General features: G+C 42.9%; 67 protein-coding genes and 1 pseudogene (2 of these 68 running past the window's edge). 67 read left to right on the forward strand and 1 reads right to left on the reverse strand.

Features of this window, described 5'->3' with window-relative positions; translation table 11 throughout:
* Together IEW26_RS16940 and IEW26_RS16945 are read left to right on the forward strand one after the other, a co-directional pair.
* Positions 1-74: the 3' portion of an MFS transporter gene (locus IEW26_RS16940; protein WP_188593171.1), read on the forward strand. 1,183 nt of this gene lie to the left of the window's left edge; the window shows 74 of its 1,257 coding nt (coding positions 1,184-1,257); its start codon lies beyond the left edge, outside the window; its stop codon occupies positions 72-74.
* A gap of 89 nt (positions 75-163) precedes the next feature.
* Entirely contained in the window at positions 164-910 is a 747-nt protein-coding gene (locus IEW26_RS16945) for an ArsR/SmtB family transcription factor (RefSeq protein ID WP_188593172.1), read from the forward strand.
* 333 nt (positions 911-1,243) lie between these two features.
* On the opposite strand, the gene IEW26_RS16950 is transcribed toward IEW26_RS16945, so the two are convergent.
* Positions 1,244-1,810 carry a TraR/DksA C4-type zinc finger protein gene (locus tag IEW26_RS16950; protein WP_188593173.1) on the reverse strand — a complete coding sequence of 189 codons (567 nt, stop codon included), beginning with the start codon at positions 1,808-1,810 and terminating at the stop codon, positions 1,244-1,246.
* Between the two features lie 199 nt (positions 1,811-2,009).
* Between IEW26_RS16950 and IEW26_RS16955 the strand changes: the two genes are divergently transcribed.
* The 65 genes and pseudogenes from IEW26_RS16955 to IEW26_RS17280 all read left to right on the forward strand — a co-directional run.
* A complete protein-coding gene (locus IEW26_RS16955; protein ID WP_110892945.1) occupies positions 2,010-2,387 on the forward strand; it encodes a DivIVA domain-containing protein in 378 nt (125 codons plus the stop codon).
* Positions 2,388-2,429: 42 nt separating this feature from the next.
* Entirely contained in the window at positions 2,430-2,876 is a 447-nt protein-coding gene (locus tag IEW26_RS16960; protein WP_111271118.1) for an Rrf2 family transcriptional regulator, read from the forward strand.
* A 21-nt stretch (positions 2,877-2,897) separates the two neighbouring features.
* Positions 2,898-3,395, forward strand: coding sequence for a metallophosphoesterase family protein (locus IEW26_RS16965; RefSeq protein ID WP_188593174.1), 498 nt, complete (start codon positions 2,898-2,900; stop codon positions 3,393-3,395).
* A 369-nt stretch (positions 3,396-3,764) separates the two neighbouring features.
* Entirely contained in the window at positions 3,765-4,685 is a 921-nt protein-coding gene (locus tag IEW26_RS16970; protein WP_188593175.1) for a sugar phosphate isomerase/epimerase family protein, read from the forward strand.
* Positions 4,682-5,854: a Gfo/Idh/MocA family protein gene (locus tag IEW26_RS16975; protein WP_188593176.1), complete on the forward strand. Its 1,173-nt coding sequence runs from the start codon at positions 4,682-4,684 to the stop codon at positions 5,852-5,854. The genes IEW26_RS16970 and IEW26_RS16975 overlap by 4 nt, the downstream gene beginning before the upstream one ends.
* Before the next feature lie 97 nt (positions 5,855-5,951).
* The gene (locus IEW26_RS16980; protein WP_188593177.1) at positions 5,952-7,049 is read left to right on the forward strand and encodes a Gfo/Idh/MocA family protein; all 1,098 of its coding nucleotides are present in this window, start codon (positions 5,952-5,954) and stop codon (positions 7,047-7,049) included.
* A 218-nt stretch (positions 7,050-7,267) separates the two neighbouring features.
* Positions 7,268-8,023: a hypothetical protein gene (locus IEW26_RS16985; protein ID WP_188593178.1), complete on the forward strand. Its 756-nt coding sequence runs from the start codon at positions 7,268-7,270 to the stop codon at positions 8,021-8,023.
* Positions 8,024-8,204: 181 nt separating this feature from the next.
* Positions 8,205-9,233, forward strand: a complete 1,029-nt coding sequence (locus IEW26_RS16990; RefSeq protein ID WP_188593179.1) for a phosphotransferase — start codon at positions 8,205-8,207, stop codon at positions 9,231-9,233.
* 282 nt (positions 9,234-9,515) lie between these two features.
* Positions 9,516-10,025 (forward strand): DUF4269 domain-containing protein, encoded by a 510-nt coding sequence (locus IEW26_RS16995; protein WP_373288499.1) that lies wholly within the window; start codon positions 9,516-9,518, stop codon positions 10,023-10,025.
* Positions 10,026-10,147: 122 nt separating this feature from the next.
* Positions 10,148-10,609 (forward strand): SLATT domain-containing protein, encoded by a 462-nt coding sequence (locus tag IEW26_RS17000; protein WP_188593180.1) that lies wholly within the window; start codon positions 10,148-10,150, stop codon positions 10,607-10,609.
* 195 nt (positions 10,610-10,804) lie between these two features.
* Entirely contained in the window at positions 10,805-11,272 is a 468-nt protein-coding gene (locus tag IEW26_RS17005; protein WP_188593181.1) for a hypothetical protein, read from the forward strand.
* Positions 11,273-11,566: 294 nt separating this feature from the next.
* Positions 11,567-11,659, forward strand: a complete 93-nt coding sequence (gene comI, locus IEW26_RS17010; protein ID WP_007431380.1) for a competence inhibitor ComI — start codon at positions 11,567-11,569, stop codon at positions 11,657-11,659.
* A gap of 367 nt (positions 11,660-12,026) precedes the next feature.
* Entirely contained in the window at positions 12,027-12,695 is a 669-nt protein-coding gene (locus IEW26_RS17015) for a hypothetical protein (protein ID WP_188593182.1), read from the forward strand.
* Positions 12,696-13,008: 313 nt separating this feature from the next.
* Positions 13,009-13,321, forward strand: a pseudogene (locus tag IEW26_RS30770) (DUF1643 domain-containing protein).
* Between the two features lie 649 nt (positions 13,322-13,970).
* Entirely contained in the window at positions 13,971-14,300 is a 330-nt protein-coding gene (locus IEW26_RS17030; protein WP_268237062.1) for a macro domain-containing protein, read from the forward strand.
* 207 nt (positions 14,301-14,507) lie between these two features.
* On the forward strand, positions 14,508-14,972 hold the full coding sequence (locus IEW26_RS17035; RefSeq protein WP_188593184.1) for a VOC family protein: 465 nt from the start codon (positions 14,508-14,510) through the stop codon (positions 14,970-14,972).
* A gap of 157 nt (positions 14,973-15,129) precedes the next feature.
* The gene (locus tag IEW26_RS17040; RefSeq protein WP_229729893.1) at positions 15,130-15,657 is read left to right on the forward strand and encodes a hypothetical protein; all 528 of its coding nucleotides are present in this window, start codon (positions 15,130-15,132) and stop codon (positions 15,655-15,657) included.
* Positions 15,658-15,816: 159 nt separating this feature from the next.
* Entirely contained in the window at positions 15,817-16,254 is a 438-nt protein-coding gene (locus tag IEW26_RS17045) for a DUF6557 family protein (protein ID WP_188593185.1), read from the forward strand.
* Positions 16,255-16,536: 282 nt separating this feature from the next.
* Positions 16,537-16,992, forward strand: a complete 456-nt coding sequence (locus IEW26_RS17050; RefSeq protein ID WP_188593186.1) for a GNAT family N-acetyltransferase — start codon at positions 16,537-16,539, stop codon at positions 16,990-16,992.
* A gap of 279 nt (positions 16,993-17,271) precedes the next feature.
* Positions 17,272-17,898, forward strand: a complete 627-nt coding sequence (locus IEW26_RS17055; RefSeq protein WP_188593187.1) for a Type 1 glutamine amidotransferase-like domain-containing protein — start codon at positions 17,272-17,274, stop codon at positions 17,896-17,898.
* Between the two features lie 64 nt (positions 17,899-17,962).
* Positions 17,963-18,490: a P-loop NTPase family protein gene (locus IEW26_RS17060; RefSeq protein ID WP_188593188.1), complete on the forward strand. Its 528-nt coding sequence runs from the start codon at positions 17,963-17,965 to the stop codon at positions 18,488-18,490.
* 24 nt (positions 18,491-18,514) lie between these two features.
* On the forward strand, positions 18,515-18,919 hold the full coding sequence (locus IEW26_RS17065) for a group-specific protein (RefSeq protein WP_188593189.1): 405 nt from the start codon (positions 18,515-18,517) through the stop codon (positions 18,917-18,919).
* Between the two features lie 98 nt (positions 18,920-19,017).
* On the forward strand, positions 19,018-19,953 hold the full coding sequence (locus IEW26_RS17070) for a serine hydrolase domain-containing protein (RefSeq protein WP_229729894.1): 936 nt from the start codon (positions 19,018-19,020) through the stop codon (positions 19,951-19,953).
* 99 nt (positions 19,954-20,052) lie between these two features.
* A complete protein-coding gene (locus IEW26_RS17075) occupies positions 20,053-20,793 on the forward strand; it encodes a class I SAM-dependent methyltransferase (RefSeq protein ID WP_188593191.1) in 741 nt (246 codons plus the stop codon).
* 93 nt (positions 20,794-20,886) lie between these two features.
* Entirely contained in the window at positions 20,887-21,327 is a 441-nt protein-coding gene (locus tag IEW26_RS17080; RefSeq protein WP_188593192.1) for a GNAT family N-acetyltransferase, read from the forward strand.
* A gap of 93 nt (positions 21,328-21,420) precedes the next feature.
* A complete protein-coding gene (locus tag IEW26_RS17085; RefSeq protein ID WP_188593193.1) occupies positions 21,421-22,071 on the forward strand; it encodes a restriction endonuclease in 651 nt (216 codons plus the stop codon).
* Between the two features lie 132 nt (positions 22,072-22,203).
* Positions 22,204-22,689, forward strand: coding sequence for a DinB family protein (locus IEW26_RS17090; RefSeq protein WP_188593194.1), 486 nt, complete (start codon positions 22,204-22,206; stop codon positions 22,687-22,689).
* Positions 22,690-22,778: 89 nt separating this feature from the next.
* Positions 22,779-23,204: a GNAT family N-acetyltransferase gene (locus IEW26_RS17095; RefSeq protein ID WP_188593195.1), complete on the forward strand. Its 426-nt coding sequence runs from the start codon at positions 22,779-22,781 to the stop codon at positions 23,202-23,204.
* A 301-nt stretch (positions 23,205-23,505) separates the two neighbouring features.
* A complete protein-coding gene (locus IEW26_RS17100; RefSeq protein ID WP_308423491.1) occupies positions 23,506-23,829 on the forward strand; it encodes an HD domain-containing protein in 324 nt (107 codons plus the stop codon).
* Between the two features lie 345 nt (positions 23,830-24,174).
* A complete protein-coding gene (locus IEW26_RS17105; RefSeq protein WP_229729895.1) occupies positions 24,175-24,897 on the forward strand; it encodes an oxidoreductase in 723 nt (240 codons plus the stop codon).
* Between the two features lie 24 nt (positions 24,898-24,921).
* Entirely contained in the window at positions 24,922-25,449 is a 528-nt protein-coding gene (locus IEW26_RS17110) for a YfiT family bacillithiol transferase (RefSeq protein WP_188593321.1), read from the forward strand.
* Positions 25,450-25,479: 30 nt separating this feature from the next.
* Complete coding sequence (locus tag IEW26_RS17115) at positions 25,480-25,875, forward strand: VOC family protein (protein ID WP_188593196.1); 396 nt, start codon at positions 25,480-25,482, stop codon at positions 25,873-25,875.
* 56 nt (positions 25,876-25,931) lie between these two features.
* Positions 25,932-26,378: a GNAT family N-acetyltransferase gene (locus tag IEW26_RS17120; RefSeq protein WP_188593197.1), complete on the forward strand. Its 447-nt coding sequence runs from the start codon at positions 25,932-25,934 to the stop codon at positions 26,376-26,378.
* 13 nt (positions 26,379-26,391) lie between these two features.
* On the forward strand, positions 26,392-26,937 hold the full coding sequence (locus IEW26_RS17125; RefSeq protein WP_145402693.1) for a P-loop nucleotide/nucleoside kinase family protein: 546 nt from the start codon (positions 26,392-26,394) through the stop codon (positions 26,935-26,937).
* A complete protein-coding gene (locus IEW26_RS17130) occupies positions 26,934-27,530 on the forward strand; it encodes a class I SAM-dependent methyltransferase (protein ID WP_188593198.1) in 597 nt (198 codons plus the stop codon). The genes IEW26_RS17125 and IEW26_RS17130 overlap by 4 nt, the downstream gene beginning before the upstream one ends.
* 55 nt (positions 27,531-27,585) lie before the next feature.
* Positions 27,586-28,296, forward strand: coding sequence for a metallophosphoesterase (locus IEW26_RS17135; RefSeq protein WP_188593199.1), 711 nt, complete (start codon positions 27,586-27,588; stop codon positions 28,294-28,296).
* A gap of 96 nt (positions 28,297-28,392) precedes the next feature.
* A complete protein-coding gene (locus IEW26_RS17140) occupies positions 28,393-28,911 on the forward strand; it encodes a phosphotransferase-like protein (protein ID WP_188593200.1) in 519 nt (172 codons plus the stop codon).
* A gap of 117 nt (positions 28,912-29,028) precedes the next feature.
* The gene (locus IEW26_RS30375) at positions 29,029-29,616 is read left to right on the forward strand and encodes a hypothetical protein (RefSeq protein ID WP_229729896.1); all 588 of its coding nucleotides are present in this window, start codon (positions 29,029-29,031) and stop codon (positions 29,614-29,616) included.
* A gap of 39 nt (positions 29,617-29,655) precedes the next feature.
* Positions 29,656-30,189, forward strand: a complete 534-nt coding sequence (locus IEW26_RS17150) for a hypothetical protein (protein ID WP_145402688.1) — start codon at positions 29,656-29,658, stop codon at positions 30,187-30,189.
* Positions 30,190-30,214: 25 nt separating this feature from the next.
* Positions 30,215-30,727 (forward strand): DUF6886 family protein, encoded by a 513-nt coding sequence (locus IEW26_RS17155; protein WP_188593201.1) that lies wholly within the window; start codon positions 30,215-30,217, stop codon positions 30,725-30,727.
* A gap of 95 nt (positions 30,728-30,822) precedes the next feature.
* Complete coding sequence (locus IEW26_RS17160; RefSeq protein ID WP_188593202.1) at positions 30,823-31,305, forward strand: DinB family protein; 483 nt, start codon at positions 30,823-30,825, stop codon at positions 31,303-31,305.
* 101 nt (positions 31,306-31,406) lie between these two features.
* Positions 31,407-32,342, forward strand: coding sequence for an acetamidase/formamidase family protein (locus IEW26_RS17165; RefSeq protein ID WP_188593203.1), 936 nt, complete (start codon positions 31,407-31,409; stop codon positions 32,340-32,342).
* 955 nt (positions 32,343-33,297) lie between these two features.
* Positions 33,298-34,692: an ABC transporter substrate-binding protein gene (locus IEW26_RS17170; protein WP_145402684.1), complete on the forward strand. Its 1,395-nt coding sequence runs from the start codon at positions 33,298-33,300 to the stop codon at positions 34,690-34,692.
* A 116-nt stretch (positions 34,693-34,808) separates the two neighbouring features.
* Positions 34,809-36,215, forward strand: coding sequence for an ABC transporter substrate-binding protein (locus IEW26_RS17175; protein ID WP_188593204.1), 1,407 nt, complete (start codon positions 34,809-34,811; stop codon positions 36,213-36,215).
* 123 nt (positions 36,216-36,338) lie between these two features.
* Positions 36,339-39,251: an extracellular solute-binding protein gene (locus tag IEW26_RS17180; RefSeq protein ID WP_188593205.1), complete on the forward strand. Its 2,913-nt coding sequence runs from the start codon at positions 36,339-36,341 to the stop codon at positions 39,249-39,251.
* A 72-nt stretch (positions 39,252-39,323) separates the two neighbouring features.
* Positions 39,324-40,229 (forward strand): carbohydrate ABC transporter permease, encoded by a 906-nt coding sequence (locus IEW26_RS17185; protein WP_111271181.1) that lies wholly within the window; start codon positions 39,324-39,326, stop codon positions 40,227-40,229.
* Between the two features lie 3 nt (positions 40,230-40,232).
* Complete coding sequence (locus IEW26_RS17190; protein ID WP_145402681.1) at positions 40,233-41,096, forward strand: carbohydrate ABC transporter permease; 864 nt, start codon at positions 40,233-40,235, stop codon at positions 41,094-41,096.
* A gap of 17 nt (positions 41,097-41,113) precedes the next feature.
* On the forward strand, positions 41,114-42,553 hold the full coding sequence (locus IEW26_RS17195) for a gluconolactonase (RefSeq protein WP_188593206.1): 1,440 nt from the start codon (positions 41,114-41,116) through the stop codon (positions 42,551-42,553).
* Positions 42,540-43,163 carry a Yip1 family protein gene (locus tag IEW26_RS17200; RefSeq protein ID WP_188593207.1) on the forward strand — a complete coding sequence of 208 codons (624 nt, stop codon included), beginning with the start codon at positions 42,540-42,542 and terminating at the stop codon, positions 43,161-43,163. Before IEW26_RS17195 ends, IEW26_RS17200 begins: the two co-directional genes overlap by 14 nt.
* Before the next feature lie 21 nt (positions 43,164-43,184).
* Entirely contained in the window at positions 43,185-45,839 is a 2,655-nt protein-coding gene (locus IEW26_RS17205; protein ID WP_188593208.1) for a DUF5696 domain-containing protein, read from the forward strand.
* Positions 45,836-46,735, forward strand: coding sequence for a carbohydrate ABC transporter permease (locus tag IEW26_RS17210; RefSeq protein ID WP_188593209.1), 900 nt, complete (start codon positions 45,836-45,838; stop codon positions 46,733-46,735). Before IEW26_RS17205 ends, IEW26_RS17210 begins: the two co-directional genes overlap by 4 nt.
* A 51-nt stretch (positions 46,736-46,786) precedes the next feature.
* On the forward strand, positions 46,787-47,800 hold the full coding sequence (locus IEW26_RS17215) for a carbohydrate ABC transporter permease (protein WP_188593210.1): 1,014 nt from the start codon (positions 46,787-46,789) through the stop codon (positions 47,798-47,800).
* Between the two features lie 181 nt (positions 47,801-47,981).
* Complete coding sequence (locus IEW26_RS17220) at positions 47,982-49,535, forward strand: glycoside hydrolase (protein ID WP_229729897.1); 1,554 nt, start codon at positions 47,982-47,984, stop codon at positions 49,533-49,535.
* A gap of 147 nt (positions 49,536-49,682) precedes the next feature.
* The gene (locus IEW26_RS17225) at positions 49,683-50,156 is read left to right on the forward strand and encodes an NUDIX hydrolase (RefSeq protein ID WP_188593212.1); all 474 of its coding nucleotides are present in this window, start codon (positions 49,683-49,685) and stop codon (positions 50,154-50,156) included.
* Positions 50,157-50,229: 73 nt separating this feature from the next.
* The gene (locus tag IEW26_RS17230) at positions 50,230-50,673 is read left to right on the forward strand and encodes a hypothetical protein (RefSeq protein ID WP_188593213.1); all 444 of its coding nucleotides are present in this window, start codon (positions 50,230-50,232) and stop codon (positions 50,671-50,673) included.
* 246 nt (positions 50,674-50,919) lie between these two features.
* Positions 50,920-51,696 carry a class I SAM-dependent methyltransferase gene (locus tag IEW26_RS17235; protein ID WP_188593214.1) on the forward strand — a complete coding sequence of 259 codons (777 nt, stop codon included), beginning with the start codon at positions 50,920-50,922 and terminating at the stop codon, positions 51,694-51,696.
* On the forward strand, positions 51,693-51,923 hold the full coding sequence (locus IEW26_RS17240) for a hypothetical protein (RefSeq protein WP_188593215.1): 231 nt from the start codon (positions 51,693-51,695) through the stop codon (positions 51,921-51,923). Before IEW26_RS17235 ends, IEW26_RS17240 begins: the two co-directional genes overlap by 4 nt.
* Positions 51,889-52,338 (forward strand): GNAT family N-acetyltransferase, encoded by a 450-nt coding sequence (locus tag IEW26_RS17245; protein ID WP_188593216.1) that lies wholly within the window; start codon positions 51,889-51,891, stop codon positions 52,336-52,338. Before IEW26_RS17240 ends, IEW26_RS17245 begins: the two co-directional genes overlap by 35 nt.
* A gap of 51 nt (positions 52,339-52,389) precedes the next feature.
* Positions 52,390-52,839, forward strand: a complete 450-nt coding sequence (locus IEW26_RS17250) for a hypothetical protein (RefSeq protein WP_188593217.1) — start codon at positions 52,390-52,392, stop codon at positions 52,837-52,839.
* 40 nt (positions 52,840-52,879) lie between these two features.
* Complete coding sequence (locus tag IEW26_RS17255; protein ID WP_145402668.1) at positions 52,880-53,164, forward strand: hypothetical protein; 285 nt, start codon at positions 52,880-52,882, stop codon at positions 53,162-53,164.
* A 5-nt stretch (positions 53,165-53,169) separates the two neighbouring features.
* The gene (locus IEW26_RS30640; RefSeq protein ID WP_308423492.1) at positions 53,170-53,376 is read left to right on the forward strand and encodes a GNAT family N-acetyltransferase; all 207 of its coding nucleotides are present in this window, start codon (positions 53,170-53,172) and stop codon (positions 53,374-53,376) included.
* A 400-nt stretch (positions 53,377-53,776) separates the two neighbouring features.
* On the forward strand, positions 53,777-54,658 hold the full coding sequence (locus IEW26_RS17265) for a helix-turn-helix domain-containing protein (protein ID WP_188593218.1): 882 nt from the start codon (positions 53,777-53,779) through the stop codon (positions 54,656-54,658).
* A 22-nt stretch (positions 54,659-54,680) separates the two neighbouring features.
* Entirely contained in the window at positions 54,681-55,952 is a 1,272-nt protein-coding gene (locus IEW26_RS17270; protein ID WP_188593219.1) for an ABC transporter substrate-binding protein, read from the forward strand.
* Between the two features lie 100 nt (positions 55,953-56,052).
* A complete protein-coding gene (locus IEW26_RS17275) occupies positions 56,053-56,958 on the forward strand; it encodes a carbohydrate ABC transporter permease (protein ID WP_188593220.1) in 906 nt (301 codons plus the stop codon).
* Positions 56,958-57,671, forward strand: partial view of a carbohydrate ABC transporter permease gene (locus IEW26_RS17280; RefSeq protein WP_188593221.1) — the 5' portion only. Its footprint extends 111 nt past the window's final position; the window shows 714 of its 825 coding nt (coding positions 1-714); the start codon lies at positions 56,958-56,960; its stop codon lies off the right edge, out of view. The genes IEW26_RS17275 and IEW26_RS17280 overlap by 1 nt, the downstream gene beginning before the upstream one ends.

Raw genomic sequence — 57,671 nt, forward strand, 5'->3', positions numbered from 1 at the left:
TTGTGTTCGGTGTCCTGCTTGGGTTGTCTGCACTTGTACTGCTGGCGAGCAAAAGCTTTCGCCAAGAGATGTAAGTGTATCCGGTTTTGACCGGGGTCCTGACTGAAAGGTATAATAGAGAGAACGAAGGGCAGGCACGTACCCCGGAAATGAGGAACCAGGTATGCAGCAGCACAAAGTGCTTTCAACGATTGAAGAGATCAAAATATACTCTGATCCGTACCGGATACAGATTATGAATATGTTTAACAGGCAGGGGAGACCCTCCACGGTGAAGGAAATCGCCGATCTGATGGGAGAGGTGCCCGCCAAGGTTCACTATCATGTGAAGAAGCTGGAGAAGATCGGTCTTCTAAGCATGGTATCCACCCGTGAGATTAACGGTATTATCGCCAAATATTACGAGCCCTTTTCAGGTGAAATTCATCTGCGTCACAAGGACGAGGAGCATGAGAATTCACCGCTGAAGCAGGTATTTCGCTCAGAGACGTTAAAGCTGCTGAACCAGATGTTTGAGCAGAGCCGTCTGCGTTTCATGAAGCAGGCAGAGCAAGGGGAGCAGGAGAAGCGGTTTATTTCGGATATGACTCTGTACGCAACGGTAGACGAAATAGAGACGTTATATCAGAATATTGTGGAGCTGTGCAAGCCTTATCAGAACAAAAATGAAAAGAATGCTGACCAGCATGTTTTTCAGCTGTTTACGGCACTGTCCAAGGAAATTCCGTTGGAAACTCAGGTCAGTGAGACTGAGGCCAGGAAGAAAAAGACGGGAGAACCGAAAAATTCGTCTGCCTCTGCGGCATCCGTTACATCAGAAGCCCTGCATACTTCGCCCACCGTTAAAACTTCCAAACGTCCTGCTAAGCGTAAGGCTCAGCAGTCACCTGAAGGTCAGTCTGAGGATTAAGCCTGTTGTATGAGATGAACAAAAGGTTCCAGCCATGGAATGCTCCGGTGACTGCACGGCTCAGGACAAACTGAACGGCAGTAGAGAAAGTAAGGAGAGCGACAGGAACAGGTGGAGCGGAGAAGAGCATACGAAGCCAAAATGAAGTCAAGAAGTTAAGTCAAGAGTGTAGTGTAAGTAAAGCTGCTGGGAAAGGGTACTCAGAACACCACACGCAGCGCAGGCTAAGTTTAAGCAGGCACAGACAGGGACATGACAGCAGAAAAGCCGCCATTGGCGGCTTTTTAGTATTAGTACGTAACGGCAAGGATTGAATTAGCATTTGATATCCCTTTACATGTTCTCGTCGTAATCCTGCACATCCCGTTTGGCAGCCATGGCAGGTGAATTGGATGTACCATATTCCTCGACCGCTTCCCAGGCCTCTGCGTTGTCGAACTTACCTGCATTGCGCTGTCTCACTTCTCCAGCTCCGCTCGGCGGCATTGTAATAACCTCCTCCTCAACAGGGCGGTCATTGCTTACGTCGCGGTTTGGGGTATGATCAATACAATAAGCAGTATACGGGATGGCTTCCAGCCGTTCAAAAGGAATGTTTTTCCCACATGTGACACATGTGCCATAGGTTCCCTCTTCCATGCGCTCAAGGGCATCATTCACCTGATTGAACTCATCTGTCAAGGTATCATCAATGGCGAGATCACGGCTGCGTTCAAAGGTTTCTGTACCTGCATCCGCAGGGTGGTTATCATAAGAGGACAGTTCACCGGTAGAATCCTTGAGCGATTCGGCAGGAGCACCATCCTCCATGCTGGATTCGAAATGTCGCTGCAAATCTTCACGCTGCTCGAGCAGCGCCTGTTCCAATTCCTGACGTTGATCCTTGGTTAATGTACTCATAAGCACATGCTCCTTTCCCGCTTGGGGTTGTAGAGACTTCTTACCCGAAAAGGGGGAGAAGCAATCATTTTGCAATGGAAACATGGTTTCGTTTTATATCTGATGAATTATGTGTTATAAAAAATAGAGAGAGATATTGCCGTGAGTTCTGTGCCCAGTGCAGAGAACCGCTGCTCGGCTACAATGGAGGGTTGTCAAGATGGATGAACATATGAAACGAAGATTGGACAAACAAAGACAATTGTTCAAACAACTAGGTGTGCAGCTGGATGCTTTATCTATTCATGAGAAGCAGTTTAATTATAAACTTCGTGGGTATGACCCGGATGAGGTGGATGCATATCTCGATCTGGTCATTAAAGATTATGAGCGCTTTTATGCCAACATCGCCGATTTGATGGATAAATGGCAGGAACAGCAGCTCACGATTCGCGATCTGAAGAACTCGGTCAAACCTGTGAATGATCCGAACAAGATTGATCGCAAGCAACTGGATGATATCGTCAAGCAACTGGAATATACGGTGCGGCAGCTCAAGGCCAGAGCACGTCCTGAGCAGGATCTGTTTACGGAATAAAGCTGAATTATCCAGGATTATATTAAATAAAGGTGGTTAATCATGAGTACTCATTTTTCGGTCAGTGTGCATTGTTTGTTGTTACTGTCTCTCAGCGCGCCTGAACGAATAACGTCCGCAGATATTGCGGGCAGCGTGAATACGAATCCTGTCGTAGTCAGACGGATTCTGGGGGGACTCAAGAAGGCAGGATTGGTCAATTCCTCACCAGGCACCAGAGGCTTTTATCTGGCGAAGCCTTCCAGTGAGATCACATTGGATATGATCTATCAGGCCGCCAAAGACGAGGGTCCCTTGTTCCCGATCCATGGAAATTGCAACCCGAACTGTGAGGTAGGCATCCAGATGGATAGTCTGCTGACGAATCTCTATCGGATTGCCGAGTCGAAGGTAGAGCAGTTTTTTGCATCGATTACACTTGAGGATATGGAACGTTCCTGCTCACAGCAGATGGAGACAACACAATTAGAGACAGAGCAGAAAGCCTAACGAAGGGAAGGCGGTTGATACATGAAAATCATAGTCATCTCTGATACACATCTGCCCAAAAAGGCACGAACTTTACCGGCACCACTTGCAGACGCTTTGACCGGTGCAGATCTGATTCTGCATGCGGGTGACTGGTCAGACTGGAGTGTATATGAACTGCTTAGCGGTTATGCTCCCGTTGAAGGTGTGGCTGGCAATACCGACCCGTCCGAGATCGGAGAGAAGCTTGGCTTCTCCCGAATTGTCGAAGTGGAGGGGCTGCGGCTTGGGCTAGTGCATGGTCACCGCGGATCAAAGGGCACAGAACAGAATGCGATCCAAACCTTTGCAGGTGAACAGCTGGATGCGGTGATCTATGGACATTCTCATATTCCGGTGATGCATACGGTGGATGACGTGCTTGTATTTAATCCGGGCTCACCGACAGACCGCCGGTTCCAGAAGCGTTTTTCTTTTGGCATCATGACGGTAGAAGAAGGAAAGCTGCAGGCAGAGCATGTGTTTTTTGACCGGAATTAGAACGATTGTATTGAAATAGAAATAGTAAGGGTACAGGCATTGGCAACGGCACTGGTATTTTAATGGACAAGCTGTTCCAGCATTGTTAGTATTAAGGCATTTCTGAACAGAAGTAATTTCTGAATCAGAAGTGCTTTTTTGCTTTGACTTGGAGATGTTTATTTTATTTATTTGACGACTCGGAAGAGCTTGCTTTTTATTATTTTGTAATCGGATGTAATGTGAAACGTTATCTCTGGATGGGGAATATGTGCGGATTGTTATCTGACATTCATCTGTTTGCTTTATGCTCTATGGTGGTGTGCGAGAGAGTGATACAATGCGTTTATGACATAAAATGAATGCGTTTACATTGGAGGGTTCATGGATATGAAACTGTCCGTATTCACCGTTGCAGTTCCTGATCTGAATGCAGCGGAACTGGCTTCCGCCGCCGCAGCGGCGGGCATCGAGGGTATTGAGTGGAGGTTTCGCGGCATACCGGAGGATGCTCTTTCCGAACAGCCTTCCTTCTGGAGAAACAACCGCTGTTCCATCGACCCGGACAGGTGGCAGGAACAGGTGCCCGCTTTTCGAGAAGCGGCTGCGATGCATGGAAGAAAATCCATTGCACTTGTGCCTTATCTGAGCTGTGGAGACTTACCGGCAGCAGAGCAAGCATTCCAGGCTGCATCCAAACTTGGTGCTTCAATGATGCGTGTAGGTGTTCCCGGTTATGATCGGACAACGGCTTATCCCGAGCTGTATACGAAGGCCGTTCGTTATTTGAACGAAGTACAGGATATGGCGAAACAGTACAGCATTAAAGCAGTTGTAGAAACACACCATCAGACGATTGCACCCACAGCTTCTCTGGCTCACCGACTTGTGCAATCTCTTGACCCGGAGCACGTCGGGGTGCTCTACGATCCAGGCAATATGGTGCATGAAGGGTATGAGAACCACCGTATGGGACTTGAACTGCTTGGACCTTATCTCGCTCATGTGCATGTGAAAAATGCCGGATGGTATGTGAAAGAAGCCGGAAATACTCCGGATCGCGCGGCATCAAGCCCAAGCTCTGGTTCTGAACTGCCTTTGAGCACATCCTGGCAATGTCATTGGGCTCCGCTAACGGAAGGCATGGTGGATTGGGTGCAGATGGTGCGTGATCTGAGAGCAGTGGGATATGACGGTTATTACGGGATTGAAGATTTTAGCGGAGTTTTGCAGTCCAAAGTGATGTTACAGCATTTTGCAGATGTATTTGCTGCAATCGAGCGTCGTATAAACGAGGAGGAGCAAGCATGAGTATGGTTCGAGTAGCGATCATTGGTATTGGAAATATGGGCGCGTCACATGCCAGAACCCTGGCGGCTGGAGAAGTTCCGGGTGCTGAACTGGCGGCAGTATGTGATGTGAGAAAAGAGATGGAAAGCTGGGTAACAAGTAATCTTCCGTCTACAGTCACGTACTGGCAGGATGCAGAGCAGATGATGGCTTCGGGCACAATTGATGCCGTTATTATTGCTACACCGCATTATGATCATCCTGAACAAGCGATCCAGGCATTCCGGCATGGCCTGCATGTCATGATTGAGAAGCCAGCGGGCGTATATACCAAACAGGTGCGAGAGATGAACGAGGCGGCTGCGGCAAGCGGCAAAGTGTTCTCCATCATGTACAATCAGCGGACGAACCCGCTGTACATCAAGCTGCGTGACCTGATTGCATCTGGCGAGCTTGGCGAGGTACGACGTACCAACTGGATCATTACGAACTGGTATCGCTCTCAGAGCTACTATGATTCCGGCGGCTGGCGTGCAACATGGGCAGGCGAGGGAGGCGGCGTGCTGATTAATCAGGACCCGCATCAGCTGGACCTGTGGCAGTGGACCATAGGCATGATGCCTGTGCGTATGCGTGCTTTCTGCTCCTTCGGCAAATATCGGAACATTGAAGTGGAAGATGATGTGACAGCTTATGTGGAGTATGAAAATGGAGCAACCGGCGTGTTTGTAACCACCACGGGTGAAGCGCCAGGAACGAACCGCTTTGAGGTGGGTGGCGACCGCGGCAAAATCGTCATTGAAGACGGCCAGCTCACCTTCTGGCGGCTGCGCGAATCAGAGCCGGAGTTCAACCAGCGCTTTACGGGAGGCTTCGGGCAGCCGGAATGCTGGAAATGTGACGTGCCGATTACGGGCATCGAAACGGGACATCCGGGTCTGATCCGTAACTGGATTGATGCGATTCGTACAGGCGCACAGCTGATTGCTCCCGGGCAGGACGGGATTCACGGTTTGACTTTATCCAACGCTATGCTGCTATCCACCTGGACGGACAATTGGGTGAATCTGCCGATCGATGAAGACTTGTTCTACGAGCATCTGCAGGAGCGTATTGCCAATTCAACAACGAAGAAAGACAAAGCATATGCGGGCGGTCAGCCTGCCGATCTGAGTCAGACGTTTAAATGACATGTATAAGTTGAACTAGAGATTTACACGGAACACTCTGGTGACATGGTAACGAGGAGAACATTTAAAATATAATTCGAAAAGAGGATGGGTTGATATGGCGAAAGACGGAATGTTCTACGCACCAAAAAGTGTGACCAAAGAGGTTGTATGCGGACCGGGCGAGTTCACCATCGCGGCAGTTGCTTTGGATCACGGGCATATCTATGGCATGGTTGGCGGTTTGCTGGACGCAGGGGCTACGCTCAAATGGGTATATGACCCGGACCCGGCCAAGGTTGAGGCATTCCGCAAGCAGTTCCCGCAAGCACAGATTGCTGCATCAGAAGCGGAAGTGCTCGCAGATGATGAGGTGCTGCTGGTAGCAAGCGCCGCCATTACGTCAGATCGTGCGCCGCTTGGCATGAGAGTGATGGCAGCGGGTAAGGATTATTTTACGGATAAAGCCCCGTTCACAACGATGGAGCAATTAAATCTGGCACGTGAAGAGGTGAAACGCACAGGCAAGAAATACATGGTGTATTACAGTGAACGGTTGCATGTGGAAAGTGCTATTTACGCGGGGCAGCTGATTGAACAGGGTGCGATCGGCAAAGTAGTTCAGGTCATGGGCACAGGGCCGCACCGCTTGAATGCCGGAGGACGACCAGACTGGTTCTTCAACCATGAGCAGTATGGTGGCATTCTCTGTGACATTGGCAGTCACCAGATTGAGCAGTTCCTGACCTTTGCTTCATGCAGTGATGCACAAGTAGCCTTCAGTCGGGTTAACAATTTCAATCATCCACAGTTCCCGGAGCTGGAGGATTTCGGTGAAGCTTCCCTGATCGGTGATAACGGGGCATCCGGCTATTTCCGCGTAGACTGGTTCACCCCAGATGGTCTCGGCACATGGGGCGATGGACGCACCGTAATTCTGGGCACAGACGGTTACATCGAGCTGCGGAAGTACATCGACATTGCCCGCGAGTCGGAAGGAGATCAGGTGTACCTGGTCAACCATGAGGGTGAATTCAGATACAATGTCAAAGGCAAAGTCGGCTACCCGTTCTTCGGTCAGCTCATCCGCGACTGTCTCGATCGAACCGAGACGGCAATGACGCAGGAGCACGCATTCAAAGCGGCAGAGCTCTGCCTGATCGCCCAGCATAAAGCGATGAGCGAGCGCGTGGTATGGAGCGTGGGCGGGAAGTAAGGTTTTAAGTGTTTTGATTCAGGTGTAAGGCAGATCGTTTAGATGAGGAAAGCAGTCCTAATGTAACTGTGGCTACGCTTGTTAGCTCGTTCTAACAAACGCCGCAGTTTGGGGACTGCTTTTCATGCATTTGTGACTTCGCAGATGGAACAAGTTGGGTTATATTAGATGTAGTTGGGATATGAGGTTGAAATGAGAGGCATGTGAAGTTCGTAGATATGATGTTATCAGAAAGAGATGCAAACATAAGAAAAGAGGGAAACAGAATGACTTTATTAAGCCAAATGATTAAAGTAGAGAATTGCAAATTATATAACTTTAATAATATTTGGGATTTTTTATTGGAGTACAAACATATTCCAAGCGAGATGATTAAGCATGAATTTAATAAGTATAAAGAAGAACTAGAGTGGTTTGAATCAAAGATAAATTCTCTACCAAAAACATTTAATAGAATTATTGATGGTAGACAGTATTATCATAGAGATTTCTACTTTGATAATAATGCAAAGTATGGTTTCGAAATTGAGTGGGATATTAATATCGCAAAAGAATTAATTCAAACAAATAAACTTCAAACAGTGAACTTTAATGTAGGTAAGTTTATAGATTATATAAACCCAAGAGATCTAAATCAGGCAATATTAAGAGATCCAAATATTAATCCTGAACCAATTATAGTAATGCACTATGATCCCATCAATTTGTTTGTCCCAATTGATGGGAACCATAGAGTGTATAAAACACATAGAATTAATCCCAATAAACCAATTGAAGGATACTTACTTTCTCCAGAAATCCATATTCAAGCAATGGCATGTGATTTGCATAGAATTCTTTATAAATTGCATCATAATATAGCTGTAATTAACAATTTAGTTACTGGAAATAAAAATAGGATTAAGAGATATTCAAAATGGAACTTTTTAAAAAAGAGACAAGCTATTACAAATCGATTGTATAGACTTGAATAGTTTTGAGAGCAATTTCTAGGAGGCATCTCCTTCTGATAACATAATATTCACGCTGCGGGCATACGCCCTTGGTCCGGCTAAAGCCGGACACACTTGGCATTCGCCAAGCGTCATGAATACAGGAACGTTATAGGAAAAATCAGCTCAAAACATAAAAACATCAATGAAAGGAATAAACCAAATGAATCATCAATACAATTTACAGTTTGACAAATTATGCAATTCATTAAAACTTGGTGAATTAAGTAAAACTCCTGAGGCAATATCGGGCGGACTGCTACATAGGATGTTTGCAATTGAAACTACAAAAGGAAAATATGCTATTAAAGCATTGAACCCTCAAATTATGGCAAGACCAATGGCCGTAGATAATTTTATTAGATCAGAAAAAATAGCAAATTTCGCAGCCAAAAGTTTGCCCGCTAAACCGGCAAACACAATTGGTGGTACGTTTATTCATAACATAGACAATCAATTTTACCTTGTATTTGATTGGATCAATGGTAGTAGTCTGAAGGCTCATGAAGTCAACATAATCCACTGCGAAAAAATTGGAGCTATTCTTGCGGCAATTCACGATATTAATTTTTCTCAGATAGAAAAGAATGATCATTTCACTTATGTAGAAGAGACGAATTGGAATTTCTACTTACATAAAGGGGAAGAGATTAATTCTGTTTGGGTGAATCTGTTACATGAAAACATTGAAAAGCTGTTCGTCTGGAGTGATAAAGCAAAGAGGTCATCCATAATGTTAGCTGCTGAACAGGTCATTAGCCATGGTGATCTTGAACCTAAGAACGTTATGTGGATTCAAGACAACCCAGTAATAATAGATTGGGAGTCAGCTGGGTATATAAACCCGATGCATGATTTGATTGAAACAGCTATTTATTGGTCTGTGGATAAATCAGGACGTATTGAAAAAGAAAGATTTTTAGCTTGTATAAATGGATATCAAAAACGTTTTGGGTTTCTACAAGCTGACTGGAAAAAGATTTTAGAACACGGTTATTTAAGCAAGTTAGGCTGGCTGGAGTATAGTCTGAAACGATCATTATGGATTGAATGCACAGATGAAAAAGAACAACATATGGGAACATTACAAGTAGAAGGAACAATTAATGCTTTAAAACAATATGAAGATATGGTTTTAGAACTAGAGGTCTGGCTAAATAATGATATAAACAAAGATTTTAGATTTATTTAATTCGAAGAAGGTACTTACATCCTATAACAATGTATTAACGCATTGTTGCATACGCTCCTCGGTCACTGGCGATGCTTTCGGCAGAGAAGATAATTCATGTGACAACCCTGCAAGGCTAAGTCTACGACCCGTTCCGCGTACGCTTCATTTAAGCCTTTCGGATTCGCTAATGCAAGAACGTTAGGCGACATCGGAAGCAAAGGAGGGAACACCATAAAAAATCAATGGAAAGATATAGAGTATCTTCAATTTGGTAATCAAACACAATCAGAAGCTTATCATATTTTATCTAAGCATAAGATTCTAAAAATCCTTCAAAACTATAACCCTATATTGGTTGGAACTATTCCAATAGGTATTAACATTGAAACTAGTGATCTGGATATTATTTGTGAAGTAAAGAATTTTGAAGAATTCGAACGACTTTGCAAAGAGCATTTTAGGGATAAACAAGGCTTTTCAATTACAAGAAGAGTAGTAGAAGAGATAGAAAGAATTAAAATTAACTTTATGATCGAAAACTGGCCTATAGAACTCTTTGGGCAAAACAAATCAACGTCAGAACAAAATGGATATTTACACATGATAATAGAGGATCGAATGCTAAAACTGTATGGAAAGAAATTCAAAGAACATATTATACACTTGAAATCGACAGGAATGAAAACAGAACCAGCTTTTGCAAAAATATTAAGACTTGAAGGAGATCCTTATTTAAAGCTTTTAGAAATTAACAATTGGACAGATGAAGAATTAAGAGATTTGTGGGTAGATTCAAACGACGTCGCCTAACATAATATTCACGCTGCGGACATACGTCCTTGGTCCGGCATTCGCCGGACACCCGACATACGTCGGGTCGTGAATACAGGAACGTTATGTGAAATTCAAAGTACTAAGTTGGAGGCAGTCACATGGAAGCAGTTAAAAAAATAGAAAAGATAGAAATGGATTTAAAGGAAAAGATAAAAAGTATTAGACCTAAATTTGTGAGAACACGTAGAAAAGCTAGAATATGGAAGATTTTCATTATTTCATTAGGTATTATAACAACTATTACATTAGGAATAAAAGATATATCTTGGGGAAGCACTGTAGGATTTATTTTGTCTGCTCTTCTTACAGGGGTTACTGCTATTGAAAGCTTATATAATCATGCTTCTAAATCTGTTCAAGAACACGAATACTACGTTAAATTAACAGATTTGAAACAAGATATAGAATTTTATAAACAAGGCAAAGAATTAGAAGACTATCAGTTGTCAGATGTTAAGGCTTTTTTTGAAGAATTCAAGAAAATAAGAACTGAATTTCATAATTTTCGAGTTGAAACTGTAAAAGTATCTTATGAGAATACCAATTCTAAATTAAAATGAGAGAATATCAATGAACTTCACCTAACATTCAAGCAGCGGCTCCGTTGGAGCCTTGGTCTGCGGGAAGGAATTCGGGGAGGTATTTCAGCAGACAACCCCTTCGGGGTTCATGAATACAGAAACGTTATAGGAAATCAGCAAACACACAAAGAGAACTTGTTATATTTAACATATTTTTTGAGGAGAAGTGATTGAGTGAATAAAGACATTCTACTTGAATGGGACATTAAGCATAGTGCGATGAAACGCACGAAAGAAAATTACTGGAAAACCTATAGGAAGTGGCGTGACGAGAATAAAAGCGATTATCATGATACCTTTATGGGAAAGTTATATGATGAATTTATAAGTCTTGAAGAGCGTGCTATATACCTAAAATATAGTTTTAATACAACAGAAGCCGTGCTATTTTGCTCAATTAATATCTTTTACATAGAAGAGCAAATAGGAACTTATGATATAGAGTTCTTTTTGAACGGTGAGATCGCTGATGATTACCTGGATTTTGGAGACGTATTACTTAAAGATCGTATGATTAAAGTAAAGTATAATATGAAGACTGCAAGAAGCGCCTTAAAACTGGGATTGGAAGTATCAGATATTTTGAAAATCACAGAAATTCCATTCAAATATATAGAAATATTAAAAGAAAAATATAGTTGATATAAAGGGAATGGTATAAGAAGTATAACTGATTCGAAGAAGCTGCTGACATCCTATAACATAATATTCACGCTGTGGACATTCGTCCTTGATCCGGCATTCGCTGGACACCTAGCATGCGCTAGGTCATGAATACAGGAACGTTATATGATAGAAATGGTGGGGCAACAAAGAGAAAAGGGAAAATGAAAGAAAGCAGATAAGAACGCTTGTGCGGAGATGTAAGAACAGGTAAAATATAGATACAATTGAATCTTGGGTGGGTATGGTTTCCCTTCGAAAGGAGGTGAAACCATGGAAGTGAAAGATGCGATGACTCTAATGCTGTTATTCGGAACATTCATTCTTGCACTTTTAACGTACATCAATAACAACAAGAGAAAATAAAAACCCACCCCAAGGTTGACAGCCGAAGGTGGGTTTTTGTCCTAACTTGACTTAAGAAGGGATTAACCATCCAAGCCAATTGTACTGACCAAGTGTTCGCCGTACTTGGTCTTTATTTAAGAATATGATAACACATCTGAAAAGATGAATCAAATTAAAAAGAGCAATGAAAAAGAGCAGATAATAAGCAATATCTAAGAAGAATTTCCATCATATAATATAATATAATATGCACGATGTGGCTCCTTTGGAGTCTTGGCCTGCTGGATGGATTTCGGAGGAGCATTTCAGCAGACAACCCCGTTTGGGTTCGTGAATACAACAACGTTATAGGAAATTATGGCAAGTTCAAAAAAGGAGTTGTTCAATGAAAATTATAAGTCCAATAATTATATGTGTAATTTTACTTCTCATTTTTGGTTGTTCTGATTTCAAAAGAGAAAATTCCTCAATCACTGATAAAAATCCTTCGATAGAACCCCCAACGACAATTGCAAATTCAGAATCAGATTCTACAGAAGAAGTGGTATCAACTGATCCGCCAGTTTCAACTCCTGAATTAGGAAATATTAAAGAAGATAAATATTATTCAATAAAATATAAACAATCCCTTGTTCAACTGAGAGATGATGAAAAGACTGTAGTGCATATATTAGGGGAGCCTGACGAAGCTTCTCAAGTTAAGCAGCTCGGTGATGGTGCAGATACCTTTAGTGATATGTATTCTAAGCATCTTTATTATAGTGGATTAACATTAAAGTTTCTGGGAATGGAAAAAAGCAGTCTATGGCTTTCAGAAATTATTTTAGATAAGAATGAATATGAAACATCTGAAGGGATAAAAGTTGGGGATCATTTAGAAAAATTGAAGAATGCATATTCAAATATTAAATATGAAAAACTGAAGACGATTGACAACAAACCAAATTTAAAGATATATGAATACTTTCAAGGTGATCTTGGATTTTTCGCAGAATTTATTGTTAATGAGAGTGATGTCATAGAAGAGATTCATATGTATTTTCTTTTCGATTAATTGAGTATCCAGTAACCCAGGAAGGCCGGAACATCCTACAACACGAGATTCACGATGCGGGCATGTGTCCTTGGTCTGGCGAAAGTTGAATTCGATTCGGGGAGGCAATTGCAGTTGCAGGGAAGCGGATTCAGCCGGACACATCCAACTCCCTAACCGCATCGCGGTCGTCCTTCTGGCTTAAGGGATTTGGACGTCGTGAATACAAGATCGTTATAAAACAGAACGTAAATCATATTTTCAAAAACTCAAAAGAAGGTGAGTTAAATGAAGCAAGGCGCTATGTTTGATTCAGAAAGAAAATAGATACCTATTGACTAGAGAATGGGATAGTACGCTACCTAAGCTATTATACATAATGTTAAATCCCAGTATAGCAAATGAAAGCTCAGAGGATCAGACCTCAAGACAATGTCTATTCTTTGCAAACAAATTTCAATATGGATCACTTGAAGTAGTCAATCTCTATAGTTTGATATCAACTGATCCAAAAAGGCTTAATAGACCCTGTAGGGCTTGAAACAGACAAGTACATTATAGAAGCAGCATTAAGAGCCGATAGAGTGGTCGTAGCATGGGGCGAAAAACATTTCTTTAACAAAAGAGACAAAAAAGTAATGGAATGATTGAGGAATAAAGGAATCAAACTATTTTGCTTAAAGAAGGCTAAGTCTGGTCATCCTAGACATCCTTCAAGACTTGGACACGACATAGATGAACTGATTTATTTTGGATGATTATTCAAGCGGCGGCTCCTTCGGAGCCACGGTCTGCTGGATGCATTTTGTGCAGGGAATACGGCAGACAACCCCGTTGGGGTTCATGAGTACAGGAACGTTACACGAGAATTCTTGAAAAGAAAAAAGCAGTTAGGATTTCCTAACTACCATATCTTTAAAATCGATATTCAATTGCAAAGTCAATAAAAAAAACCACACCTAAGATTCCATCAAAACCATAAGGTTCTTTTGTTTGTCCAAGCTGAATGATGAATTCATTTAATATATGGTGGTTTAAGGTCTACTGAGTGAACGGGCTGTTGAAATGAAAGTTCGCTTTGACCTCCAATTTCATACATTCAAACTGCACGACCTTGTATAGGATCAATAGTTAGACTTTTAGGTTCGATTAAATCAATATCAAAGATGGTAGTTGCACATCCTGTATCCAATAAGACGTTGGGAAGCAAGACAGATTGATTTTGATAAGTGAATAAAACTTCAATAATAGGAAGGCCATTGACTAATCTTATGTTCATCGAAGACCTCTGCTGTTATTACAACAGGGGGTAAATTGAAAGCAAAATATGTGATTCATACGGTAGGGCCTGTATGGAATGGCGGTAACAACAATGAAGCAGAGAAACTAAAAAATTGTTATATAAATACTTTGAAACTGGCGGTACATAACCATCTTCAAAGTATCTCAATTCCGAATATAAGCACTGGAATATACAAATATCCAAAGAGAGAAGCATCCGAAATAGCAATCAACACAGTGGCAGAATTTATTAATAGTAATGAATCGATATTGCATATTCAGTTCGTTTGCTTTGATGACGAGAACTATGAGATCTATAAAGAGAGTTTGAAGAAATATGTGTAAGTTACTCGAGAAGTGTTACCATGGAGATAATATCATATCCACACTTCGGCCCGGTGGTCTCTCGGTACGCAATAAGCAACTGGCAGGGAAGCAGATTCAGCGGACACATCCGCACCGACTTAAGGCTCCTGGCGGAGCCTTAAGTCGGTGCGACGTCGTAGATACAGGAACGTTATCTGAAACTGGCAAGATTGAAAGGAGAAAAAAATGATACTTGGATTATATGAAGCACATTTACCGGTGAGCAATTTACAACAATCTATTGAATTTTACTCTAAGCTAGGATTAGAACTGGCTTGGAGAGATGAAGATACAGCTTTCTTCTGGATTGAAAAAGAAAAGAGTTGGGTGGGGCTATGGCAGGGCGAAGAGCATAAAACAGCATATCATCCATCATTAAGGCATATCGCCTTTCGAGTAAGTTATGAAGATCTTCGAGAGAGTGTGAAATGGCTTCAAACGATTGAAATAGAACCAGTTCCATTTGGGAAGAGAGATTCCATAGATCCATTTGTTAGACCTAACCAAGGAAATGCTTCAGTCTACTTCAATGATCCAGATGGTAATAGTTTAGAACTAATGTGTTTTGTGAATGTACCTAAGAACCTGAAGAATATATCCAATAAATTATCAATAGAAGAATGGGAAGACCTTGTGAAAGAAAAAAATTAGAGCGACTGCCGGGCCAAAAATATATGTCCGTAGCGTGGATATTATGTCATCTTATGCTGGCACTTCTTGACACTCAGCACACGCTGAGTCGTGAATACAGGAACGTTAGGCGAAATATTGCCATGACTTATATGATCGTAAAAGACAGAGGTGACGTATGGGGTTTCACTCAAAGAAAGATAGGGAATTTAAACCAGATACATTGTCTATAGAGATGAGAATAGAGACGAGAAAAACATACAAGAACATAACAAGAGTAAAGGGGCGAATGGTTCCTATCGTTGATTGGAGACTCCTCATATATATCAATGAGAATAAACTAGATGAAGATGAAGTATTTGTAGTGGAAGAATTTTTTGAATCCTTACTTAGTCCTGGGATATATCCTTTATTTACATGTACCTGCGGAATATTTGGTTGTGGCGGTTACTATGTAGAAGTAGTCCATGACGCCGACAGAATAATTTGGTTAACTGAGCAATCTCCTTTCAATAATCAGACTATCAAAAGTTCAAACAAGTTTATCTTCTCACGGGATCAGATTTTTGAATTTTCTAGAGAATTAATACAAAAGTTTGAGCACCTTAAAAGCATAATGGATGCCAATGAATTAGAATTAAATTTTGATATTGAAAGATACAGTCGGATAGCTACTGAACATTGGAGAAAGAAAGACAAATTGTAATGATTGTTAAGCAGTATAGAAGATGTTGAAAATCTACGCTGCGGACATTCGTCCTTGGTCTGGCATTGGCCAGACACCCAGCATACGTTGGGTCGTGAATACAGGAACGTCATCCGAAACCATAGAAATGCTTCTTAAAAGAACAGGGGTCTAACTATTATGATTGTTTTTAAAGAGATTTTAAATAAGGTTAGTTTTGAAGCAGTTTGGAATGTAATGATGGAATATTATTCTGATATGTATAAGTCCAAGAATAAATATCAAACAGTTTATGAGTCATTGTTTTCACAAAGCCCTGCAAGGAATGTAGAGGAAATGATTATCTATATAGACGTGGTTGATTCTAATGATTCTTTCAATGAAAAAAATATCGAATATCGAGTGCACGGAAAAAATAGCTCTCTCGAATGGAAGGGATACTGGGATCTTTCCGCAAGTAACTGGGAGGATTGGCTAGGGTTTTATGTGGATCAACAAGTGCTTGAAAGTTTTTCGGACGAACACATTGTAGCACTTTGTTTGTATGAAATGACTTGGTTTGGTTTTTCAGAAGAACAGATAAAGAATAGTACTGATAATCTTGAAAATGAAGAATGACTTATGAGGACATGCAAGGAAGACAATGGCATCAAATAACAAAATATTCGAGCCGGCTACTGACGGAGTCTTGGTCTACAGGAAGGATATCGGAGAGGAATTTCAGCAGACTTCAGGGTTCCTAAATACGGGAACGTTGTAGGAAATCGGCGCAAGATTTTAATAAATAAAATCTATTTAAATTCATTGTTGAATTAAAGGGAAATCTTGCCAAAGCGAACAAGGATATTTCAATGGAAATGCAAAATATTTTAATTCAAAGTATTTTAAGAGAGGAAAAAAATGATTACATTAGATTTAATGAATTCTACCGAATTCCAGGAGTATCTAAATTCAGCAATTAAAAGCTATGCAGAAAGCAACGTTCAATCTGGTAATTGGAGTGAGCAGGAATCAATCAGTAAGGCAACAGAACAATACGCACAACTTTTGCCGGATGACGAGAAAACTCCTAACAATAAATTATTTACAATCCGTTTTGATGGCAAAGAGGTTGGCATGATTTGGTTGGCATTGAAACCAAACAACAAGGGGTTTATCTACGATATAAGGATTAAGGAAGATTACCGAGGACGTGGATTTGGTAAGAAAGCGATGGAGGATATAGAAAAAGCGGGCAGAGAATTAGGCATAAAGAGTATAGGACTTCACGTCTTTGCTCATAATCCAATAGCCCGTAGCTTATATGAAAAGCTAGGCTACAAAGAAACGAGCGTTGTAATGGAAAAAAAATTATAATCTCAAAAGCTTGTTCAAAAAAAGATGTGAATTCAACAGACACCCCTCACTGGCTAAGATAGGAGTTACCAAGCCAGTGAGGGTTCGTAAATACAAGAACATTATATCAAATAGCCTAAGATCGTTAATAAAACGTATAAAAATATAATAGTAATAGAGGTGAAGACATGATAAATGAGAATACCTATACACCAAGGATGTCATCTACTCTCTGACATGTGAAACTGTTTGCTGCATAGTCCGAAGCATCAAGAATTATTTTAAGGAAGGGGATTTTCAATGAGTAGAGTGTTACTAACTTCTTGCGGTTTTATTACTGAAGATATCAAAAATCAATTTCTCGATTTTATTGATAGAGATCTTTCTCGATTAAAGGTCTCTATTATTACAACAGGCTCCCCTATGAAAGAAAATAATAGGTATGCGCAAAGGGCGATGCAAGATTTCAAGGACATGGGATTTCAGCATATCGATTTTGTAGATATTGAATTCGATGACCCGCAAATTCTCGTACATCGAGATGTTATATATATCAACGGTGGAAATCCCTTTACATTATTGTATTACGCGAAGAAAAGCGGGGCCGACGAAATTATTAAGACGCTCGCCGCACAGAATGTAATTATAGTCGGAGTAAGTGCTGGAGCGTTATTACTGGGGCCAAATATTAACATTGTCGATTTCTTTACTCCACAGATGAACACAATGGATTTAACGGATTTTAAGGCATTAGGTGTAACCGACAAGCTTATTTTCCCTCACTATGATCGAGAGGACAAATTTAAAGATCGTACTAATAAAACAATTGAAGAGAGAATAGTAGAATTTGAATCCAACGAGAACTGTAAGGTGACAAGGCTTAAAGAAGAAGAATATATCTCAATCGTAACGAACCAAGCACAATGAATTTCATAAATTCATTGAAATTAGCTCGAAGTAACAGATCACTTGTTTAAAGAAAGGAGAGAATATGACCAAATTGCCAAGAAGAATCCACATCATCGGCTCCACTGGAAGTGGTAAAACATATCTAGCCAAAAATTTATCTAAGCAATGGGACATTCCTTACTATGAACTAGACAAGGTAATGTGGAGTAGTTCAGTAGAAATGGCAGGGAAAAATTCTCCTGAGGTTCGTGACAAACTATTACATGAAATAATTGTAAAAGACTCTTGGATTGTTGAAGGAGTTTATTACAAGTGGCTGGCTGAGAGTTTCAATTTAGCGGACAAAATTATATTTTTAACACCAAATACATTGGTAAGAGACTTAAGAATAATGAATAGATTTATCAAACAAAAAATAGGCATTGAAAAATCTAATTATAGACAAACTCTAAAAGGTTTATTGGAAATGATTAAATGGAATCATGGATTTGAAGCGAAGCAAAAGAAGGAAATCTTAGAAATATTAAAACCATATAATCATAAATTAGTGATAGTAAAGAATAATAATGACATAATCAATAAGAGTGGTTCACTCTTATCAGAACTATAAAAAACGGAAGGTGTTCGGGAGCGCATGAAAAAATTTTATATTGCATCAAGTCTCAAGAATATAGAAAATGTAAGATATGTAAGCGATCAATTGAAGGGAATGGGTTTTATTCATTCATATGATTGGACTCAGAATGATAAAGTAACTTCAATAGATCAAATGAGAGATATAGGACGAAAAGAGATGGCTGCAGTAAAGAAGTCAAATTTTATTGTGATTTTATTACCTGCAGGTAAAGGAAGTCATATTGAGCTAGGAATTGCACTGGGTAATAGTATTAGAACCTATTTATATTCACCCAATGATGAATTAGATGATATTGAAAAGACAAGTACGTTTTATCATCAAGATGCAGTACATAAATGTAAAGGAACACTAGAGGAATTAATACAATACATAAGGAAAGATCAAGAAAGTGTAGATTGTTAAACATATATGATTGTATTCAAAGATGAAGCTGACATCTATAACAAACCCGTTGGTGTTCGTGAATTAAACCAAATAACATGCAGATAAGGATGATAGAAATGGATCTGAAAATACTTGATGAATTTGCAAGATCGATAAAAAAGGCAAAAATTAAAAGCTGTCTAATTATGAGGGAAGACCGTTTAGTGTTTGAATATTACAAAAATCGTAAAATAGAAAACAATCCTCAAAAAATCAATTCATGCACCAAAAGTATTTTATCCATACTTATTGGTATTGCAGTTGATAAGGGCTATATAAAGAGTATTTCGGAACCAGTTATAAATTTTTTCCCGGAATTAATGAATATTCTTGACGATCCTAGAAAACGACACATCACTATTGAGGATTTACTTACGATGTCGGCGGGCTTTGAATGGCCCGAATTCGGTGAATGGAATTATTCTACTCCTATGGTATTTAGTTCAGACGTTATAAAATATGTGTTTGAAAGAAATCTTGAAAATGACAGAGGAGAAAAGATGAACTACAATTCTGGTTGTTCGCATGTGTTAACAGCGATCTTGCAGAAAACTACAGGGATGAAAGCTATAGAATTTGCAAACCTTCATCTGTTCAAACCTCTTGGAATCACAAATGTTCGGTGGTATGAAGATAGTAAAGGTATTAACCGAGGCGGAGACGGCTTGACTATGACTACGGTTGATATGTTGAAAATGGGTACTTTGTATTTGCAGGAGGGGAACTGGAAAAACAAAAGAATAGTTTCTTCAGACTGGTTGAGAAAGTCAACACAACCTTATTATCTGACTTATGAAGCTATTGGTTATTACGCTTACCATTGGTGGGTAAGAAACCTCAATATCAACAATGCTGAAGTAAGCAGCACAGAAATGATATTTGCTTTAGGGTTTGGTGGTCAATATATATGTATAATCCCTGTCTTGAGTATGGTTATTGCAATAACGAGTGATATGTATGAGGATTCATTGAAACCATTAAGATTACTTGAGGAATGCCTTGTTCATTTATAGCTCTTCATACGGATTTAACAGATGGGTACGGCTAAAGAACTGAGTATTACTAAATGATTGTTATGAAATGAGAATAACATATAAGGAGAAGGTGTTCTCATGGATAGGAATGTTGTTCATAAAACAAACAGCTTTTATTGGGATACAAAAGGAAATGACTTTTTGAAAGCAATTGTGCTTCCTTATTATGGAGCGTTTATCTCAGAAGAAAAACACCAGCTTTTTGGCGATATCTCGGGGAAAAAGCTGTTGGAGATCGGATGCGGCAGTGGTCAATCCTTGCTATATCAAGCTGAGCGAAATCCATCTGAGTTATGGGCTGTAGATATATCGAAAAGACAAATCGAAAAGGCAGCGGAACTTTTAAAGGCAAAGGATCTTTCGGCAAGATTGATCTGTTCACCTATGGAAAAAGAATGCGGAATCCCGCTAGATTATTTTGACTTTGTTTATTCAATTTATGCTATAGGCTGGACCACGGATCTGGAGGGTACTTTTAGTCGGATCGGTTCTTACCTGAAAAAAGGTGCAGTATTTATATTCAGTTGGTCTCACCCAATACATAGATGCATTGCTTCAGACAATGGTACGTTTACTTTTAAAAAGAGATATTTCGATGAAAATTGGTATCCGGTTGCTGTTGATGAAGGTGAACTGTTATTAGCGGACCGTAAGTTATCCACCTATGTGAATGCGTTAGCAAAAGCGGGATTTGTAATTGAACAAATGATTGAAAAAACGGATGATGAGATTATGCAAACTCTGGATGATCATAGTGATATGGCAAAGAGAGCAAAGGTGTTTCCTGTAACGTTTGTGATTAAGGCAAGAAAATTATAATATTTGAAAACTATGAATATAGAACGAACTTTAGATGATTCGAGAACGCCATTGACATCCAGTAACTTCATTAATGACGAGGAGGTCGAAACCTTGACACTTAGGTTGCAAAGTGCAGTGGAAGGTAATCTTCCTATTTTGGCTGAAATGAATAAGCAGTTAATTGAAGATGAGAAGAGCTCCAACCCAATGGGAATGAAAGAACTGGAGGAACGTATGCGTCAGTTTTTCGAAGATTGGGAGATTGACTTAATTATGAAGGAAGATAATGTAGTCGGATATGTACTCTATCAATATCAAGGGGAAACATATAATAGTGAAGAACGACAAGTGTATATAAGACAATATTTTATTAGACGAGAATGCCGAAAGATGGGATACGGAATTGCTGGAATTGAACTCTTTAAGAAGACGCGTTTGAAGGATGTAAAGAGAATTGAGATTGATGTATTAGAGACTAACCCTGACGGGAAGAGATTCTGGAACAAGGCAGGATTTAAACCATATTACACAAATATGAGAATGGAGACTTAAAGGTAATATGTGTAATACCAGCGGTGAGATAACTAAATATTTCCTTGCAGTTTTATGGGAATGTCCTACTGGAATTCAGACGGGGGAGATTTAATGGATTATTTTATTTTCCTGATGATTATTGCCGCGATTGTTGTGTTGTCTATATTAATCCTTATCATTTGGAGAAGACAAAAGGTTACAGTTGTTTTCGATAAAGAGGACTACGATCTGAAAGATATTACTTTAGCTGATATAGACAGGATGGAGGACGGCTCAGGTTTTGAAATGTACATATATAGATTATTAATTGAGCTAGGTTATTCTGGTGTGTATAAGACTGTCGGTAGTCGTGACTTTGGAGCTGACGTCGTTTTTACTGATGCAGATGGAATCAGGAATGTCATTCAAGCCAAAAGATATGCTATACATAACCCGGTAGGCATCAGCGCTGTTCAAGAGGTCTTTTCTTGTATGAGATATTATAAGGCTAAAAAAGCAATTGTCATTGCAACATCGAGATTTACAGATTCTTGTGAAACGTTAGCTGGTATCAATTATGTGAAATTGATTGACCGAACTGACTTATCTAACATAATCGATGCCTTTAGATCTGGCGATACCTTTGAAGCCCGCAGGATAATTGAAGCGGAACCCAGAAAGTTACTTGAATCCTGGTCGGAGTCTAATTCCACTACGTTGCATGAAATCCGTAAGGATTACAAGGCTGAGAAGTATGTAAAAAAAGTGATGAATAAGCGATAGATACGATAATAAGAGTAATATTGGAAAATATAACAAAATATGATCCATACATATTGATGAACTATAATTACAGGATCGTTAGGTGAAGGGTCAAAAATACAAGAAAATCAATGAAGAAAAGAGGAACATTTAATGTCCTATAAATCCATTTTAATAGATCAATTAACAGCATGTTATAACGACCAAAGTTGGTTTCTTCCTCTTGAGGATATACTGAAAGATGTAACAGCAGAAGAAGCAGCTACGGAGAATAACAATAAACAAACCATATGGTCCATTGTAAATCATCTTATTTTCTGGAATGAGAAATGGCTTGGGCGTTTTAAGGCTGGAGAATTTGTTTTAAACCATGAGATTAACAATGATGAGACGTTTTCTTTGGATCCGAATCAATTGACTGATTCCGGCTGGAAGGAAACATTAAGTCGACTTGAGCATGTATTTAGAGATTGGAGAATTGTTTTAGAAGAAACAGATGAAATGAAGCTCACCAAACAACTGCCAGAATATTTCAATGCTCCTTGGTGGGGAGTTGTTTCTAATCTAAGTATTCATAATGCCTATCATATTGGACAAATCATGCTGTTAAAGAAACAAATTCGAGCTTTCAATCCTTAGCATTGATGTGGCCATTAGTATAGGTGAAGTTGAAAAGTTGTCTTGAATCGCTGAAGGATAAAAATTCACATCAGAGGGATGGATCATGTATGGATATTTATTTTGGACAGTTTCTTATTAGTGACAATAAGGAATTGCTAAACATCGAGACCGTCAAATCCTTTCTAGCAAGAAGTTATTGGGCCAACAAAAGACCTGAGGAGATCATAGAGAAATCAATTAGCAATTCTTATTGCATTGGGATCTATAGGGAACAATCTCAAGTTGGTTTTGCGAGAATTATTACAGATGATGCTACGACGTATTGGCTTTGTGATGTTTTTATAGATGAGGATTACAGAGGTCATGGACTGGGCAAAAAATTGCTTGAAACGATAACGAACTCAGATCGGTTCAAGAATATGATGGGAATCTTAGGAACTAAAGATGCACATGGTTTATATGAACAATATTATTTTGAAAAAGACAATGAACGATTTATGAGAAGAATGCCGGATTTTATAAGGAACATGTAAGAGAGGGGAATTGCTCAAAGCGTTTTTTCAATAGTTGAAAATATATATAACCATGTAGCCGTTTGGGAGTTAGCGACAATCTTGCAAGAACGGGGTAATTGTTATCTTTATGAGAAGTTAGGTTATCAACAAACTGGTGAAACAAAAGAAATTAATGACAGGATGACGATTGTATTTTATGAAAAACGCTTGAAATAGCTTGGTACTAATACTGATTGACTATGGAACAACTGCGGGCTGCTCAAAAAGAGAATGCTATCGTAAACCGTGATTACAATTTCAGAAAACGGAGCTGATCATATTGGATATTGAATTAGCTATATCAATTGCGTTAGAAGCCCATAAAGGCCAGCTTGATAAAGGTGGAAACCCGTATATTTTACATCCGTTAGCTGTCATGAACCGAGTGGAAACCATCGAAGAGAAAATTGTGGCTGTTCTCCATGATGTCATTGAAGACACGGAAGTCACGATTGAACAGTTAAGAGAATTGGGATTTTCGGAAGAAATCGTAAAGGCAATCGGTTTATTGACAAGATCGGAAGAGGATAGCTACGAACAATTTATTGAGAAAACTACGACGAATCGAATGGCAAGAAATGTAAAGATCGCGGATATTCAATAAAATATGAATTTATCCAGAATTAAAAACCCTACGGAGCAAGATTATAATAGACTCGAAAAATATAGAAATGCAATGGAAAGATTGGAGCGGTAATTGGAGCTTAGAATGTATAAATCTAAATCAATCGCATTATTGCTGGGGTTCTTCTACTATTAACAGCAGGTTGCAGCACTACACACAAGATCGTTTATTGAAGCAGTCACTCGACTGCTTTTATTATTTTACGGTTCGCAAATGGAACATGTTGGGTTATATTAATAATAGCTGGAGTTGGAGGGGAGAGGACGTTCAAGAGTCTTATCTGAAAGTATAACTCGAAAAACTCACATGAAAAAAGGAGAGAAAATGAAGAAAAATATTGCAATTATTGTATTAACGGTAGGCTTGATCATTAGCTTGTTTTTGAACTATCAATTGAAGGGATATAAGGAAGTTCAACAAAGAGATTATAATCTGAAATTAAATCATGGACTTCAAATTGGCCTAAAACAATCTATCGAGAATGTGGATTATGTCCTGAAGAGTTTGCAAAACAATTCTTCAAAGGAAACGGTCCTCTATACATTAGGTAATCTGGCAGTGTCGTTAAAAGTAGGCGAAGAAGCTTTTATTTTTCTAAATGCGGATTTTCAAGAGCTTGGATCATCATCAAGCAATCTTATATATAGCGTATTCCGAGATTTCTATGGATATGTAAGAGCAGACCTCTCGGATGATATTGTTTCGAATCAGCAGTCACTTGAACAAGATTCAAGGAGTCAACTGGTCAAGGATATAGAAATTCTCAAAAAGGATCTGGAGTATATTGATAGTCAATTTAACGAGCAGGCTTTGAAAGATCGGAGTCCTGAGTGGATTGAGGATAAATGGAAAGAGTTGATTGCTGAAATTGTGAACCGGAATCCGAATTTCAAGTTATATGAAAGAATGAAATTGAAGTATAATTTTGAATATTATAAATTAATCAATGAAGGAGCAGCTTTTGAACCAGGGCTGCTTCTTTTTTTGATTTTTACTCTTCGCAAATGGAACATTGTGGGTTATATTGGATATGATTTGGTTCTCTAGTGGAGGAATGGTGAGGTGTTAACCATGGATGATCATATTCGTTTTCCGATCGGGCATTTTGTTCCGCAGCTTGAATTAAGTGATGAGGAGCGAAGAGGAATTATAGATCAAATACCTGAAATCACGAAGACGTTAAGAGAAGTTACACAGCATCTTCAGGATGAGCAGCTTCGTACACCTTATCGCACTGGCGGTTGGAAGATCACACAAATCGTGCATCACCTTGCAGACAATGATATGAACGCGTACATAAGATTCAAGAGAGCATTAACTGAAGAGGAGCCGTTGGCGAGCTCGTATCGCGAAGATTTGTGGGCATCCCTGCCCGACTATCATGAGCTGCTAATGGATGATTCAATTCAGCTGTTGGAAATACTGCACAAGCGTTTTCTCACACTGCTGAACAGCTTACAACCTGATCAATTTAAACGAAAACTTCGAACAGAAGTGTTAGGTACAATCTCATTGGATATTGCTCTGCAACGATTTGCCTGGCACGGTCAGCATCATATCGCTCAGATTAAAGCTTTTACAGCGTCACAGAGATGGTAGTTTTAAATTATGAAGTGACGGAGGTCATTTATGGGGAATGGAAGAATTCTGGGGATTGCTTATAACGTTATTCCAGTGAAAGATATTGAAGTGTCGGCTGCCTGGTTTGTGAAGCATTTTGGATTTAACATTCGCCATCAACGTGACGGATATTTGAGCTTGTTCAGAGGTGGAAGGCCCATTCTGGACTTGATCCAGAGCGATAATGAAACTAGAGCAACATTCCAGATAGGTCAGCAAAAGAGATGGGTTATTACCTTTTATACCGACGATATTATAGCTTTACATCAATACTTAACATCTGAGCATGTAAAGGTTGGCAGCATTAGTGATGAGGGGAAATACGGAAAATTTTTTGTGTTAGAGGATCTGGATGGCAATGTATTTGATGTGTGGGAGCATCATGATTGTGAGTTGAATTTTTAACAAATACCTCATTTTATCTTTTGCAGAGCGTGCAGTATTGAATAGGAGACTACGATATGTACCATTACCGGACGGGTCAGAAGAAAGATCTTGCTCAAGTTATCGATCTCACGATCAGCTGGACAGAAGAAGACATCACCTTGGGATACGAAAATGTGGCCTGGACTCCAGAAAAATTAGAAAAGAAGCTGAATGATTACTTCTATGTCGCGGAGCTGCAGGATGTCATTGTGGGGTATGCCTTTGGAGACATAAGGTGGGGAAATGCGGAGCCAGTCATTCCTCAAACGGATGCTTATTTGGAACTTCATGAAGTATACATCCATCCCGAACATCGGAGGAAAGGCATTGGTAGGGAGCTTGTTCAATGCATATTAGACCAGGCACAGCAACATCAGGTTGAGCGGGCTTTGGTTGGATCATCCAATCGAAGATGGAAAGATACGGCGGCATTTTACGAAGAACTAGGATTCCAGATGTGGTATATCCAGATGTACAGATAGAAGGTGAGCAAACATGAATAAAACCATATATATGATCTCCGGGCCTCCTGGGGTCGGTAAGTCCACAACTTCACAGCAGCTTGTTCAGACATTAAGCAAAAGTGCTTATATTTCAGGAGACGATATCAGCCATATTCCAGTGAATGGACGAGGAAAACCTTGGCTGTGCAAAGAGACGTATGATCTGACATGGAAAAATATACTGAGCATAACTCGGAATCTGTTAGAACAGGATTATGATGTTGTTATTGACTATGTTACTTTCCCTTCAGAAGTAGAGTGGCTTGTACAGCAGCTATCCAACCTTGAGTATCAAGTCGTTTATGTTGTTTTATTGGCAGATCAGAGTACCTTGTTAAACAGAGATCAATTGCGACCGGCAGATCAACAGATGGGTGAGCGCAGTTTGGTTCTGCTAGAGGAATTTAAGATGTGCTCAGAGCTGAGGGAACGATACAAACTCTATACGCAGCAGTACAGCAGAGAGCAATTATGTGAAATTGTTGAAGATATTCAACACAATCCAAGGTTTATTTGGAAAGGTGAACGATCGAAATGAAGGATCAACATCTCTTGAATTTTTATTTACATATGAGGGAAGAGGAAGCATATCAGTGGAATCTATCGCCTGCAAGTTTATATCTGGAGCTGGAGACACGTGATTTTTTAGCGAAATATTTTGATGTGTTCAATGGACTGAAAGCACTTAATATTGGCATTGGCGTAGGAGAGTGGGACGACTATATTGGATTCTTGTTGAACGGATTGGGTTCTCTAACGAGCATTGATATTGATCCCGAGATTTGCGACATTTTTAAATACAGACAACAAAAGGAGGGCCATCCTAATGCCTCTACTGTTATATGTGATGACTTTTTAGCGTGTAAGCTGCCTCAAGGGCATTATGATCTGGTTACCATGATAGGCTCTGCACTGCAAGAAACTGGCGCATACCACAGGTGTTTTGAAAGAATATCAGAGGTGTTAAAACCAGAGGCACAATTCATGTACATGGATTTTGATAAATACCACAAAAAAGAAGATTTGTTCGAGCTGTTGCCTGAGCTAAAGTTTGAGCTAATGCATATTGAACAATTTAACCGATTTTCCAATGTCGGCTTTTATTGTATGAAGCTCAAAAGGGTGCTGTGAACATACATTGGAGAATATTTATGTCTTCTAAAAGATAATCCGTTGGAGGGCTTCTATGAATCGAACGCTCATGATTAGTGATATTCACGGTTGCATTGCTGCATTTGACCAATTGTTAGAAGATGTTCATTACAATCCAAAGCACGATCAGTTGATTTTGCTCGGAGACTACGTAGATCGCGGTCCCAGTAGTAAAGAAGTCGTTGATAAGGTCATGGAATTAGTGCATGAACATCATGCAGTTGCATTAAGAGGTAATCATGACCAGCGATTTGTTGATTTGATACAAGAGGGAGGTTCGTCCATTCAATCAAAGTTTATCAAACACGGCGGACTTCCAACGCTCCAAAGCTACTGTCAACCAGAGCATGATTTTTCGCAGGAAATGATAGAAGAAGCTCGGGAAATCATTCAATCGAATTACCGTCATCATATTGATTTTTTGAGCAAACTACCTCTATTTTACGAGGATGAAGCGCATATTTATGTTCATGCTGGCTTGAATTCAGACTATAGTGAATGGAAGCATCAACCAGAGCGTGATTTTATGTATATCAAAGAGAAATTTATTGATCACACGTTCAGCAGCCTTCACAAAAGGGTTATCTTTGGACATACAAAAACGATAGACATTCATGGCTCAGCAGATGTTTGGTTCGCTGAAGACAAAATAGGCATTGATGGTGGATGTGCCTCTGGAATGCAGCTGAATTGTTTAATTTATCAAAATGATACGTACGAGGTAGAACATTTTAAAATGTCGTAAAACGATCTTTGTCAGTGTAATAGCGTTTGAATGTGTGTATCCGTACACACTGTAAAATATTTATACATTCATACTTTAGCAAAGGAAGATAACATAATGCATAAAGGCAAAATTATTTTTTTGAACGGGGTAACGAGCTCAGGGAAAACGTCGATTGTAGAGGCGATACAGACATACGATGAACCATTTTTCTATGTAGTGGCGAATGATTTATTCGAGAATACGATTGGCGATAAACATCTCCAGACCGATTACTGGAAGTATCTGAGTGAGGCCATCATGATGATGTATTACACAGCAAAGGTATTTTCGGATCATGGCAAGCATGTGCTGATCGATGGTATTCTGGTGGAACGCCCGGAGCTTGCGCCGCATTATGAACAAGTAAAATCGATTTTTGAAGGGTATCCGCTGGATATTGTCGAGCTGTATTGCCCTCTTGATATCTGCCGTCAGCGTAATATTGAGCGTGGTGATCGCTGGGAAAATCAATCCGAGGAGCAACATCGCATCATGGCTTCCGACATTCAGTATACCTACTCGGTAGATACGAGTCTGCATACGCCAGAAGCATGTGCCGAGATGATTATCAACACACTGTTTAAAAATGAATAACGGTTCATGTGTGGTACGAATCAAAAGTAAGGAAGCAGAGAAAGAAGCTGGGGCGTCTATTGCATGATGTTCCGGCTTCTTGGCAATTTGAGGGACTGGAGGAAAGGAGAAGCTGAGATGCTGGATAGCAAAAAGCATAAAAGGTTGATGAAAAAGGAACGATTCCTTTTGCAATTCATTACCTTGCGATGGGAAAAAGAAGTGAGAGGGGCTCCTTATGCTGCTGTACGAAACCAAATGGAGAAAGCCTTAAGCTTACCGGAGAACCTGTTCAGTTACGACACGGACTATGGACAGCCATACCACAAGGTGGTCATGTTGCATAATAAGAAAGGTCTGGAGACAGTCCAAGATCAGGTTGTACGTTTGAACCCGGGGGCAGACAAGTGGAAACTCGGATGTATTGAAATAGATAAAAAGGGCAGTGAATCCGAATATGATGTGACCTTTACTTATTCTCAAGAATGCGGCAAACCCGCCCGCTATGATTCGAAAAATCATGCCTTAACCGAGCGGGCGTTTGGATTGACTTCGAACGAATATGGAAGAGTGCTGTACAACGGAAGGCACCTCTATTCAGATACGGGAGAATGGTATTATGAGTTGAATATATTGAATATGCTGCTTACGAAGCAAAGCTGTTCAAAGATATTCATAGATCACGAGTTGGTAAAAGAGTACAAGCAGATTGCAATTTTATATTGAAGTAAATAAACAGCGAGAGAGTTCGAGGTGGGACGACAAATGAAGCATCCTCAAGAGATCATGCCGTTAATCAAAAGATTAAAAGAAAACGATATTCCCTTTACACTGGGTGGAAGCGGAATGTTATATTCCTTGAATCTAGCCGAATCCGTGAATGATTGGGATCTGATGGTGGATTGCCCGAAATCCACATTCATAGAAGCAATAGACGCATATGAATGGGTAGAAAAAGAAAGCGGCGATTTACCATTTGCAAGCGAATATCGAATAGGGATTGATTCATTAGATGTAGATGTGATTGGTGGATTTGCCTTTCATGTAGAAGGGAAAATACTGAAGCTGCCTTTATCGCATGTTCCCGATCGTACCTGGCAGGGAATGAACATTTCAAGTCCTGAATTATGGTACGTTGCTTATCATATTATGGGGAGACTTGAGAAAGCTGAGCTGATTTTAACGTATTTACAAACCAACCATGAAATTGTAGATCAGCATCTCGTCAAGAATTTATTAGAAAACGACAATCTAACGGACGAAATCCAAAGAGGATTGAACACTCTGATTGAGAACTAATTTCTTTTACACAGGGGTGTATCTCATGTTATATCATTTTAGTGAAGAATCAGACATCGACGTATTTATACCGAGAGCCAAGCAGAATCGGCCTGATTTTCCGGCAGTTGTATGGGCGATTGATGAGCAGCGCGAATACAGCTATTATTTTCCAAGAGACTGCCCGCGAATTGTGCTCAGAAGGAACGAAGAGATCAGCGATGAGCATCAGGAGTTGTTTTTTAGTCATACGGATGCAGCCATCATTGTCACGGTTGAGAGCGAGTGGTATTCAAGGATCGTGAATCAGACGTTGTATCGCTATCACTTGCCGGAGAGTACTTTCCGTCTTTTTGATGAAACGGCAGGATATTATATTTCCGAGCAGGTCATTACACCAAGCTGCATCGAGAAAATAGATCATCTGGTAGAAAGACTTATTGCCAGAGGAGTGGAATTGCGAATGACAACCAATCTGTATCCTCTAAGAGATGCTGTATTAAAGTCCGATTTCCAGCAATTCGGGATACACCGGTTTAATCATGCCAAGCTGCCCTAGGGAGGTAATGGCAGAACGCATGATGAATTCGGAAGATGTTATTTTGCACCCTGAAAATCACTTGAACTGTTGCTTAAGCTGAAGGGGGAAATATAATGACCAAGGAAATGGAACATTTGCTTCAAGCATTTGAAGAATGGACGCTTTTTGTCAGAACGTTGACTCATCTTGAAGAGAAAATCTGGAATTCCAGCTTGGAGGAAGGGAAGTGGACGGTAAAATCGATCGTTAGCCATATCATGTTATGGGATCGATATTTTTACAAGGAAGCCATTGAGAAGATTGCGCTGAATCAGCCAGTTACACTGAAACATCTTGACTTTGATCAGTTTAATCGCAAAGCTGTGGAGTACGGTAATCGCACGGGGACAGCGGAAATCGTAGATAAAGCGATTACATATCGCCATAAAATCATGAATGACATTCGCGGATTATCGGAGGAACGCCTTCATCAAAAGTATATCGATGCAGAAGGCAACGTATTTTATATCCCGCAGTACCTTAAAGATTTTATATGGCATGATCAGCATCATATGGAACCCTTGAAAAGGTATCTTGCCAGTCTTGAAGTATTATAAAGGAAAGGGACTTAGCAGGTAGGGGGTTATATATGGAATGCAGCTAATGGATCAGCGTACTTCGAGCTTTATTTAATCTAATCCAATATGGAGGGATTGTTATGAGCATTCATACGATCGCATTATCTCAAGCCAATCTGGTCGGCTCATTCACGAATGAAGTAAAGCCCGTGCTGAACATAAATTCGGGAGACTCTATCCGTTTTCAGACGCTGGATGCGGGCTGGGGAACAGGTGTAAGTTATGCGGAACGTTTGAATCCTTACCCGCGGCAAGGTGAAAAGGATGGAGGTCATGCCTTAATTGGTCCGATCTGCATTGAAGAAGCGAAGCAAGGGAAAACGCTGGAGATTATATTCAATGAGATTGTGCCCGGCAGTTACGGGTTTACTTCCGCTGGCGGATATCCGAACTGGCAGAACCAGAAGTTGCATCTAACACAGGTGGAAGAACTTTCTCTGAATTGGTCACTTGATCGACATACGATGAGCGGGTCTTGTGAAGTGCAGGGTAGGTCCTACACGGTAACCTTAAGTCCATTTCTGGGTGTAGTGGGTATGCCGCCGGAATCAGGAGGAATTCATACGACGTGGCCTCCCCGTTTTTGTGGAGGAAATATAGACTGTAAGGAACTGGTGCAGGGGAGTAAGCTGTATTTGCCTATCCCCGTAGATGGTGGTTATCTCGCTGTAGGGGATGGTCATGCACGGCAGGGTGATGGAGAAGTCAGTTGTCAGGCAATAGAATGTCCGATGGAGCTTGTAGATATCACAGTAAATGTCATTGACGATATGCCGCTGACGAATCCTCGTGCGCATACGCCAACTGGCTGGATTACTTTCGGATTCCATGAAGATTTGAATGAGGCGACAGTTCAAGCGTTGGATGGCATGTTAAACCTGATGGGTGAGTTATATGGCTTGCAGCGTGTAGAAGCGATTGCACTGGGAAGTGCTGTGGTGGACTTGCGTATTACCCAGATTGTAAATGGTGTAAAGGGTGTACACGCTTTTCTGCCCCATGATGCCTTTAAATAATCGAAAGAATGAAGGTTTTATAAACGAAAGAAATGATGGTTCTAGAATCTGACACAGAGCCGGTCAATGATCGTCAAAGAGGGTTGTAAGGGGGCAAGAAGTCAGCATTGGCATGCTTGCTCAAGGACGAGATGCAATCCTAACGATTCCCACAAAGCTTATTAGCCCTGAATCGGGGGTACCAGAAATTTAACGATCTCCAGAAAGCTTATTCCATTCAGAATTGTGAAAAATGCGCATAATCAGGATGATTTCAGATGAATAGCGTCTCTGTGGATCGTTAGAATGTTTGAAAGCCAAAATATGCCGAAATAAGGCTTCTCCTGATCGTTAGCGCCGACAGGCAGTAGCAGACTTGCATGTAAGATGGGCGAATTTTACCTATGCTCTCCTTTGGATCAATGAGCACAAAAAGTATGACTGCAATATACGGTGACGTGACGCAATTTGACGGTGTACACAGAGAGGTTAATCAGAACAAGCGGAGCTAAAGCTTTCTGAAAGAAAGATCCATCGTAAGCAAAGGCTCAGCCTTTATCACTGGATTTTCGCTTTGAGAAAGGGAATTCAAAAAAATCTGGAGATGAACGCTACTCTCCAGGCTTTTCTGTCACCCGGAGTGACTGTGTAAAATCTGAATCTGTAGTTTAACTCATATAGAACCCTATGTCACAAAATTCAATTTTATGGCATAGGGTTCTGTTTATATAAACACATTTAAATGTTTCAATATCATAAAAATGTGAGGAATGAAACCGCAATAATCAAAATATTCTAAATAATAACATAAATAGTATTGACCCAAGGCTTTTTGCGATACTATAATGAAATGGGTTTCATGAAAGCCTTTTCATTATCGCCCGACATTTTGGTAAGCGCTTTCTATTAGGGGTGTGATTGCTGGTTTTCAAGTTCCCGATTCATCTTTATCTAACTTTAAGGGGGAGCGCGTAAGATGAAGTTTATGAGACAGAAGCGGTTTACCTTGCTTGTGATGTTCACCTTGCTGGTTACCGTCATCGCTGGCTGCAGCGGCGGAGGGGGTGCGCCAGCCGAGGCTGTGAACAAGCCGCCAGCAGAAGAAAACAAAGAAGTGGCTGCCGAGCCTGCTGAAGAGAAGCAGGAGCCAGCCGCCGATCTGAAGGGCAGAGCTGTTCGAATATCCAATTGGTGGGATGCGGCCCCCAAAGGAGACTCGGAGGCAGATGAACGTGCCCGTGAACGAATCAAAAATGTAGAGAAGAAATATAACGTCAAAATCTCTTATCTGAACACAGACTATGGAGCAACGTCGGAGAAAATATCTTCATCTGTCATGGCGAATGAGCCTTTCGCCGAGATTGTGCGTGTGCCTGACGGCAATATCTGGGGGCTGATGCAGGGCGGGTTTCTGACACCGCTGGATGAATATTTGAAGGAGACAAAGATCCAGCCGGATGTCATTGACTCGATGCGGTTTGGCAGCGATAAAGTATATGGCTTGACCGGGTGGTATACCCCGAATGACAGCGGCATGTTTTATAACAAACGCCTGTTCAAAGAAGCTGGCTTGAAGGACCCGCAGCAGCTGATGGAGGAGCAAAACTGGAACTGGGATACGATGCTGGAGGCGGCCAAGAAGCTGACCGTAGACAAAAACGGAGATGGTAAGATGGATCAGTATGGTCTGTCGGGTGCGTATTATGTGCTGCATGAAATGCTCATCGGAAGCAATGGCGGCAAAATGTACGATGAGGCAACGCAGAAGGCAGCGTTTGACTCGCCAGAAGCTTTGGAAGCGCTTAACTTCCTGCACAGCCTGTACAACGATCATAAAGTCATAAAGGCTAACGCAGGCAATGACTGGGAGGACCCGTCCAAATATTTCTCGGAAGGCAATATTGCAATGTACCCCGGCGGATTATGGGAAGTCGAGGGTCGCATTCTTGACAAGTTAAAGGATGACTGGGGTTATGTTTACATGCCTAAAGGCCCCAAAGCTGCTACTTATCTGGATACGGTAAATAGTACAGAGAGTTTTGTAATACCGAAAGGCGTTAAGGACGCAGATGTGATTGTGAAAATCTGGGAGGAGCTTCAGGACTTTGATAACTGGCAGGAGAATCATCGTCTATGGCTGGAGAACATTTTGCCAGATGAAACCTCCATTGCTAACGCTATGAACGACAACGGGGAGGTTGAACGGGTCTATGGGGCACGTGCCGGGGGATTGGGTGTAAAAGAAGCACTTGGCAGTGTAACTGAAAAGTTTGTAAAAGGTGAAGTAACGCCTTCCACAGGCGTTGCACAGATCATTGGGCCTGCACAAGCTGGCATCCAGAAGGTGTTAAAGGGAGAGAAGAGCAAGTAAGGCGTAAGCAAAATGCAGCTAGAAGTCCTCTATGGAGCTTCAAACGGTAACGTTGGTGTCAACAGTATAACAGTATGCATAACAAAGCAGGATCATTTACTTGAGGGAGGCAGCCCATGTTGAAAAAAATGATGATCAGCAAAATCATGTTGTTTGTTTTGTTTGCCACATTAATTACTCTTTTGTCTGCATGCACGAGTACAAGTGAAAAACCAGCCGAGCCGGTCGCCAAGCCAGCTGAAGTCGAGACGAGCACAACGCCCGCAAAGGAAGAAAAGGTAGAAGAGGCGGAGCCAGCCCCGAACCTGAACGGACGTGTCATTCGAATCTCTCACTGGTGGGATGCGACACCAAAAGGCGATTCGGAATCCGATGAGCTTGCACGGGAACGGATCAAAATGGTGGAAGAAAAGTATAACGTGAAGATCAAATATCTGAATACAGAATATTGGTCTACGTCTGAAAAGCTGTCTTCCTCCGTGCTTGCGAATGAACCTTTTGCAGAGATCGTCCGTATTCCCGACGGATTCATCTGGGGACTTATGCATGGCGGATTTCTGACACCGCTGGACGATTATCTCAAGGACACTCGGGTAGAGAAGGATGTTATTGATTCGATGCGTTTTGGCGGTGACAAAATCTATGGCCTGGAGAGCTGGTATTCACCAAATGACAGCGGCATGTTCTACAACAAACGCATTTTTAAGGAAGCTGGATTGAAGGACCCGCAGCAATTAATGGATGAGGATAACTGGAACTGGAATACGATGCTGGATGCAGCGAAAAAGCTGACCGTAGATAACAATGGTGACGGAAAAATGGATCAATACGGTCTGGCTGGAGCGCATTACGTGCTTTCCGAGATGCTGATCGCGAGTAATGGCGGCAAGTTATACGACGAGCAGACAGGAAAAGTCACGTTTAATTCACCGGAAGCTATGGAAGCGCTTAACTTCCTGCACAGCTTGTACACCGAGCATAAAGTGATCAAAGCCAATGGAGGCAATGACTGGGAAGATCCAGCCAAATATTTCGGGGAAGGTACGATTGCGATGTATCCAGGCGGGCTGTGGGAGATTGAAGGCCGCATCCTCGATAAGCTCAAGGATGAGTGGGGTTATGTGTACATGCCGAAAGGTCCACAAGCCCAGTCCTATCATGAACCTTTTGGTCAGACCGCAGCTTACGTTATTCCTAAAGGCGTGAAGGATGCAGATGTCATCGTAAAAATCTGGGAAGATCTGCAGGACTTTGATAACTGGCAGGATAATCGCAGGCTTTCCCTTGAAAACATTTTGCCGGATGAAGCATCGATTGCCAACGCGATGAACGATGATGGCAAAGTGCAACGTTTGTTTGGTGGACGTTTTGGTGGGCTGGGCATCAAGGAGCAGCTGGACAGCGTAACTGAGAAGTTTGTTAAAGGTGAGATCACACCTTCGACAGGTGTTGCCCAGGTTATCACGAAAGCACAGGCAGCGGTGAAGAAGGTGTTAAGCGGAGAGCAGGACAAGAAAAAATGATGCACGGTAGTTAGAGCATAAGGGTGCGGCCCATACTGTTTTCGAGCGGAGCTGGTTAGGTACACCAATCATATGGGCCGCTCCTTATTCCTTTCACGAACTCAGCAAAAAGGGGGGCATTGGGTGAAGTTCACATTATCCCGAGTGGTGATCGTCGTTGTCACGTTAATGCTCGTCGTGGTGTATGCGATATCCAGTTCCGGTGCGAGCGGGGATGCCAAGACCGGAAGTCGATCATCAGATCCGAGTCGTATCATGCCGATATCTGAATTTGCTGCTGGGGATAGCTATGATGCCTATCTGAAGCAATTCCAGAACGAGAAGCGGCCTTCAAGGGAAATTGTCATCCATGGAGCTGATTATACAGCTGCCGAAGGCATGAACCCTCAGATGATTACGGAGCTCGGCGGCGAGTCAGGCAAGTTCATAAGAACAGAGGAAAGTGGTTCGGTGGAGTGGGAAGTGAACGTTCCCGAGTCAGGAATGTATCATATGTCATTACGCTATTACCCGATTCAAGGGAAAAGCTCGGCCATCGAACGTGAATTGTGGATTGATGGCAAGTTACCGTTCAGCAGTGCACGTAACATGAGCTTCCACCGGGTATGGGTCAACGAAAAATCTGAAATCGAACAGGACAATAGAGGCAATGATCTTCGCCCGCGCCAGGTGGAAGCGCCAATGTGGCAGGAGTCGATCCTGAGGGATAAAGAGGGCTATTATGAAGAGCCATACCAGTTTTATTTTTCAGCGGGAAAACATTCCATCAAGCTTGTGTCTACTCGTGAGCCGGTGGTGATTGATACCCTCAAGCTGCATCATTACGAGGCTCCGCCATCCTATGCAGAGCTCAAGCAGGAGTATGAGGCCAAGGGATACAAGCAAACCAATGGACATTTGATCAAAGTTCAAGGAGAACAGGCTTCATATAAGTCATCGCCGACACTATATCCCGTTACAGATCGCTCCAGTACATCTACAGAGCCGTATGATGTTTCCAAGATCAGAATGAACACGATTGGTGGAAACAACTGGCGGGTGCCAGGACAATGGATTGCATGGGAGATGGATGTACCTGAGGATGGTCTATACAAGATAGCGATCAAGGGCAGACAAGAATTGCTGAGAGGCATATATTCGACTCGCTCACTGCAGATTGATGATAAGGTTCCTTTCCAGGAAATGATGCAGATTCCGTTCTTCTATGATGCCGATTGGCAGATGAATGTACTGGGCAATGAAGAGGAGCCGTACTTGTTTTATTTGACGAAGGGAAAACATGAACTGCAGCTTGAGGTGAGTCTGGGTGCGATCGCACCGCTGATTCGTCAGGTTGAAGCCAGTGTGCTCGAGATCAATGCGATGTATCGAAAAATTCTGATGATCACGGGCAATGTGCCAGACCCGTATCGTGATTATCAATTGGATAAACAGATTCCCGATATGGTGGATGTGTTTCGCAAACAGAGTGACATTCTGAACGCGGTCTCTGAAGAGTTAATTCGTTTGACAGGGGAGAAAAGCGACAAAACAGCGATTTTGAATAAAACCGCCTATCAGCTGGCTGATCTGGCGAATAAACCGGAAACCGTTCAGAAACGGCTGTCCCAGTTCAAAATCAACGTCGGAAGTGTTGGCTCCTGGCTTCTGGAAGTACGTGAACAGCCGCTTGAAATTGACTATCTACTTCTTGCCTCACCTGATGAGAAGCTTCCAAAAGCGAATGATTCGGTGTTCAGCAAGGCGGGACATGAGGTGTCGTCATTCTTCCATTCTTTCTTCGAAGATTATGACACGATTGGCAGCACAGCGGATGAAGATAAGTCCGTCACCGTCTGGATTGGTACAGGCCGCGACCAGGCGCAGGTGCTGAAGGCGATGATTGATGATACCTTTACACCGCTGACAGGCATTAGCGTTAATCTCAAGCTGGTTAATGCAGACGTGCTGCTTCGTGCCTCGCTGGCAGGCGAAGGCCCGGATGTAGCCATGCAGGTTGGCAACGATGTGCCGGTCAACTTCGGAATGCGGCATGCAGCTGAGGATTTGTCTACATATCCTGGCTATCACGAGTTAATCAAACAGTTCAGGGATAGTGCGATGGTTCCGTATAAGTTTGAGAATCAGGTATTTGCGTTGCCAGAGCAGCAGATCTTCAACATGTTATTTTATCGGAAGGATATTCTAGAGCAGCTTGATCTGGAGCCGCCGCAGACGTGGGATGACGTGTATGCCATGATCCCGGTGTTGCAAAAACACAACATGGAGATGGCACTGCCATTGGCACAGACAACTGGCGTACCCGTCTTGGAAGTCAATCGGGCGTATGCCATGCTGCTGTATCAGATGGGCGGTTCCTTCTATCTAGATAATGGTGCCAGAAGCGGTATGGATACGGAGACGGGACTGGAGGCGTTCAAGGAGTGGACGGATTTCTACACCAGCTACAAGCTGCCGCTGACGTTTGATTTTCCGATGCGCTTCAGAACAGGGGAAATGCCGGTCGGCATCATGGACTATACCTTCTATAACTATTTGTCTGTATCTGCTCCTGAGATTAAAGGGCTGTGGGAATTTATCCCGGTACCCGGTCTCAAGCAGCAGGATGGAAGCATCAAACGTGATGTTGCAAGCGGCGGAACCGCGACCGTTATGCTCAAGCAGTCAAAGCATAAGGATGCAGCATGGGAGTTCATGAAGTGGTGGGTCAGCAAGGATGCCCAGGTTCGCTTCGGACGGGAAATGGAAGGTCTGATGGGTGCTGCTGCGCGCTATCCAACGGCGAACATTGAAGCTTTACAGGAGCTGCCTTGGCCGATTCGTGATTATCGCAGTCTGGAAGAACAGTGGGAGTGGGTACAAGGGGTACCTGAGGTTCCCGGAGGTTACTTCACAGGCCGCCATCTGGATAACGCACTGCGTGAGGTCGTCAATAACGGTACGAACTCCACCGATGCTTTATACGATTATGTGCAGGAAATTAACTACGAAATTCAGCAGAAACGAAAAGAGTTTAAATTGGACGGAATGCGCTAGGGAGGGACTCTTTTGCAAAAGGCAAACCTTGTGACCAAAGCCGGTTCTCAGCCCAAGCGCACGCCTGCCGGCATGCCGGGGAGATGGGAACTCTTTGTCAGAGATATGAAGCGGGATAAACATCTGTACGTTCTTTTATCCCCATATATGCTGTTATTTTTGCTATTCACCGTGTTTCCAGTTATCATCTCGATCTTTTTCAGTTTTACCAACTTCAACATGCTGGAGTTTCCGCAATGGGTCGGCTGGGAGAATTATTCCAAGCTGCTCTGGAATGATGATGTGTTCTTGATTGGTCTCAAAAATACCATTATTTTCTCGGTCGTTACCGGCCCGATCAGCTACATCGCCTGCTTTGTATTTGCGTGGCTCATCAATGAGCTGAATCCGAAGGTAAGAGCGTTTATGACCCTGATCTTTTTTGCGCCTTCGATCTCGGGCAACGTGTTTTTTATTTGGCAGATTATTTTCTCCGGGGACTCCTACGGCATTATGAACGGTTTTCTGATGAAAACAGGAATTCTTTATGAGCCGATCCTGTGGCTTCAGGACCCGAAATATATGCTCGCCATCATTATGCTTGTACAGCTGTGGCTCAGTCTGGGCACGAGCTTCCTGGCATTTATCGCCGGTCTGCAGACGGTGGATCGTACGCTGTATGAAGCAGGAGCGATCGACGGGGTTCAGAATCGCTGGCAGGAGCTGTGGTATATTACGCTGCCTTCGATGCGTCCTCAGCTGATGTTTGGTGCCGTTATTCAGATTACCGCATCACTGGCGGTTGCGGAAGTGGCGACTGCACTAGCAGGTTTCCCGAGTGTGCAGTATGGGGCACATACGATTGTTACACACTTGATGGATTACGGAACGATCCGCTTCGAGATGGGTTATGCGTCGGCTATTGCCACGGTGCTGTTCGGTCTGATGCTGGGCTCCAACCTGCTTGTTCAAAAGCTTCTGAAGAGAGTGGGGGAATAGCAGATGAAGATAGCCCTGCGTATGAAACGAAAAATCAACCGGTCTTGGCAGGTCGATGTTCTGCTGTTTCTTCTGCTTGGCGGATTCGGTGCATTTATGGCGGTTCCGCTCATCTATGTCATCAACAATGCCTTTAAACCGCTGGATGAGCTGTTCATCTTTCCGCCAACCCTGTTTGTGCGGAACCCGACATTTGAAAATTTCTCTGATCTGTTTCAGGTCATGAAAAATTCATGGGTTCCCTTCTCAAGATACATTTTTAACACGGTGTTCATTACAGCGGCAGGTACGTTTGGTCATATTATTCTGGCCTCAGCGGCGGCTTACCCGCTGGCAAAACACAAGTTTCGCGGCCATAAAGTATTGTTCACCGTTATTGTGCTGTCGCTGATGTTCTCGCCGCATGTAACAGCCATCCCGAATTATATGATCATGTCAACACTCGGCTGGCTCGACTCATATCAAGCGATCATTATCCCGGCCTTTGCTTATCCGCTCGGCCTGTATCTGATGAAGCAGTTTATGGAGCAGATTCCCGATGCGCTGCTGGAGGCGGCAAAAATGGATGGCGCGAGCGAATACCGGATTTTCTTACAGGTGGTAATGCCGCTTGTCAAACCGGCCTGGCTGACGCTGCTCATTCTGATGATGCAGATGTTGTGGGGAACGGACGGCGGAAGCTTTATCTATAGTGAGCAGCTCAAAACGATGCATTATGCCATGGGACAGATTGTGCAGGGCGGAATTGCCCGTGCAGGGGTAGGGGCTGCTGTAGCTGTCATCATGATGACGGTGCCGATCGTCACGTTTGTCTTGTCGCAGAGCAATGTCATTCAAACGATGGCATCATCCGGCATGAAGGATTAAGGGAGAGGGTGTTAGAGATGAGAGTGAAATCATGGCTGATCGTTCTGGCAGCTTCCCTGCTGATTGCCGGACTCGGACATAACCAGGCTCATGCGGCACCGTATGAGGGATATACCTACAACTACTGGGGGGATGCGGTAAAGTCACCGATTGCGTTTCTCCCTTCCAGAGTCATTACAGGGGATGAGGCCGGAACAGGAACGTGGCAATCTCCACTGGATTTATATGCTGCGAAGAATGGTCTGCTCTACGTTCTGGATTCAGGGAATGCACGTATTGTGGTGTTAAATGAGAAATGGGAAAGGGTTCGTGTCATACAAGACTTTAAACATGACGGCAAACAGGACCGCTTTCTGAATCCAGAGGGGCTTTTCGTTACGGAGGCGGGACAGATCTACGTAGCGGATACCGAAAATAAACGAATTGTGGAGCTGAATCAGGACGGTTCATTTGTGCGTGCCATTGGTGCGCCCGAATCAGATGTGCTCAGTGATACGTTCGAATATTTTCCGCGAAAAGTCATTGTGGACAAAGCAGGGCGCATCTATGTGGTTGGCCGGGGTGTCTATGAAGGCTTGATCGAGTTTGATAGTGACGGGCGTTTTACCGGCTTCATGGGCACGAACCGTGTGCAGTTTGACCCGGTTGATCTATTCTGGAAAACGGTGTCCACCAAGGAGCAACGCGAGAAAATGATTCGCTTTATTCCGCTTGAATTCAACAACGCCGATGTGGATGATGGTGGTTTTATTTACACAACAACGGCGGACAAAAATACGCTATCTGCGGTCAAAAGGCTGAATCCATCGGGGATCGACGTACTACGGGTTAACGGTGAATTTGCACCTGTCGGGGACTTGAGCATAAACCGTTCCTCCTTCATTGACATCAAGGTGTCCAGTCATGGAGTCTACCGTGCACTGGATTCCACACGTGGGCGTGTATTCACATATAACGAAGACGGCAATTTACTGTATGTCATTGGTCAACTGGGCAATCAGGTGGGCACGTTCAAAAATCCGGTGGCGGTCGAAAGCTACGGAGATGCCATCTATGTGCTGGATCGCGACCTGGGCCGGATCACCGAATTCAAAGCTACAACCTTCGGGAGCCTGGTGAATGAAGCCAATCGATTATACAGTTCGGGAAAACATTCAGAAGCCGCCAAGCTGTGGGAAGAAGTATTACGTCTGGATGCCAATTATGAAATGGCTTATGTCGGAATCGGCAAGTCGATGCTGCGGGAAGGAAAATATAAGGAAGCGATGACGTATCTGAAGCTTGGCAACGATCGTGAATATTATTCCAAGGCACTCGCGAAGTATCGCAGAGAATATATGCGAGAGTATTTCGGCATGTACATGACCATAACAATCGGGCTGCTGATTGGAGTCATTGCATGGCGCCGCATCGCCAGAGCAAGAAATGAGAGGAGGATCGGAGATGTCGCTAATTAAGGAACTCAAATATTCTCTGCATGTAGCTGTACGTCCTTTTGACGGATACTGGGATTTGAAATATGAAAATAAAGGCAGGCTGCGTGTGGCGCTCCTGGTACTGCTTGCAGTGACGGTAACGATGATTGTAAAACGCCAGTACGCAGGGTATGTCGTGAATGACAATTATCCGCTGTCGCTGAACAGCATCAACGAGTTCAAGTATATCGTGCTCCCTTTTTTGCTCTGGTGTATCTCCAATTGGTCGCTGACCACGCTGATGGATGGGGAGGGCAAGTTCAAGGATATTATGATTGCGACCGGGTATGCGATGCTTCCGCTGGTACTGGTCAACATTCCGAATATATTGCTGAGCAATGTCATTACGCTGCGTGAATCCTCCTTTTATTATTTGCTGGATTCGTTCGCTATGCTCTGGTTTATATGGCTGCTGTTTATCGGAACGAAGACGGTGCATCAATACTCGGTCATGAAAACGATCACCACCATGCTGCTCACACTCGTTGTGATGGGCGTTGTTATATTTCTGGGCCTGCTTTTCTTCAGCTTGATCCAGCAGATCATCAGTTTTGGCTACACCCTCTATCAAGAGATCACGCTGCGCGAATAGGAGAGAAAGGAGGTACCGGAGATGAAAAGAAAACGTACCGCTATAGTTGCGGTCATGCTCATGAGCAGTCTGTTAATTACACAAAGTGTGAATTATGCAGAGGGCGAAACACCGGCGGTTACAGAGCAGCAAACGGCGGATACGCAGGATGCTGGCGTTGGAGCAGTTCAAACCGATCGCGCAGGCAAGGATAAATCACAGGAGGGCTCTTCTGATGTAACTGTGACCTCAGACGCTGCAAAGACTCGAGCGGCAAAGGCTGCGAACAAATCTGCTCAAGCCGAGATGCCTGTCCCTGCTGGTATGGAAGCTGTCGCGGAGAACGATGAGCTGATCCTGTATTTGCAGCCGGAGACGACCGAGATTGCTGTCAAGGATAAGCAGAACGGTGTGATGTGGTTTTCCAATCCGCAGGATCGGGAGCAGGATGCCATTGCCACGGGGTATAACAAGTCTCAGCTGAATGTGCAGCTTGAGCTGACGTATTACGATAATGCGGGCAATGCGCTGAAATACGATAATTTTACACATAGTGTACAGAGTGGTCAGTTCGAGATTGAAAAAGTAGAGCATGGACTCAACATCGTATACACGCTGGGCGAAGTCAAAAGTGATATCGAAGCGATCCCCAAATATATTAGCGAGGAACGCTTTAACACATTGATTCTCGGGAAGCTGGAGGAGAAGGACCAGAAGGAGATCGAGAAGCGCTTTCGTCACGATGAGCAGAATAAACGTTATGAGAGACGGGACTCCTCTCTGAAGGGCGTGGGTTTGTCGAAGGTCACCCGTATTTTTGAATCCATCGGCTATGACGAAGCTCAGATTGCCATCGACAAAGCAGCTTACGGAGAGGAAGAAAGCGGGGGCGCCAATGTGGTTGTACCCGTTCACTATCGACTCGAAGATGGGCGCTTGAGGGTATCGATACCCGAGAATGGCATTGAATATCCGGAAGCGATGAAAATTCAATCCTTGTCCCTGCTGCCGTTCTTCGGAGCAAGCGGGCCTAAGGAGGAAGGCTACAGTCTGGTGCCTGACGGTTCGGGTTCCCTGATTTATTTTAACAACAGAAAGACGTATGCATCACCCTACAGTACAGCGCTGTACGGCAGTGATCATGCAATCAACCAGCTTACACAAATCCAGAAGGAGCAGAAGGCGAGAATGCCCGTGTTTGGTATGAGTTACGGAGATAAGGGATACCTCGCTGTCATTGATAAAGGGGATGCTGTCGCCTCCGTTGAGGCGGATATCAGCGGCAGATTGAATCAGTACAACACCGTGCATCCAAGTTTCGCGCTAAGCAGTATGGAGGAGGTTACGCTTACGAATGGCTGGCGTTCGAGCACAGTCAAGCGGTTTCAGGCAGAGCCTTTTCATAACGAGATGGCTGTTGTCTACGAATTTCTGAATGCGGATGATGCGAGTTATTCGGGGATGGCGTCCAAGTATCGGGATTACCTGATTGGGCAAAAGAAGCTCACACGCCTGGCAGACGATACTGCATTGCCTTTCTACGTGGAACTGATCGGTGGCATTCCGAAGAAAAAGTTTTTCCTCGGAATTCCGTACAATGCCTATGAGCCGCTGACCACGTTTGAAGAGGCACAGGATATCGTAAAGGAGATGCAGGACCTGGGTGTAAAGGATATCCAGCTGCAATACTCGGGATGGTTCAACGGAGGGGTTCATCACGATCTGCCAAAGTCCATCCAGGTTGATAAGAAGCTCGGAGGGATAAAGGGCTTGCAAAGCCTTCAGGCATATATGCAAGAAAATGGCTTCGGGTTGTACCCGGATGTATCTTTTCTGGAGGTGTTCCCGGAGGCGGATGCATTCAAGAAGTCGTACGCGTCCCGGCAGATTACAGGCAAACTCGCACAAGTTTTCCCGTATCGCATGTCCACGTTTACGCGGGATGAGGAGGCTTCTCCGGGGTATGTTCTCAGTCCCGAGGCCGTACCGGGCATTGTGAACGGATTTTTGCAGGACTATGCAACGCTCGGACTCAAGGGCATTTCGCTGCGCGATCTGGGTGATCAGCTTCATTCCGATTACAACCGGGCTAAGGTGATCAACCGTGAGCAAGCCAAGCAGGTTGTGGTTGAGCAGCTTGAGCAAGTAAAGGCTTCCTCTGAAGCATCTCTACTACTGGAAGGTGGCAATGTGTACGCCATTCCTTATGCCGGACATATTGTAGACGCTCCGATGAGCAGCAGTGGATTTAACATCACGGACGAGACGGTTCCTTTTTTCCAGCTGGTCTATCACGGCTACATTCAATACACAGGTACAGCATGGAATATGTCTGAGGATCAGGATTCTCTCAAGCAGATGCTGCGAGCGATTGAAACGGGCTCAGCGCCGTATTATACGTGGTTCCACGCTGATCCGTCCGCGATCAAGCTGACGGGCTTCGACGAGTTATATTCAGCCGATTATCGGCGCTGGATTCAGGAATCGGCCGAACGGTATGCTGAGCTGAACGAGGTGCTGCATGACGTGCAGAATCAAATCATTGTCAAACATGAAAAGCTGAGCGAAGGTGTCTATCAGACGACGTATGAAAAAGGAAAAACAGTCATTGTGAATTACAACGATGCTGCTGTGAAGGTGAACGGTGTAAATGTGGCAGCGAAGAGCTACCAGGTAGGAGGTGACACGCCGGAATGAAATTCAAAAAATTATCCTTGGAGCAAAAAAACAGATATTACGGTCTGTACTTCATCCTGCCCTGGTTCCTCGGGTTCCTCTTTCTGTTCATGGTGCCGTTGATCTCGTCGTTCCGTTACAGTCTGAGCAATCTGCAGGTGTCTAACGAAGGTTTTAGTCTGGAATTTATTGGTCTGGCCAATTTCCGCGAGGCTTTATTCTCACACGAATCCTATGTGCGCATGTTGACGGAATCGGTACTGAATATCGTGGTGAATACACCGTTAATCATCATATTCAGCCTGTTCTTTGCCGTTATTCTGAATCAGAAGTTTCATGGCAGGGTGCTGGCAAGAGCGATTTTTTTCCTGCCGGTTATTCTGGCTTCGGGTATTATTGCGAGCATCGAAAACGGGGACCTGATGCAATCCGTTGTCCGTAATGCAAACGATATGACGGGCGGCGGTCTATCTGTTATGAAAAATCTGGATCTGACCATTATGCTGCTTGAGTCTGGCATGAGTCCGATCCTGGTTGAATATTTGACAGGTGCAGTAAGCCGGATTTACGAAATTGTCAGCCAGTCCGGTGTGCAGATTCTGATTTTCCTTGCTGGCTTGCAGTCCATCTCGCCATCTCTATATGAAGCTGCCAAGATTGAAGGATCAACGGGATACGAAGCCTTCTGGAAAATCACATTCCCAATGCTAAGCCCTCTGATTCTCACGAATCTGGTCTATACCATTGTGGACAGCTTCATCCGTGATCAGACGAGCCGGCTGGTGGTGGATACGGCCTTCAAAAGCTTTAATTTTGGACTCAGTGCGGCGATGTCCTGGATCTATTTTGCCATCATTGCACTGATTCTGTGGGTAACCACTGCGATTGTGTCCCGCAAGGTCTTTTATCAGAATTAGCTTAATAATTTGAACTCATCTTTTACCCAGAAACGGAGAGGGAGGCCTGACATGAAGACAGAAACCGCAGCAGGACAGCCGTCTATGAAAAAGGAATGGCTGCAGCGCCTGGGTTCCACGGCCTACTGGTTTGAAGGGATCAAGAAGTGGGCATGGATTCTGGTCCGGTTTGTGCTGATTTTTGGCATATCATTTGTAATTCTTTATCCCATTTTATTAAAAATATCTATATCCTTCAAAAGCATGTCCGATCTGTATGACCCCACGGTGATCTGGATTCCGCGAACCTTTACGTTAGAGAACTTCAAGCTGGTCTTTACAGCAATGAATTACCCTAGCGTGCTGATGAATACCTTGTGGCTATCGTCGGCGGTAATGCTGCTGCAGACGATAACCTGTGTGCTGGCAGGCTACGGGTTTGCACGAATCAGGTTCAAAGGCAGCGGTTTGTTGTTTGCTGCAGTCATCTTTACCATCCTGGTGCCCACGCAGACGATTATGATCCCGCTGTATCTGAATTTCAAAAACTTTGATGTGATGGGGCTGATTGAGCTGTTTCGCGGCAGTCCTGCCAATCTGATCAACACGTACTGGCCGTTTCTGATCTCGGCAGCCCTTGGTATGGGGGTCAAGACAGGCCTGTACGTGTACATTTTCCGCCAGTTTTTCAGAGGCATTCCGCGTGAAATCGAAGAGGCAGCGTATGTGGATGGAGCGGGGTATTTCAGAACATTCGGGCGAATTATTCTGCCAAACGCGATACCTTCTATGGTTACTGTCATGCTGTTTTCGTTTGTATGGCAATGGAATGATTCCTTTTTCACCAATATGTATCTGAACGAGCCTAAGGTGATGTCGTCAATGATGTCATCATCCGGGTTCACGATTGCAACCTATTTGACGGGGGGCGGTCAGGCTGCTGCCTCGTATACGCAGGATCCGTTTTTCATGTCAATGATGATGAACACCAGTGTGCTGATGGCGATACTGCCGCTCATTATTATTTATCTGTTCGTTCAGCGCCATTTCGTAGAGAGTGTGGAGCGTTCCGGTCTTGTAGGATAATGAAAAGCTCGGAGTTGTGATACAGGAGATACGAAACTAAAGCTGAGAAGCCTGGAAAGCACTAGGATGATGTTGGGAAGTTTGCAGGCCATTCGGGGCGACCTGTCTATACCGACGGTCTCCTGAAAGGTACTGCTGGCAATGAATGTTGGCTGCACAGGTCAGGAAGAGGGGAAGAGGAATGGAGAGTAATACACTAGAAACACAAGTGAAACCGGATAAGAGAATTACGATTGACGGAGGAATCCGTTATCAGCGTATAGACAACTTCGGGGCTTCGGACGCATGGTCGATGGAACCACTCGGAAGGTATTGGAATGAAGAGAACAAAGCTCGGGTAGCTGATCTTTTGTTTTCCAGAGAAAAGGGAATCGGATTATCCGCGTGGCGTTTCAACATTGGTGCAGGCTCGGCAGAAACGGATCAGAATCGCATTCCTGACCCGTGGAGACGAGCGGAAGCTTTCAAAATGGCGGAGGAAGGGGAATATGACTGGAGCAAGCAGTCAGGTCAGCAATGGTTTCTGAAGGCAGCTTATGATCGGGGTGTAGAGACACTTATCGCCTTTGTGAACAGCCCTCCGGTATGGATGACCAAGAATGGTCATGCTCAGCCTGATCCTGAAGTCGGTTCCACTAACCTGAGAACAGGGTATGAAGGCAAATTTGCGGCCTATCTTATGGATGTATTGGCACATTTCAAGCAAAAAGGGCTGGCTTTTAATTACATCAGTCCGATCAACGAGCCAACCTGGGACTGGAACCAGGCTTGGCAGGAGGGCAATCGCTACAATAACGATGATCTGAAACAAGTCATTCTTGAGTTATATCGTCAGCTGCAGCAGAGCGACCTGCACACGCAAATCAGCGCACCCGACGGTGTGGAGATTACTTCACTGCTGGACGATGAATATTATCGTCAGTTTGCGGGCAGCGGAACCTATTCCAGTGGTGCAAACCAGCTGGGGACAGGCAAATACCGGGAGTACATAAAAGACCTGATTGGCGATCCTCAGATGAAAGAAGCCATTGGCAACAAAATCGCGTCCCATTCCTACTGGTCCGACTACAGTAATCCGGGAGATGATCGACTGGTGAGGCTTAGGCAGCTGCTACACAACAACCTCATCCATTACGATCAAGACAGCAAATATTGGGTCACGGAATATTGCATTTTGGGGGATTATGGCCCTGGACGTGATTTAGGCATTGAACCAGCGCTGCATGCCGCAAGAACGATTCACTTTGATCTGGTTGAAGCCCATGCTGCGGCCTGGCAGTGGTGGACGGCTGTCTCCAAGGTGGATTATAAGGATGGACTGATCTATACGGATTATCAGGAAGCTGGAGACGAGCAGAACATTCTGACCTCTAAGATGCTGTGGGTGCTCGGCAATTACAGCCGATTCATCCGTCCCGGAGCAAAGCGAGTCGAACTCAACGGGCTAGGAGAGGAAGCTGACAGCGGCCTGCTCGGTTCTGCCTACATTCATGAGGAAGAGCAGACGGTAACGGTTGTTTTCGTAAACCATGGCGAACACGATAAGTGCATCCAAGTGAATCTTCGGGAACTGGGCTTGAATGGTCCAATTACCACAATGGAGTCTTATGTAACCAGTGCTGAACTTGATTTAGCTTCTCAGGAGACGGTTACAAGCGAGGCAGGAGAGCAGTCATTTATTTTGACTATTCCGGGAAAATCTGTTGTGACCTTCACTGGCGGTGTTAAAGAATAGAAGTAAAAGAGTAAATAGTCAGGGTTTCACTCCATATCGCCCATGATATAATGGAGCTTGATACATGCAGAAATGTGTTATTAAGCTAAATTCTGTCATGGGCTTTTTTAACACCTATAATTAAATAGAAAGGAGAAAAAGGAACAGATGAATATTCGTACGGTGGCGTTGGCCATTTTCACACGTAATGATGATGAGGTGCTTGTGCAAGAATTTCAATTCCCCGGAATTTCAACCACGTTTTATCGCCCTGTTGGCGGTACAGTTGAATTTGGAGAAAACAGTGAGCACACATTAACACGAGAAATTAGAGAAGAGTTAAATCAAGAGATAGAAGTTCCACAGCTGGTAGCTGTAATCGAGAATATTTTTGGCGTTGAAGAGACAGGGCATGAAATTGATTTTATTTATGAAGCAAAATTTAAGAACACCTATGTGTACAGTCAGACGGAGCTTCAAGGTACAGAAGGCAAAGAGTCCTACAGAGCTGTTTGGAAGTCCATACACGATTTTGATGAAACAAAAGCGGACATAAAGCTTGTTCCAGATGGACTACTGGCTCTATTAACTGGGAAAAAGAGCAGAGATTCTCAATCTATAATTCATATCAGGACAAGGTAGAATCCAATACGTAATGTAACCCAATCATATCATCCGAAAAGTGAGGGAATTCATGAAAATCAGGAGAAAGAGAATGATGATTTTGTATACTTTTTTCATAATCATCGCTTCTTATTTCGCATTAGATCCGCTCATTGTTCTGGATCGAACTGATCAAGCGTTGGGGGATTATGATTTTGTTCGGTCATCGCCTGATGCTGAGGTGTTCATTGAAGGAACAGGAAAGCAGCAAATTTCAGATGATCAAGTGTTCACCACCCTGAAAATCATTCGTATGAACTGGAATAAGACCCCACTGGCTCTGGATGAAGGAAGTATGATCGAAGCAAAAGAATATTTTGTTGTGCATCGCAATCTAACAATTATGGGATCACAGTGGATTCCTGGCAGAAGTTTATTCGGTATGGGAACAGATTATGTGCATGTGAAAAAAGGAGAACGAAGAACGCTGTATTTGGCGTTTAATCCAGAAACCAATAAACTATTGATATTGCCTGCCAATCTGGTCAGTCGATGAAAGAAATCATAACAGAATGCATATATTCATTTACACTTGAACGGAGAGGACAGAAAAAATCTGGGGATAACAGTGATTGGAAGATTGTTCTGTCATCGGAGTGGATTGTGTAAAATCTTTACTTCAACTTATATAACATCATTCTGTTATTGAGAGGTTTAACTTCTTGTTATCAAGAATAATAAAATATGGTAAGTTTAGTCAATGTACAATGGAGGTTCAAAATAGAAATCGGAGGTTGATACAATGGAAAACAAAGAAACGTTTAACCTTGTAGTTAATGAATATGAACAATATAGACCCGTATATCCGAGCGAAATGTTTGAAGATATTTTTACATATGTACAGATTAACCAAGAAGATTCCATTCTGGAGATTGGATGCGGAACAGGGCAGGCTACCGGAGGTTTGGTAAGTAAGGGCTACACAAACATTACGTGTATTGAACTAGGGAGTAACCTGGCACAGTTCACCGCAGATAAATTCAAGTCCTATCCCTCCATTCGAGTGATTAATACTTCCTTTGAGAACTGGGATGAGGAAGGAAAGCGTTACTCCTTAATTGTGTCAGGAACAGCCTTTCATTTCATCAAACCGGAGATCGGTTATCGCCGGGCTTGGGAGCTGCTCGAGGATCAAGGTGGTATCGGCCTTTTCTGGACGATTCATGTTCCGACCTTTGACTCACTGCATAATGAGATTCGTTCCCACTACACCGCTTTAGCCCCTCATCTGGATGATTCTCACTATCCTTCGCCAGATGAAGTGATTCAGGAGCGTAAAGAAATTACAGAACAATCCGGCTTGTTCACGGATATTGAGGTTAAGGAGTATAACTGGATACAGACTTGCTCCAGCGACGAATATGTCGCGTTATTAAATACAAATTCCAAGCATCAACAGCTGGCTGAGGATGTTCGGCGTTCACTTCTGGAGCGAATCAAACATTCAATTGATGGTGCAGGTGGAACGATCGATAAACAGCACAAGGTTGCTCTTTTTCTAGGGCGGAAGAACCTATGAGTGATCAGCGTTCAACATACAATATTCAAACGGCGGTGTTAAGTTTTCAAGAGGAGTTGGAGCGGTTAAAGGTTCAGGCCATCATGGGGTGGCCCAAGGAGTTCCGCAATCTGGAGGGGTATGGTTTGAAAAACGGGATGCGTGTATTGGAGGTCGGAAGCGAACAAAGGAAACGATTAGGAGGAATATCAAATGACTGTTCAGGTAAAACCAGTTTCTTTGGATGATTGGTTTGCTTGTACTCAATTAGAGGTAAGTGAAGAACAGAAAACAACGTTCCCTGCACCCGTCGTTTATTGGCTGGCCGAATCCAGATTTGTCACAGACTTTCAACCCATGGCGATCTACAACGGTACGAATCTCGTTGGTTTTGCAGTGTATTCCGATCAAGCTCATGATATGGGTGACTATTGGCTTCCTGCTCTAATGATTGACAGTAAGTTTCAAGGCAGAGGGTATGGAAAAGAAGCATTGCTGGCTTTAGCTCAATGGATGCAAACAACGCTGAACTGTGAACGTATTCTGATAGGACATAGACCTGAGAATCGGGCGGCAAGTAGTTTGTATGAATCTCTCGGTTTTCACCGGATAAGTGAAGAACTTATCGATGGTGAGGTTGTTCGAGCTTTGCAGTGCAATTGATGGACGATATCTGCTTGGGTACAACAGTTTATTCAAATAGGAGACAGGATTATGGATTCAATACAATTTAAAGTTGAATATTCAGAAGAGCAAAAGGCTTCCGTTATTAGTATTTATGTTAATGATGAATCTTTGATCGAGCGCATGAAGCGTTACGAAGCCCAATTCGAGTCCGAAATTGCTGGTTTGTATGAAGGGCTTAATATCGATTTGGTGGATCATATTGAAGCGCACTTTACAGGCAGGCTGCAGGAGGATGATATCTTTAATTATGAAGGAAAAACCTTAGTTCTGGGCTGTAACTGCGGACTGCCAGATTGCTGGCCGCTGTTGGTGAAAATCACAGAAACAGGTGACTCCATCATGTGGAGTCATTTTGAACAACCCCATCGAGCGGAAGATTCCCCGGGAGGACACTGGGATTATTCTAGTTTACCCTCTCTCCATTTTCACAAAAGAGAATATATTGAACAGCTCAATAACATCTCCAGGTCTGATTGACCCGCTCAAATCGTCTTCTAGAGAGGAGGTACAGACGAAGATGAACATTTTCAAAAAGCTGACCTTCTGGTTTGTGCTTTTCTCGTTATTAGTTTGTTTCAACAATCTATCTGGAAATGATGATAAAAATATTTTGATTTATTTGACGAATCCGTTCAATCCTTTTTTGAACAAGTGGCTGACAGGTATCAATACCAACCCGGAGACCGCTTATTTGTTTCAACCGTTAATTTATGGATTGCATCTGCTTTTTTGGACAGGATTAGGTCTGATTATCGACAAATTAATAAAAAAGGATAAGAACAAAAAACACACCGGGAGGTGACGAAGTTGTCTCGTTTGTATGGAGAACGCATCGTGCTCAGAGAATACCAAGACGCCGATCTGGAGTATATGAAAAACTGGGTCAATGATCCGAGTATAACAGCCAATTTATCAGACAATTTCTTATATCCTCATTCAAGTTATGCGACAGAATCCTTTTTCAAAACGATGGTTGAGGGGACGTCTGCAAACAAAGGTTTTGTTATCGGGTAACTTGAAGTATATGAGTATAATCTGGCGGCTCACAGGTGTTATCTTAAATGTGGATTTCAAGAAGAAGGGCGATATCGAAAGAAAATATATAAGAACGGCACCTATCGTGACAGTCTAGTGATGAGTATTCTGAAAAATGAATATGAAAAATGAGCACACTTTTCTGCAGTTTCGTGTATATACCGCGTCATAGCCCTTGGGCTGGACAGCGGTTTTTTTTATTTCCAGCATGCAGCTGCGTGAAATCTTTTAAAACATTTGCAACAATTGTGATCAACAATACAGCAATATTGTTCAGATTATATCGAAATAACTGTGATACAATTCATTGTAAAGCGCTATCATTTTAAATTATTGAACTATATTGCTATTTATATTCTTAGAAGGGAGATCCTCATCGATGTTAACCATACACACCCCGACGAATATAGCATTGCAGGAGAATGAAGTTTATGTGCGGTCAGAAGCTGATAATTTTCAGGATGAATGGCCTGTGCATACGCATAACGGTTATGAGATTCATTATTTTATTCAAGGGGATGCAACCTTTTTGATCGGTGACCGAATATACAAGCCGCAGCCTGGAGATATGTTTATTTTCAGAGGCGGAGTTCCCCATCGGATTAATCCTTCAAGGGAGATTGTATACAAGCGGAGTTTTGTTAATTTTACGGAACTTCTGCTAATGGACATGCTTGAGCTTAGTCAATTAGATAATCTCATGTCCATATTTCGTCATCCGAATGGGCTATTGGTACACTGGTCTCCCGAGGAGCGTGAATACATTACAGGCACATTTAAGGGAATCAAAGAGGAGATGGATACCCGAAGTACGGGATGTAAAACGATGGTTAAGCTAATAATTACTCAATTGCTGCTGCGAATTTATCGGAAAATGACAAGTGTACAGTCCGTCGATCAGATTTTGATTTCTTCCCAGAAGCAGTCCAGTGTGAGCCGGGTTTTACATTATTTAAACCAGAATTATGCGGAGAATATTTCGCTGGACGAACTCTCCCAGACGTTACATCTGAATAAATATTATATCTGTCACTCCTTCAAGGAGACTACGGGATATACCATCAGTAATTATGTCATACGCAAAAGGGTAGCAGAGGCCAAAAAGCTGCTGATCTCCACAGATGCACCGATTTTGTCAATATCAGAGACACTTGGCTTTAATACACCTGTGTATTTCAGCAGGGCTTTTAAACAATATGTAGGTGTCTCACCGCAGCTGTTCCGTAAAAACGAGTTGCTTAACACAGTTAAACACCATTAATTCTTCTGAAGGAGATGTTGATATGACAGGAAAAACATGGTTTAAAATGAGCATCAGTGTTCTGATGATCGCGGTGCTCATCATGCTGACTGCCTGTGGTGATACGGGTAACAATGCTAGTGGGAAACAGAAGTCTCTTGATTTCTTATGGTTCTCTGACGGGAAAGAAGGAGAAGTCATCAAGGAAATCATTAAAGAATACGAGCAAAGCAATACCAGCGTAAAAATCAATCTGATTGAGGTTGGCTTCAAGGATATCCAAACGAAGTTGAAAACGATGTTATCTGGAGGAAAACCGCCAGCATTGAGCCGGGTGACGGATACGGGGTCTTTTGCGAATCAGGCTGTAGATCTTACCCCTTATGTAGGAAATGCGGAACAATTCGAGGATCAATTTATCGATTCCCTTAAACCTTATTATGTTATGGATAAAAAACTGGTAGCCGCGCCGATGGATGTCACCGCGAATGGATTGATTTATAACAAAACCTTGTTTGATAAAGCCGGTGTCAAGGTGCCAACTTCTCCAGATGAGGTATGGACCTGGGATGAATATATTGCTGCACTAAGACAGGTGATGGACAAAGGCGGAGCACGATATGGCATGGTTTGGGATGTTACGCCGCATCGGTGGTCTACGCTGTTGTACCAGAATGGCGGGAGCATCTTGACGGAGGATGGCAGTGCGGCAGCAATTAACAGTGAAGCTGGAATTCGTTCTATGGAGATGTTCAAACAGCTTCATCAAGAGGGAATCATGCCTGAATCGGTATGGCTCGGTGGAGAGAACCCGAACAACCTGTTCCGTTCCGGTACGGTAGCAGCTCACTGGGCTGGTAACTGGATGATTAGCAATTATAAGGATATCACCGACTTCGAATGGGGTGTTACCTACATGCCAAAAGGTACGCAGCGTTCTTCCGTACCCGGAGGGAAGTTCCTTATGGCCTTTAAGGGCAGTGGACAGGAGCAGGAAGCTGCAAAGTTTATTGAATATTTAACGTCCAAGGAAGTCAATTCGAAGTATAATCAGGAGTCATTGTTCATGAGCCCGCGTAAAGACAGTGCAACGCTAAATTATGAATTTGGCAAGGAGATGTTTGAAATATTCTCCGATGAACTGAAAAACAGTTCGCCTCTTGCAGCAAATGACTGGTCCAGACAAACACTGATCTCCAAAATTTCAACGGACTTGAAAAATAATATTATGGACGTATTATCCGACAAAGCAACTCCGCAACAGGCCTTGGACACTATGGCCAAGAAGATTAATGAAGCGATTGCCAGTCAATAACACGCAAAGCGTGACATAAAGTTACGTGGTAATAACAACGGGGGCTTACCGATTCCTGTTAAGCCCTCTTTCCATGTACTTATAAGGAAGGAGCACACAGATGAGTGAAACACAACGATCCAATCCAAAAACCTTGGCAAGACAGAACAGGAAGCTTCTCATCGCTCCGTATCTGTTTATACTTCCCAACCTCCTGATCTTTGGTATTTTCATCGTTTTTCCCTCTTTGCTGGGATTGTATTATTCTTTCCATGTTTACGATGGACTGAATCCGATGAAGTTCAACGGTCTGGACAATTATATCAAGATCATGACAGATGGGGAATTCTGGTCAACCATTGGCCGAACAGGCATCTATGCCGTCATTGTTGTTCCGTTAATTTATGCAGCAGCATTAGGTATTGCTTTGCTGCTTGCTCGTGAGATTCGAATGCGCGGCTTCTTCAGGGCGATATTTTACTGGCCAACCATGATATCTTTTATCATCGTAGGTTTGACCTGGAAGTGGATTTTCGGAGATTCGTTTGGCATTCTGAATCATTTGCTCACGATGGCAGGTGCCGAGCCGATCGGCTTTCTGACCTCATCTTTCTGGGCCAACACGGCTGTAATTATTGCAACGGTCTGGTCACGGGCGGGCTTTTTCATGGTCATTTTTATCGCAGGCTTGCAGGCTATACCTACAGATTATTATGAGGCTGCTCGCTTGGATGGAGCAACGGGTACCAAAGTGTTTCGTTATATTACCCTGCCGTTATTGAAGCCGACAAGTTTGCTTGTGGTCATGCTTTGTCTCATTGACGCGTTTAAAGCCTTTCCACTTATGTTTGCGCTTACAGGCGGGGGCCCGGGCAAAGAAACCACGTATATTGTTCAGTATATTTATGAGATTGGCTTTAACAGGCAGGAATTAGGTCTTGCCAGTGCCATGTCCGTCGTTTTGTTTATACTTATTGGCGGTTTCTCGGCACTTCAATTCCGCTTATCGAAAGGAGGAGCTGTCTGATGGTGATGAAACCTATGGCCAAAATAATGATCTACGGTATATTGATTGTGGCCGCAGCGTTGTGGCTCCTGCCTGTGCTGTGGGTTGTGATCTCTGCCCTGAAGACCAATAGCGATCTGTACAGCTTTCCTCCCAAATTGTGGCCAGATCCAGTGACCTTTGAACATTTCACGACGGCATTCAAAAAAGGCGATTTTGGCTTGTATTTCATGAATAGTACGATTGTCACGCTGTCTTCAACGCTTTTGCTGCTGTTGATTAACTCCATGGCAGGTTTTGCACTTGCAAAGTATCGTTTCCGTGGCAGCTCAATCATATTAATTGCTTTTATCTCGACTCTTATGATTCCCATTGAGGTTATCATGATTCCGATCTTCAAAGTGCTAAGTGCACTTGGTCTATATAATACGCTGCTAGCAATTATTATCCCGCCTGCCGCAACTCCGACAGGGGTGTTCCTTATGCGGCAGTACTTGTTGACCGTACCGGACGAGCTGCTGGAAGCGGCACGTATGGATGGAGCAGGTGAATGGAAAATTTACTGGAGCATTATTCTTCCCATAGCCAAGCCGATTCTCGCTGTGCTTGCAATCTTTTCTTTTATGTGGAGATGGGATGACTTTGTATGGCCGTTAATTGCAATTAGTGATCCATCCAAATATACGATTCAGCTGGCGCTTTCTAATTTTATTGGTGAATACAACGTCGATTGG

Origin of the sequence: Paenibacillus silvae (assembly GCF_014639235.1) — a bacterium.
Taxonomy (GTDB): Bacteria; Bacillota; Bacilli; order Paenibacillales; family Paenibacillaceae; genus Paenibacillus; species Paenibacillus silvae.

Excerpts from the sequence above, each read along its gene's own strand:
- IEW26_RS16945 (WP_188593172.1), top strand. The coding sequence starts at position 164 with ATGCAGCAGCACAAAGTGCTTTCAACGATTGAAGAGATCAAAATATAC.
- IEW26_RS16950 (WP_188593173.1), bottom strand. The coding sequence starts at position 1,810 with ATGAGTACATTAACCAAGGATCAACGTCAGGAATTGGAACAGGCGCTG.
- IEW26_RS16955 (WP_110892945.1), top strand. The coding sequence starts at position 2,010 with ATGGATGAACATATGAAACGAAGATTGGACAAACAAAGACAATTGTTC.
- IEW26_RS16960 (WP_111271118.1), top strand. The coding sequence starts at position 2,430 with ATGAGTACTCATTTTTCGGTCAGTGTGCATTGTTTGTTGTTACTGTCT.
- IEW26_RS16965 (WP_188593174.1), top strand. The coding sequence starts at position 2,898 with ATGAAAATCATAGTCATCTCTGATACACATCTGCCCAAAAAGGCACGA.
- IEW26_RS16970 (WP_188593175.1), top strand. The coding sequence starts at position 3,765 with ATGAAACTGTCCGTATTCACCGTTGCAGTTCCTGATCTGAATGCAGCG.
- IEW26_RS16975 (WP_188593176.1), top strand. The coding sequence starts at position 4,682 with ATGAGTATGGTTCGAGTAGCGATCATTGGTATTGGAAATATGGGCGCG.
- IEW26_RS16980 (WP_188593177.1), top strand. The coding sequence starts at position 5,952 with ATGGCGAAAGACGGAATGTTCTACGCACCAAAAAGTGTGACCAAAGAG.
- IEW26_RS16985 (WP_188593178.1), top strand. The coding sequence starts at position 7,268 with ATGATGTTATCAGAAAGAGATGCAAACATAAGAAAAGAGGGAAACAGA.
- IEW26_RS16990 (WP_188593179.1), top strand. The coding sequence starts at position 8,205 with ATGAATCATCAATACAATTTACAGTTTGACAAATTATGCAATTCATTA.
- IEW26_RS17000 (WP_188593180.1), top strand. The coding sequence starts at position 10,148 with ATGGAAGCAGTTAAAAAAATAGAAAAGATAGAAATGGATTTAAAGGAA.
- comI (WP_007431380.1), top strand. The coding sequence starts at position 11,567 with ATGGAAGTGAAAGATGCGATGACTCTAATGCTGTTATTCGGAACATTC.
- IEW26_RS17015 (WP_188593182.1), top strand. The coding sequence starts at position 12,027 with ATGAAAATTATAAGTCCAATAATTATATGTGTAATTTTACTTCTCATT.
- IEW26_RS17035 (WP_188593184.1), top strand. The coding sequence starts at position 14,508 with ATGATACTTGGATTATATGAAGCACATTTACCGGTGAGCAATTTACAA.
- IEW26_RS17040 (WP_229729893.1), top strand. The coding sequence starts at position 15,130 with ATGGGGTTTCACTCAAAGAAAGATAGGGAATTTAAACCAGATACATTG.
- IEW26_RS17045 (WP_188593185.1), top strand. The coding sequence starts at position 15,817 with ATGATTGTTTTTAAAGAGATTTTAAATAAGGTTAGTTTTGAAGCAGTT.
- IEW26_RS17050 (WP_188593186.1), top strand. The coding sequence starts at position 16,537 with ATGATTACATTAGATTTAATGAATTCTACCGAATTCCAGGAGTATCTA.
- IEW26_RS17055 (WP_188593187.1), top strand. The coding sequence starts at position 17,272 with ATGAGTAGAGTGTTACTAACTTCTTGCGGTTTTATTACTGAAGATATC.
- IEW26_RS17060 (WP_188593188.1), top strand. The coding sequence starts at position 17,963 with ATGACCAAATTGCCAAGAAGAATCCACATCATCGGCTCCACTGGAAGT.
- IEW26_RS17065 (WP_188593189.1), top strand. The coding sequence starts at position 18,515 with ATGAAAAAATTTTATATTGCATCAAGTCTCAAGAATATAGAAAATGTA.
- IEW26_RS17070 (WP_229729894.1), top strand. The coding sequence starts at position 19,018 with ATGGATCTGAAAATACTTGATGAATTTGCAAGATCGATAAAAAAGGCA.
- IEW26_RS17075 (WP_188593191.1), top strand. The coding sequence starts at position 20,053 with ATGGATAGGAATGTTGTTCATAAAACAAACAGCTTTTATTGGGATACA.
- IEW26_RS17085 (WP_188593193.1), top strand. The coding sequence starts at position 21,421 with ATGGATTATTTTATTTTCCTGATGATTATTGCCGCGATTGTTGTGTTG.
- IEW26_RS17090 (WP_188593194.1), top strand. The coding sequence starts at position 22,204 with ATGTCCTATAAATCCATTTTAATAGATCAATTAACAGCATGTTATAAC.
- IEW26_RS17095 (WP_188593195.1), top strand. The coding sequence starts at position 22,779 with ATGGATATTTATTTTGGACAGTTTCTTATTAGTGACAATAAGGAATTG.
- IEW26_RS17105 (WP_229729895.1), top strand. The coding sequence starts at position 24,175 with ATGAAGAAAAATATTGCAATTATTGTATTAACGGTAGGCTTGATCATT.
- IEW26_RS17110 (WP_188593321.1), top strand. The coding sequence starts at position 24,922 with ATGGATGATCATATTCGTTTTCCGATCGGGCATTTTGTTCCGCAGCTT.
- IEW26_RS17115 (WP_188593196.1), top strand. The coding sequence starts at position 25,480 with ATGGGGAATGGAAGAATTCTGGGGATTGCTTATAACGTTATTCCAGTG.
- IEW26_RS17120 (WP_188593197.1), top strand. The coding sequence starts at position 25,932 with ATGTACCATTACCGGACGGGTCAGAAGAAAGATCTTGCTCAAGTTATC.
- IEW26_RS17125 (WP_145402693.1), top strand. The coding sequence starts at position 26,392 with ATGAATAAAACCATATATATGATCTCCGGGCCTCCTGGGGTCGGTAAG.
- IEW26_RS17130 (WP_188593198.1), top strand. The coding sequence starts at position 26,934 with ATGAAGGATCAACATCTCTTGAATTTTTATTTACATATGAGGGAAGAG.
- IEW26_RS17135 (WP_188593199.1), top strand. The coding sequence starts at position 27,586 with ATGAATCGAACGCTCATGATTAGTGATATTCACGGTTGCATTGCTGCA.
- IEW26_RS17140 (WP_188593200.1), top strand. The coding sequence starts at position 28,393 with ATGCATAAAGGCAAAATTATTTTTTTGAACGGGGTAACGAGCTCAGGG.
- IEW26_RS30375 (WP_229729896.1), top strand. The coding sequence starts at position 29,029 with ATGCTGGATAGCAAAAAGCATAAAAGGTTGATGAAAAAGGAACGATTC.
- IEW26_RS17150 (WP_145402688.1), top strand. The coding sequence starts at position 29,656 with ATGAAGCATCCTCAAGAGATCATGCCGTTAATCAAAAGATTAAAAGAA.
- IEW26_RS17155 (WP_188593201.1), top strand. The coding sequence starts at position 30,215 with ATGTTATATCATTTTAGTGAAGAATCAGACATCGACGTATTTATACCG.
- IEW26_RS17160 (WP_188593202.1), top strand. The coding sequence starts at position 30,823 with ATGACCAAGGAAATGGAACATTTGCTTCAAGCATTTGAAGAATGGACG.
- IEW26_RS17165 (WP_188593203.1), top strand. The coding sequence starts at position 31,407 with ATGAGCATTCATACGATCGCATTATCTCAAGCCAATCTGGTCGGCTCA.
- IEW26_RS17170 (WP_145402684.1), top strand. The coding sequence starts at position 33,298 with ATGAAGTTTATGAGACAGAAGCGGTTTACCTTGCTTGTGATGTTCACC.
- IEW26_RS17175 (WP_188593204.1), top strand. The coding sequence starts at position 34,809 with ATGTTGAAAAAAATGATGATCAGCAAAATCATGTTGTTTGTTTTGTTT.
- IEW26_RS17185 (WP_111271181.1), top strand. The coding sequence starts at position 39,324 with ATGCCGGGGAGATGGGAACTCTTTGTCAGAGATATGAAGCGGGATAAA.
- IEW26_RS17190 (WP_145402681.1), top strand. The coding sequence starts at position 40,233 with ATGAAGATAGCCCTGCGTATGAAACGAAAAATCAACCGGTCTTGGCAG.
- IEW26_RS17195 (WP_188593206.1), top strand. The coding sequence starts at position 41,114 with ATGAGAGTGAAATCATGGCTGATCGTTCTGGCAGCTTCCCTGCTGATT.
- IEW26_RS17200 (WP_188593207.1), top strand. The coding sequence starts at position 42,540 with ATGTCGCTAATTAAGGAACTCAAATATTCTCTGCATGTAGCTGTACGT.
- IEW26_RS17205 (WP_188593208.1), top strand. The coding sequence starts at position 43,185 with ATGAAAAGAAAACGTACCGCTATAGTTGCGGTCATGCTCATGAGCAGT.
- IEW26_RS17210 (WP_188593209.1), top strand. The coding sequence starts at position 45,836 with ATGAAATTCAAAAAATTATCCTTGGAGCAAAAAAACAGATATTACGGT.
- IEW26_RS17215 (WP_188593210.1), top strand. The coding sequence starts at position 46,787 with ATGAAGACAGAAACCGCAGCAGGACAGCCGTCTATGAAAAAGGAATGG.
- IEW26_RS17220 (WP_229729897.1), top strand. The coding sequence starts at position 47,982 with ATGGAGAGTAATACACTAGAAACACAAGTGAAACCGGATAAGAGAATT.
- IEW26_RS17225 (WP_188593212.1), top strand. The coding sequence starts at position 49,683 with ATGAATATTCGTACGGTGGCGTTGGCCATTTTCACACGTAATGATGAT.
- IEW26_RS17230 (WP_188593213.1), top strand. The coding sequence starts at position 50,230 with ATGATGATTTTGTATACTTTTTTCATAATCATCGCTTCTTATTTCGCA.
- IEW26_RS17235 (WP_188593214.1), top strand. The coding sequence starts at position 50,920 with ATGGAAAACAAAGAAACGTTTAACCTTGTAGTTAATGAATATGAACAA.
- IEW26_RS17240 (WP_188593215.1), top strand. The coding sequence starts at position 51,693 with ATGAGTGATCAGCGTTCAACATACAATATTCAAACGGCGGTGTTAAGT.
- IEW26_RS17245 (WP_188593216.1), top strand. The coding sequence starts at position 51,889 with ATGACTGTTCAGGTAAAACCAGTTTCTTTGGATGATTGGTTTGCTTGT.
- IEW26_RS17250 (WP_188593217.1), top strand. The coding sequence starts at position 52,390 with ATGGATTCAATACAATTTAAAGTTGAATATTCAGAAGAGCAAAAGGCT.
- IEW26_RS17255 (WP_145402668.1), top strand. The coding sequence starts at position 52,880 with ATGAACATTTTCAAAAAGCTGACCTTCTGGTTTGTGCTTTTCTCGTTA.
- IEW26_RS17265 (WP_188593218.1), top strand. The coding sequence starts at position 53,777 with ATGTTAACCATACACACCCCGACGAATATAGCATTGCAGGAGAATGAA.
- IEW26_RS17270 (WP_188593219.1), top strand. The coding sequence starts at position 54,681 with ATGACAGGAAAAACATGGTTTAAAATGAGCATCAGTGTTCTGATGATC.
- IEW26_RS17275 (WP_188593220.1), top strand. The coding sequence starts at position 56,053 with ATGAGTGAAACACAACGATCCAATCCAAAAACCTTGGCAAGACAGAAC.